Annotated in this window: 45 protein-coding genes (1 of these 45 running past the window's edge); 17 read left to right on the top strand and 28 right to left on the bottom strand. The window is 60.1% G+C overall.

Annotation, left to right across the window (positions count from 1 at the left end; all coding sequences use genetic code 11):
• The first annotated feature begins 235 nt into the window (after positions 1-235).
• The 5 genes from rpmH to mnmE are packed head-to-tail and all read left to right on the top strand — an operon-like array spanning position 236 to position 3989.
• Positions 236-370 carry a 50S ribosomal protein L34 gene (rpmH, locus tag KI614_RS16350; protein ID WP_011289924.1) on the top strand — a complete coding sequence of 45 codons (135 nt, stop codon included), beginning with the start codon at positions 236-238 and terminating at the stop codon, positions 368-370.
• A 17-nt stretch (positions 371-387) separates the two neighbouring features.
• A complete protein-coding gene (gene rnpA / locus KI614_RS16345) occupies positions 388-759 on the top strand; it encodes a ribonuclease P protein component (protein ID WP_226407008.1) in 372 nt (123 codons plus the stop codon).
• Positions 756-965, top strand: coding sequence for a membrane protein insertion efficiency factor YidD (gene yidD, locus KI614_RS16340; protein WP_203468078.1), 210 nt, complete (start codon positions 756-758; stop codon positions 963-965). Before rnpA ends, yidD begins: the two co-directional genes overlap by 4 nt.
• 30 nt (positions 966-995) lie before the next feature.
• Positions 996-2639, top strand: coding sequence for a membrane protein insertase YidC (gene yidC / locus KI614_RS16335; RefSeq protein ID WP_226407006.1), 1644 nt, complete (start codon positions 996-998; stop codon positions 2637-2639).
• 3 nt (positions 2640-2642) lie between these two features.
• On the top strand, positions 2643-3989 hold the full coding sequence (gene mnmE, locus KI614_RS16330; RefSeq protein ID WP_226407004.1) for a tRNA uridine-5-carboxymethylaminomethyl(34) synthesis GTPase MnmE: 1347 nt from the start codon (positions 2643-2645) through the stop codon (positions 3987-3989).
• A gap of 5 nt (positions 3990-3994) precedes the next feature.
• On the opposite strand, the gene KI614_RS16325 is transcribed toward mnmE, so the two are convergent.
• Positions 3995-4588 (bottom strand): DUF2726 domain-containing protein, encoded by a 594-nt coding sequence (locus tag KI614_RS16325; protein WP_226407002.1) that lies wholly within the window; start codon positions 4586-4588, stop codon positions 3995-3997.
• 95 nt (positions 4589-4683) lie between these two features.
• Between KI614_RS16325 and KI614_RS16320 the strand changes: the two genes are divergently transcribed.
• The 11 genes from KI614_RS16320 (at position 4684) to KI614_RS16270 (ending at position 15808) form a co-directional block, all read left to right on the top strand.
• Entirely contained in the window at positions 4684-5373 is a 690-nt protein-coding gene (locus KI614_RS16320; RefSeq protein ID WP_226407000.1) for a sulfite exporter TauE/SafE family protein, read from the top strand.
• Between the two features lie 59 nt (positions 5374-5432).
• Positions 5433-7079, top strand: coding sequence for a B12-binding domain-containing radical SAM protein (locus KI614_RS16315; RefSeq protein WP_226406998.1), 1647 nt, complete (start codon positions 5433-5435; stop codon positions 7077-7079).
• A gap of 24 nt (positions 7080-7103) precedes the next feature.
• Positions 7104-7745: a hypothetical protein gene (locus KI614_RS16310; RefSeq protein WP_226406996.1), complete on the top strand. Its 642-nt coding sequence runs from the start codon at positions 7104-7106 to the stop codon at positions 7743-7745.
• 38 nt (positions 7746-7783) lie between these two features.
• Complete coding sequence (locus KI614_RS16305; RefSeq protein WP_226406994.1) at positions 7784-9124, top strand: NAD(P)/FAD-dependent oxidoreductase; 1341 nt, start codon at positions 7784-7786, stop codon at positions 9122-9124.
• Positions 9124-10152, top strand: coding sequence for a hypothetical protein (locus KI614_RS16300; protein WP_226406992.1), 1029 nt, complete (start codon positions 9124-9126; stop codon positions 10150-10152). Before KI614_RS16305 ends, KI614_RS16300 begins: the two co-directional genes overlap by 1 nt.
• Positions 10152-11000 carry a MipA/OmpV family protein gene (locus tag KI614_RS16295; protein ID WP_226406990.1) on the top strand — a complete coding sequence of 283 codons (849 nt, stop codon included), beginning with the start codon at positions 10152-10154 and terminating at the stop codon, positions 10998-11000. The genes KI614_RS16300 and KI614_RS16295 overlap by 1 nt, the downstream gene beginning before the upstream one ends.
• Positions 10993-11781, top strand: a complete 789-nt coding sequence (locus tag KI614_RS16290) for a lysophospholipid acyltransferase family protein (RefSeq protein WP_226406988.1) — start codon at positions 10993-10995, stop codon at positions 11779-11781. The genes KI614_RS16295 and KI614_RS16290 overlap by 8 nt, the downstream gene beginning before the upstream one ends.
• Before the next feature lie 9 nt (positions 11782-11790).
• Positions 11791-12546, top strand: coding sequence for a glycosyltransferase family 2 protein (locus KI614_RS16285; RefSeq protein WP_226406986.1), 756 nt, complete (start codon positions 11791-11793; stop codon positions 12544-12546).
• The gene (locus KI614_RS16280) at positions 12543-13742 is read left to right on the top strand and encodes a cation:proton antiporter (RefSeq protein ID WP_226406984.1); all 1200 of its coding nucleotides are present in this window, start codon (positions 12543-12545) and stop codon (positions 13740-13742) included. Before KI614_RS16285 ends, KI614_RS16280 begins: the two co-directional genes overlap by 4 nt.
• Positions 13743-13766: 24 nt before the next feature.
• Entirely contained in the window at positions 13767-14093 is a 327-nt protein-coding gene (locus KI614_RS16275; RefSeq protein WP_226406983.1) for a thioredoxin family protein, read from the top strand.
• A 92-nt stretch (positions 14094-14185) separates the two neighbouring features.
• Positions 14186-15808 carry a methyl-accepting chemotaxis protein gene (locus tag KI614_RS16270; RefSeq protein ID WP_226406982.1) on the top strand — a complete coding sequence of 541 codons (1623 nt, stop codon included), beginning with the start codon at positions 14186-14188 and terminating at the stop codon, positions 15806-15808.
• Here the strand turns inward: KI614_RS16270 and fabG are convergent.
• The 20 genes from fabG to KI614_RS16170 all read right to left on the bottom strand — a co-directional run bounded on the left by fabG (position 15805) and on the right by KI614_RS16170 (position 33168).
• On the bottom strand, positions 15805-16524 hold the full coding sequence (gene fabG, locus KI614_RS16265) for a 3-oxoacyl-ACP reductase FabG (protein WP_226406981.1): 720 nt from the start codon (positions 16522-16524) through the stop codon (positions 15805-15807). The two genes, KI614_RS16270 and fabG, sit on opposite strands and share 4 nt — an antisense overlap.
• Positions 16521-16976 (bottom strand): hotdog family protein, encoded by a 456-nt coding sequence (locus tag KI614_RS16260; RefSeq protein WP_226406980.1) that lies wholly within the window; start codon positions 16974-16976, stop codon positions 16521-16523. Before KI614_RS16260 ends, fabG begins: the two co-directional genes overlap by 4 nt.
• The gene (locus tag KI614_RS16255; protein WP_226406979.1) at positions 16970-17773 is read right to left on the bottom strand and encodes a beta-ketoacyl synthase chain length factor; all 804 of its coding nucleotides are present in this window, start codon (positions 17771-17773) and stop codon (positions 16970-16972) included. Before KI614_RS16255 ends, KI614_RS16260 begins: the two co-directional genes overlap by 7 nt.
• The gene (locus tag KI614_RS16250; RefSeq protein ID WP_226406978.1) at positions 17770-18963 is read right to left on the bottom strand and encodes a beta-ketoacyl-[acyl-carrier-protein] synthase family protein; all 1194 of its coding nucleotides are present in this window, start codon (positions 18961-18963) and stop codon (positions 17770-17772) included. The genes KI614_RS16255 and KI614_RS16250 overlap by 4 nt, the downstream gene beginning before the upstream one ends.
• A gap of 65 nt (positions 18964-19028) precedes the next feature.
• Entirely contained in the window at positions 19029-20195 is a 1167-nt protein-coding gene (locus tag KI614_RS16245; RefSeq protein ID WP_226406977.1) for a DUF1615 domain-containing protein, read from the bottom strand.
• 8 nt (positions 20196-20203) lie between these two features.
• Positions 20204-20929, bottom strand: coding sequence for a class I SAM-dependent methyltransferase (locus KI614_RS16240; protein WP_226406976.1), 726 nt, complete (start codon positions 20927-20929; stop codon positions 20204-20206).
• Positions 20926-21726 carry a polysaccharide deacetylase family protein gene (locus KI614_RS16235; RefSeq protein WP_226406975.1) on the bottom strand — a complete coding sequence of 267 codons (801 nt, stop codon included), beginning with the start codon at positions 21724-21726 and terminating at the stop codon, positions 20926-20928. Before KI614_RS16235 ends, KI614_RS16240 begins: the two co-directional genes overlap by 4 nt.
• 3 nt (positions 21727-21729) lie before the next feature.
• Positions 21730-22377 carry a hypothetical protein gene (locus KI614_RS16230; RefSeq protein WP_226406974.1) on the bottom strand — a complete coding sequence of 216 codons (648 nt, stop codon included), beginning with the start codon at positions 22375-22377 and terminating at the stop codon, positions 21730-21732.
• Positions 22374-24716, bottom strand: coding sequence for an MMPL family transporter (locus KI614_RS16225; RefSeq protein ID WP_226406973.1), 2343 nt, complete (start codon positions 24714-24716; stop codon positions 22374-22376). Before KI614_RS16225 ends, KI614_RS16230 begins: the two co-directional genes overlap by 4 nt.
• On the bottom strand, positions 24713-25282 hold the full coding sequence (locus tag KI614_RS16220) for an outer membrane lipoprotein carrier protein LolA (protein ID WP_226406972.1): 570 nt from the start codon (positions 25280-25282) through the stop codon (positions 24713-24715). Before KI614_RS16220 ends, KI614_RS16225 begins: the two co-directional genes overlap by 4 nt.
• Complete coding sequence (locus KI614_RS16215; RefSeq protein ID WP_226406971.1) at positions 25279-26184, bottom strand: acyl-CoA synthetase; 906 nt, start codon at positions 26182-26184, stop codon at positions 25279-25281. Before KI614_RS16215 ends, KI614_RS16220 begins: the two co-directional genes overlap by 4 nt.
• Positions 26181-26483 carry a 3-hydroxyacyl-ACP dehydratase FabZ family protein gene (locus KI614_RS16210; RefSeq protein ID WP_226406970.1) on the bottom strand — a complete coding sequence of 101 codons (303 nt, stop codon included), beginning with the start codon at positions 26481-26483 and terminating at the stop codon, positions 26181-26183. The genes KI614_RS16215 and KI614_RS16210 overlap by 4 nt, the downstream gene beginning before the upstream one ends.
• Positions 26470-27813, bottom strand: coding sequence for an AMP-binding protein (locus tag KI614_RS16205; RefSeq protein ID WP_226406969.1), 1344 nt, complete (start codon positions 27811-27813; stop codon positions 26470-26472). Before KI614_RS16205 ends, KI614_RS16210 begins: the two co-directional genes overlap by 14 nt.
• Entirely contained in the window at positions 27810-28472 is a 663-nt protein-coding gene (locus tag KI614_RS16200) for a hypothetical protein (RefSeq protein ID WP_226406968.1), read from the bottom strand. Before KI614_RS16200 ends, KI614_RS16205 begins: the two co-directional genes overlap by 4 nt.
• Positions 28469-28726, bottom strand: coding sequence for a phosphopantetheine-binding protein (locus tag KI614_RS16195; protein WP_305852118.1), 258 nt, complete (start codon positions 28724-28726; stop codon positions 28469-28471). Before KI614_RS16195 ends, KI614_RS16200 begins: the two co-directional genes overlap by 4 nt.
• Positions 28727-28771: 45 nt before the next feature.
• On the bottom strand, positions 28772-30022 hold the full coding sequence (locus KI614_RS16190) for a beta-ketoacyl-[acyl-carrier-protein] synthase family protein (protein WP_226406967.1): 1251 nt from the start codon (positions 30020-30022) through the stop codon (positions 28772-28774).
• A gap of 3 nt (positions 30023-30025) precedes the next feature.
• Positions 30026-30262 carry an acyl carrier protein gene (locus KI614_RS16185; protein ID WP_226406966.1) on the bottom strand — a complete coding sequence of 79 codons (237 nt, stop codon included), beginning with the start codon at positions 30260-30262 and terminating at the stop codon, positions 30026-30028.
• Between the two features lie 42 nt (positions 30263-30304).
• The gene (locus tag KI614_RS16180; RefSeq protein ID WP_226409388.1) at positions 30305-32068 is read right to left on the bottom strand and encodes a protein-disulfide reductase DsbD; all 1764 of its coding nucleotides are present in this window, start codon (positions 32066-32068) and stop codon (positions 30305-30307) included.
• Positions 32068-32388 (bottom strand): divalent-cation tolerance protein CutA, encoded by a 321-nt coding sequence (cutA, locus tag KI614_RS16175; RefSeq protein WP_226406964.1) that lies wholly within the window; start codon positions 32386-32388, stop codon positions 32068-32070. Before cutA ends, KI614_RS16180 begins: the two co-directional genes overlap by 1 nt.
• A 9-nt stretch (positions 32389-32397) precedes the next feature.
• Positions 32398-33168 (bottom strand): ABC transporter permease, encoded by a 771-nt coding sequence (locus KI614_RS16170; RefSeq protein ID WP_226406961.1) that lies wholly within the window; start codon positions 33166-33168, stop codon positions 32398-32400.
• A 168-nt stretch (positions 33169-33336) separates the two neighbouring features.
• Between KI614_RS16170 and KI614_RS16165 the strand changes: the two genes are divergently transcribed.
• Positions 33337-34905, top strand: coding sequence for a B12-binding domain-containing radical SAM protein (locus KI614_RS16165; protein WP_226406959.1), 1569 nt, complete (start codon positions 33337-33339; stop codon positions 34903-34905).
• A gap of 110 nt (positions 34906-35015) precedes the next feature.
• Here KI614_RS16165 and KI614_RS16160 read toward each other — a convergent pair whose 3' ends face one another.
• The 7 genes from KI614_RS16160 to KI614_RS16130 all read right to left on the bottom strand — a co-directional run.
• On the bottom strand, positions 35016-36137 hold the full coding sequence (locus tag KI614_RS16160; RefSeq protein ID WP_226406957.1) for a branched-chain amino acid ABC transporter substrate-binding protein: 1122 nt from the start codon (positions 36135-36137) through the stop codon (positions 35016-35018).
• Between the two features lie 157 nt (positions 36138-36294).
• Positions 36295-37212, bottom strand: a complete 918-nt coding sequence (locus KI614_RS16155) for an ATP-binding cassette domain-containing protein (protein WP_226406954.1) — start codon at positions 37210-37212, stop codon at positions 36295-36297.
• Entirely contained in the window at positions 37200-37838 is a 639-nt protein-coding gene (locus KI614_RS16150; RefSeq protein WP_203468038.1) for an alpha/beta hydrolase, read from the bottom strand. The genes KI614_RS16155 and KI614_RS16150 overlap by 13 nt, the downstream gene beginning before the upstream one ends.
• The gene (locus tag KI614_RS16145) at positions 37835-38143 is read right to left on the bottom strand and encodes a (2Fe-2S) ferredoxin domain-containing protein (protein ID WP_203468037.1); all 309 of its coding nucleotides are present in this window, start codon (positions 38141-38143) and stop codon (positions 37835-37837) included. The genes KI614_RS16150 and KI614_RS16145 overlap by 4 nt, the downstream gene beginning before the upstream one ends.
• Positions 38144-38168: 25 nt before the next feature.
• Entirely contained in the window at positions 38169-40883 is a 2715-nt protein-coding gene (locus tag KI614_RS16140; RefSeq protein WP_226406952.1) for a cation-translocating P-type ATPase, read from the bottom strand.
• Positions 40832-41890 (bottom strand): VanZ family protein, encoded by a 1059-nt coding sequence (locus KI614_RS16135; protein WP_226406950.1) that lies wholly within the window; start codon positions 41888-41890, stop codon positions 40832-40834. The genes KI614_RS16140 and KI614_RS16135 overlap by 52 nt, the downstream gene beginning before the upstream one ends.
• A 135-nt stretch (positions 41891-42025) precedes the next feature.
• A protein-coding gene (locus tag KI614_RS16130) for a sodium:solute symporter family protein (protein ID WP_226406948.1) crosses the window boundary here: on the bottom strand, positions 42026-43268 show its 3' portion. The gene runs 254 nt beyond the window's last position; 1243 of the gene's 1497 nt are visible here — the last part of the coding sequence; the start codon falls outside the window, past its right edge; its stop codon occupies positions 42026-42028.

The raw sequence follows: 43268 nt of genomic DNA, 5'->3' as shown, positions 1-43268 counted from the left end.
TGCCAACAACACTCCTTACTGCACAATCATTAAATGAAAAATTGCAGTATTAACTAATTGATTTAATTGGTAAATATATAACAAAATTGGCGGCTCACTGGCCGCCTTCAGGGCGCTTATTCTACCCCTCATCCACAATGTTATCCACAGCGTTGACAAATAATTGAACTTGACAGAGCACCCTAAAGCACGGTGTAATCACGTGTTTTTCTTAGCACATCAAGGGATTACCAACATGAAACGCACGTATCAACCGTCGGTCGTGCGCCGCAAGCGCACCCATGGCTTCCTGGTTCGTATGCGCACCAAGGGTGGTCGTGCAGTTATTGCTGCTCGCCGCGCCAAAGGTCGCACACGTCTGGCCGTATAAACCGGACGTTCGGCGAGGTGGAACAAACCTTCGCCAGACGCTATCGCCTGACAAAAACGGATGAGTTCTCATCCGTTTTTGGTTTCAGGAGGGCGATTCGCGGACAACTGCTGATGTTGCACTACCAACCCAGAGCTGCCGAATTTACGGAAGCCAGGCTTGGTGTTGTCGTTGGCAAAAAACTCCTAAAACGTGCTGTTGACCGTAACAAAGTCAAACGTATCATTCGGGAGCAGTTTCGCGTTCAAAAATCGAGTCTGCCGGCCTGTGATCTAGTTGTTCGCCTAGCTGTAAAGCCTGGCTTACTGGATGGCAAGCAATTGGCTGGCGATTTTCTCGTCCTGCTGGATAAACTGCGGCGGCCACGGCCAAAGCAGGATGCACGATGAAATACCTGTTGATAGGGCTGGTCCGAGTCTATCAATATGCAATAAGTCCTTTTTTAGGACGAAGCTGCCGCTATTTCCCGACTTGTTCGGAATATACGGTGGAAGCAGTACAGAAACACGGTGCCATCAAGGGTGGCTGGCTGGGTGCGAAGCGCATCTGCCGCTGTCATCCCTGGCATCCCGGTGGGTACGATCCGGTACCCTGATTTGAGAATGCTTGATTACGTAGGCAGTTCATGGACACTCGACGCCTGATTCTGGTTTTGATCTTCACTTTCTCCAGCTTCATGCTGTGGGAAAACTGGCAGAAGTACAACCAGCCCAAGCCGCCGGCTGAAGCTGGTGTAGCTACTGTCGCTGGTGCCGCACCGAAGCCTTCGGCAAATCTGCAGGCTGGTACTGCTTCCGGCGCCGCGCCGGTTGTTGCACCAAGCGTTTCTGCTGCTGAAACCTTTACGGTCAGCACCGATCTGGTTAAGGCAACCATTTCTGCCCAAGGCGGTGATCTGGTTAACCTTGAACTGCTCAAGTACAAAGCACATGAAGACAAGGAAAAAAACTTCCAGCTCTTCGAAGCCACGCACAAGTATGCTGCCCAGAGTGGTCTAACCGATGGCCTGCCGTCTCATCGCTCTGTCTTCAAGCGCGTTGCGGGGCCAAGCAGCTTGGCTGAGGGTTCCGATGAACTGAAGGTGCGTCTGGAAGCAGAGACAACTGACGGCATCAAGGTCGCCAAAACCCTGACTTTCAAGCGTGGTTCCTATGCGGTTGATGTTGCCTGGGAAATTACCAACGGTAGCGACAAGCCTTTTGCGCCACATGCTTATTACCAGTTGCAACGTGACGATGTCGTGCCTGCAGGTGAAACCAAGATGGTTTCCACTTTTACCGGTCCGGCTATCTATACCGACGGTGAAAAGTATCAAAAAGTCACCTTCGAAGATATTGGCAAGGACAAGGCAAAATTCGCCAAGACGGCTGATAACGGCTGGCTGGCCATCGTTCAGCATTACTTCGTTGCTGCCTGGGTACCGAAGGACAAGACGGCGCGCGAGTTCTACATGCGCAAGCTTGAAGGTAGCAATGTCTTCCAGGCAGGTGTGATTGTTCCGGTTGCCGAGATTGCGCCGGGCGCCAAGGGGGAAACCTCGGTCACGTTGTTTGCTGGCCCGCAGGAACAATCTGCGCTCAAGCAAATCGCTACCGGACTTGATCTGGTGGTTGATTACGGTTGGTTGACCGTTGTTGCTGCTCCGATTTTCTGGGCACTGGAAGCAATCCACAAGCTGGTCGGTAACTGGGGTTGGGCGATTGTCCTGCTGACCATCATCATCAAGGCCATTTTCTTCCCGCTGTCCGCCGCTTCCTACAAGTCGATGGGCAAGATGAAGTTGCTGACGCCACGTCTGATGCAACTGAAAGAACGGTTTGCTGATGACAAGCAGCGCCTGAATCAGGAAATGATGAAGCTGTATCAGACCGAAAAGGTTAATCCGCTCGGCGGCTGCCTGCCGATCATGGTTCAGATTCCGGTTTTCATCGCCCTTTACTGGGTGCTGCTGGGTGCGGTTGAAATGCGCGATGCACCGTGGATCCTGTGGATCAAGGATCTGGCTTCGCCGGATCCCTACTACATCCTGCCGGTCATCATGATGGCTTCGATGTTCCTGCAGACCAAGCTCAACCCGACGCCGCCGGATCCGATTCAGGCCAAGGTGATGATGGCCATGCCGCTGATCTTTGGTGTCATGTTCTTCTGGTTCCCGGCCGGTCTGGTGCTTTACTGGGTGGTGAACAACGTACTCTCTATTGCCCAGCAGTGGCAGATCACCCGCATGCTTGAAGCGGGTGGCAAGGCTGCCAACGACGCCAAGGCATAAAGTGTGAAGTCGGACACAATCGCTGCCATCGCCACGGCCCCCGGTCGTGGCGGTGTTGGCGTCATCCGCATTTCGGGCAGCGATTTGCTGCCCTTTGCTTTTGCGCTGACGGCAAAAGAACCCAGGCCGCGCTATGCCACGCTGGCCGATTTCAAAGCAGCTGATGGCAGCACCATCGACAGTGGCCTGCTTCTCTATTTCCCGAATCCTGCTTCTTTTACCGGTGAAGATGTGCTCGAACTGCAGGGACACGGCGGTCCGGTGGTCATGCAGATGCTGCTTGCCCGTTGTCTCGATCTGGGAGCACGCCTGGCCGAGCCCGGTGAATTCAGCCGACGTGCTTTCCTGAATGGAAAACTGGATCTTGCCCAGGCAGAAGCCGTTGCCGATCTGATCGATGCCGCAACAAGCAGTGCCGCGCGCTCTGCCGTGCGTTCCTTGCAGGGTGAATTTTCCAAGGCGATTCACGGCCTGACCGATGAATTGATCAACCTGCGCATGCTGGTTGAAGCAACACTCGACTTTCCGGAAGAGGATATTGACTTTCTCAAGGCGGCCGATGCTTTTGGCCGGCTTGAGCGCTTGCAACTGAAACTGGCTGAAATTTTCGATCGGGCCGGGCAGGGCAAGTTGTTGCAATCCGGGTTGCACGTTGTACTGGCCGGACAGCCTAACGTCGGCAAATCGTCGCTGCTCAATCGTCTGGCCGGTGATGATCTGGCCATTGTCACGCCGATTGCAGGGACAACCCGCGATGCGCTGCGGTCGACCATCCAGATTGAAGGAATTCCGCTTCACATCATCGATACTGCCGGGCTGCGTGAAACCGATGACGAAGTCGAAAAAATTGGCATTGAACGGAGCTGGCGTGAAATCGAGCGTTCCGATGTGGTGTTGCTGCTGGTCGATGCCCGCAGTGGTGTGACCGATGCCGACCGTGAAATCCTGGCCCGTCTGCCGGAAAGATTGAAGCGGGTTACGGTCTACAACAAGATTGATTTGTCCGGCGCTCTGGCTGAACGCCACGATGAACCCGACACGACAGCGATTTCCCTTTCGGCTCGTTCTGGCGACGGCATCGAGCTATTGCGTCAGGAATTGTTGCGTATTGCAGGCTGGCATCAAGCTGAAGATGTATTCATTGCTCGTGAACGGCATTTGCGGGCGCTGGCTTCGGCCCAGGAGCACATTGCGGCAGCGCGCCATGTTGTCGAAGGATATTTGCCGGCTCTCGAACTGTTTGCCGAAGAACTGCGTCTGGCGCAGCAATCGCTCGGTGAAATCACCGGTGAATTCACGGCTGATGACCTGTTGGGGGTCATTTTCAGCCGTTTTTGCATCGGAAAATAATCCGCTTATTCGCGCTCGGCTTCGAGACGATTGCGGCGAATGATGGCATCGGCGATTGCACGACTCAGCGTGTCGGCGTCCGGCAGATTATTCGGGCGGAAGACGATGAGCGGGATACCCAGGCTTTGCAGGGCATCGCGCTTCTCTTCTTCAGCCATCTGGCCGCTCTCGTCAGCGGTGGGCCAGGAAATTTCGATGGCGGCGATAATCGAGAAATCAGCCCCGCAAACGATGAAATCGACACCACGACCTGCCATGCCGCTCAGCCGCTGAGCTTCCTTCCGGCCACGCAGCAGCGCTAGCTGGGCAACACCGACCTGGCTGAAAATGGTCATGTTGGGCATGGCCTCGCGCAAGCGATGGTAGAGTTCCTGCTCGCTTTCATTCAGCAAACGATAAGACTTGCGCCTCGGTGTTTCGATGAAACGTGTTTCCTGATCCAGGTTGAGCGCTTGTTGTGCCCGATCCTTGCGACCGGTTTTCTGGCTGACAGGTGAGATTTTTGGCTCAGTGTGCCCACTGTCTTTCTTGCCGCGCAAAAGCAGGATCAAGCCAAGACCCAAAGCGGCAACCAGCATGCCGATCGTAAAAAAATCCATTTTTCGATTTCCAGATTTCCAGAACGAAATGATGACATGAATATCAAGCCAGCAGATAGTCAGGATGATCAATGATGGAATTGTTTGAAATTGGCATGTCAGCCCTATTCGCCGCCTTGCCTGGCGAGTTGCCTGCCACCTTGTTCGGGACCAACAAATGCGCCAGTGTCGTCGGAACGGCAAATGCAAGCTGGCGCTACGCCCAGAGAGTGCGCATGCCATGGCGAACCATATTGCCTGCCGCGCTCTCTGCCTTCGCTTTGTCCTATCTCGGTGCTGCTGCTGTTGCCTGGTTGCCCAAAGATGCCGTCCGGCCACTCATTTTGCTTTTACTCATCCTTGCTGCGGTCTACACCCTGAAACGCAAGGAATTCGGCCAGGTGCACCGACCGGGGCTCAGTGGATATCGCGAGTTTTGTTTTTCGCTGTTGTTGGGTGGCGTGATCGGGTTTTATGATGGTTTTTTCGGACCGGGAACAGGCAGCTTCCTGATTTTCCTGTTTGTCCGATATTTTGGTTTTGATTTTCTGCATGCATCCGCCAGCGCCAAGGTCGTGAATGTGGCAACCAACCTGGCTGCCCTCATCTATTTTGTGCCGAACGGTTACTTCCTGCCCTTGCTTGCCGGTCTCATGGCACTGGCCAATGTTTGCGGTTCGCTTGCTGGAACCATCCTTGCGCTGAAATATGGCAGCGGCTTTGTCCGCCGGGTATTTTTGTTTGTCGTTGGAATACTGATCATTAAATTTGCCTGGGATACGCTGGCGCTTTTGCTGCATATCTAGTTCGTCACAAAAGGCTGATTTTTCTAATAAAATTAGCTACTTCGTCGAAGGAAGATTCTATGCGCATCACGCTTGTTCACCCTGCCGGGTTCAATTTCGTACCGGGACAACCTGATTTTTCGGTACTGGCCAATCGAATGCCGCCCATCGGCATCATGCAACTGGCTTCCTGGCTGGAAAAATTCGACCATAGCGTGCAATTGCATGACTGCCTCGGCCCTTATGCGCCGCCGACGATTGCTGAAAATGCCGAGATTGTTCTTGCGACAGAACCTGAGATGGTGGGTTTTTCAGCGACGACTTCAGGTTTCATGGATGCCGTTGAAATCGCCACCTACATTCGCCAGCGTCGCCCGGAAATCAAGATCGTATTTGGCAATGTGCATGTTTCCTCGCTGGGTGCCCCGGTTCTCGAAGAGTTTCCGGAAATAGATTACCTGGTGATCGGCGAGGGCGAAGGTGCGCTGCTCGACCTGGCCGATGGCAAGCCGCTCAAGGACATCGGCAACCTGATCTATCGTGATGAAAGCGGCAAGATCCACATCAACCCGCGCCGCGACCGCATCCTCGATCTCGACGAACTGCCCTTCCCGGCCTACGAGAAGCTGGCCGGCTTTCCGCATGCCTATCACCTGCCGCTGTTTGCCTACGAAAAGCGTTACGGCGCGACGATGATCACCTCGCGCGGTTGTCCCTACACCTGCTCGTTCTGCGACCGCACGGTGTTCGAGCGTCTGTACAAGACCAACTCGGCGCAATACACCTACGACCACATGAAGTACCTGCGGGACAACTTCGGGGTCTATCACATCAACATGTACGACGACCTGTTCACGGCCAAGAAGCAGCGCGTCATGGACCTGTGCCAGTTGCTGATCGACAAGCCGCTCGGCGTACAGTGGAATTGCGCCATCCGTACCGGCCATACCTCGGACGAAATGCTCGCCCAGTTGAAGAAAGCCGGCGTGCTGATGGTCTCGATGGGGGTTGAATCGGCCGATCCGGGCATGATGGAACGCCACAAGGCCGGTGTCACGCTGGAGGCGGTGCGCGATACGGTGCGTCAGATCCACGCTGCTGGCATGCGTGCCAAGGGCTTGTTCATTTTCGGCATGCCCGGCGAGACACCGGAAACCGTCAAGGTGACCAGCGATTTCATCCTGTCGCTCGAACTCGACGAGATGAACATGACCAAGTTCAGCCCGCTGCACGGCGCGCCGATCTGGGAAGAATGCGCCAGTCAGGTATCTGGCGATTTCATCGAGGACTGGCGCCTGATGAACTGCCTGAATTTCGTCTTTCTGCCGCACGACTTCAAGTCGCGCGAGGAAATGGATGCGCTGTACAACTGGCATATCAAGCGCTTCTACGACAGCAAGGGTTACCGCCGGCGCTTCGCCAAGCGGCTTTGGGCGCATCGCTGGAGTCTTTGGCACATCCTCAAGCATTTGCCGGAAACCATCGCGGCTGCCCGTTATTTCAGTGCCAACAAGGAACAACTGGAAAAGGCCAAGCGCGAGTTCAAGCTGCATCCTCGTCAGCCGCAGGGCTTGAAGCCTTATCTCAGCCCGGATTTGCAGGTTGATAACATCGTCTCGATGTCGCCGATCAAGATTTCCCGGCGCGAGGCAATGAAAGCGATTCTTCCCGTTGCTGAGGAAGGGACATCCTGTTGCACGCCGCCGGCCGTCAAGGCAGCGGTATAATTGGAATCCCGGGGGGGGGTGACGATGAAATATCAGAAAAAATCAACTGTTTTTCACTGGTTGACCGCAGTAATCGCGGTACTTGCGTTGAGCGCATGCAAAAACGCTGAGAACAAGGTGGATGATCCGGTCAAACCGGTGGCCGAAACAAAAAAAGAAGAAGCCTACGCCCGAAGCGGTTACGCCTGCTGCAACCTGCATTACGAGGGCGACTGGATCAGTGATTCGAATCTCGCCCAACTCGCTTTCATCCCGGCCGGAACCCCCATCAAGGTCAAGAAAATCGATGGCTACCGCGCATATGTCGAGGTTGATGGCAAAGCCATGCGCTTGGGGCATGACTATGGACGGGCGCAGGAAAGTACCGAGCAGTGGGTCAACAAAATTGTCGTGTTGAATGATCCAAAACTGACGATGGCCAAGTTTTCGCCCGTCGTCCGCAAAGCGATTGAAGCCGGCAAGCTGACCAAGGGGATGAGCAAGGAGCAGGTCATCATGGCTGTCGGCTATCCGCAGACCAATGAAAATCCGAAACTGGACGGCCCTTACTGGCGCTACTGGTGGTCGAGTTTCGGGCCGTACTACGTTTATTGGTCAGGCAACAAAGTCAAAAAAATTGACGGCCATTCGGAAACTGTCGCCCACATGACCTACAAAACAAAATAATTCTTCGCCACCACAGAGAGTCGAATAGGCAGTAAATCATGGAACAACAAGCCAAGGTAGCGGAGAGTCAGACGTGCGATGTCCTGGTCATCGGTGGCGGACCGGCCGGTACGACCATTGCGCCGATTCTGGCCGAAAAGGGCTACAAGGTCGTTTTGCTCGAAAAAGCACGTCATCCACGTTTTCACATTGGTGAATCGCTGTTGCCGGCGAATCTGCCGCTTTTCGAAAAAATGGGGATTGCCGACGAGGTCAAGGCGATCGGCATGGAGAAATGGGGCGCCGAGTTTGTTTCGCCGAGCCACGACAAGATGTCGCAGTGTTTTCACTTTGCCGATGCCTGGGATAAATCGATGCCCTACGCCTACCAGGTCAAGCGGGCTGAGTTCGATACCATCCTGATCCGCAACGCCGAGAAAAAAGGCGTCGAGGTCCATGAGAACTGTAAGGCCAGGGCGGTCGATTTTCTGCCGGACAATAGCGGTGCCAACGTTTTGGCCGAGCATGACGATGGTCGCCAGGTTGAATGGAAGGCCCGATTCGTGGTCGATGCTTCCGGCCGCGACACATTTCTTGCCAATCGTTTCCAGATCAAGCATCGCAATCCGAAACACAATAGTTCGGCAATCTACGGCCATTTCTCGGGTGCCAAGCGACACGAGGGGCAAGCGGAAGGCAATATCACCATTTTCTGGTTTGAACATGGCTGGTTCTGGTTCATTCCGATGCAGGGCGATGTCACCAGTGTCGGGATGGTGACCTGGCCGTATTTCATGAAAACCCGCGGTCAACGGAATATTGAGCAGTTTTTGCGCGATGGGATCGAGATGTGCCCGGCGCTGGCTGAACGGCTGAAAATGGCAACCCTGGTCAATCAGGTTGAGGCGACCGGTAACTTTTCTTACGTTTCGGAGCGCAACCACGGGGCCAACTATCTGTTGCTGGGCGATGCCTACGCCTTTATCGATCCGGTATTTTCGTCCGGTGTTCTGCTGGCCATGAACAGTGGGGTCATCGGTGCCGAGGCGATCGATACCTGTCTGCGCAAGCCGGCCGAGGCTGCGGCGGCACTCAAGCGTTTCGACGCCCTGATGAAGCATGGCCCCAAGGAGTTTTCCTGGTTCATTTATCGGGTCACCAACCCGATCATGCGGGACTTCTTCATGTATCCGAAGAATATTTTCCGGGTCAAGGAAGCCCTGCTCTCCGTGCTGGCCGGGGATATTTTCGGCAAGACACCGATCTGGCGTTCGATCGGGATGTTCAAAGTGCTTTATTACATTGCCAACATCATCCAGCCGCGAAGGGCTTTCACAGGCTGGAAACGTAGGCGTTTCAATATTCGCCGGGTTGACGACACGGCCATCAATTCGATCTAGTGAATCTCTCGTTTCTTTCCGACTGCGCTATTCAGGATCTGCCTTCGGCCTTGGCCGAACGGGCAGACCATGTGCTTGGCGGCAGCGCCATCGGCTTTCCGGCCGGTTCCGGCAAAAAAACGGACTGGCCGCTCCAGACGGTTGTCACGCCTTTGCTGGGCGGTAACAGCGAGAGGATGGACGAGGCCTGGTTGAGCGATGTGGTTTGCCAGTCCGGTGAGTTTGAAGGGATAAGCTGGCGTTGTGCCGGCCCGCTGCTGTTCGGCGTGATTGAACTGGATGAAGCTGATTTTGCCGGGCAAGCAGGCAGTTCACCGCTCCAGGAAGCCAGTGCCGAAGCTTACCGCCGGATATTTACCTTGCTCGATGCGCAGCAACGGCCACATCTTTGGCGTGTCTGGAACTATCTGTCGGATATCAATACCGAAACGGCCGGACTCGAGCGTTATCGCCAGTTCAATATCGGTCGCCAGGACAGCTTCCTCGAATTTTCCCGGGGTGCGACCGGCAATGTGCCGGCAGCATGCGCTCTGGGTGTCGCGGGGGGGCCCCTGAGCATTGCTTTCATGGCTGGCATTTACCCGGCTGTACCTGTTGAAAATCCACGCCAGGTCAGTGCCTACAACTACCCGAGCGAGTATGGTCCGCGCAGCCCGACTTTTTCGCGGGCGGTACTGGCCTATCTTCCGGCGCAGGAAGTCCTGTTCATTTCCGGCACGGCGAGCATTGTAGGCCATCAGACCGTTCATCCGGGCGATTTGGCCGGGCAATGTCGGGAATCGCTGGCCAATATTGCAGCGGTGCTTGCCGAAGCCAACCGCCTTGCCTGTTCGGACACCTTTGTCATGTCCGAGCTTTCCTTCCGTGTCTACATTCGCCATGCCACCGACTTTTTGCCGGCTCGCAATATCTTGCTGCCGCTGATGGGTGCCGACGTGGAAATTGTCTTTGTTCAGGCCGATATCTGCCGACACGACCTGTTGATTGAAATAGAGGCTTTTGCCTTGCACTTTCTGGGGAATCGTTGATGACCAGCCCACAATACCGCCGGATTATCCGTTTGATCGCCTTGTGTCTTGGCCTCTCTTCCGGCGCCACGCAGGCCGTTGAAGAAAAGCCCCTGTGGGAAATTGGCGCGGGTGTCGCTGCCTTCAGCTTCCCGTCTTATCGCGGCTCGGACCAGACCAATAATTTCCTGATGCCGGTTCCGCACTTCACTTATCACGGTGATTTCCTCAAGGCGGACCGTCACGGTATACGCGGCAGTTTCTTCGATTCCGACCGTCTTGACCTGACGCTCAGTGTTGCCCTTTCTCCACCGGTCAGCAGCAAGGACATTACGGCGCGGGCCGGCATGTCAGATCTGAAGGGAACCTTTGAAATCGGCCCTGAAATGGATGTCACATTCTGGCGTTCGGACAACAAGGCCCGCTTCATCAAACTGCTCATGCCCTTGCGCGCCGCGATTACCGTTGAAGGCTCGCCCAAGGAAATCGGCTGGGTTTTCCATCCCAAGCTGAATATGGACATCACCGATTTGCCCGGCATGCCGGGCTGGAACCTGGGCATGCTGGCCGGCCCCCTGTTCGGTGATCAAAAGCAGCATGCCTACTATTATTCGGTCGATCCACGTTATGCCACGGCAGGTCGGCCTGCCTACGAAGCCAAGGCAGGTTATGCCGGCATGCAGTATCTGCTGGCCCTGTCGAAGCGCTTTCCTGGCTATTGGCTGGGCGGCTTTGTCCGTTACGACAATCTCGGCGGATCGGTTTTTGAAGACAGCCCGCTGGTCCGCCAAAAGGATTACGTTGCGGCAGGTGCGGCGATTACCTGGGTTCTCGGCGAGTCCTCCACCCGCGTGATGGTGAATGACTGATCAGGGTCGGGCAGGCAAGCCGTGGTGGATTGCCTACGAATATCTGGCCATGTTCCTTGGCCTTGGCGCGCTGGCCCTGATTTGCCTGGGCTGGCTGCCATTTGCCATGATCCTGTACCCGCTCTTGCCGCGCCGCTTTGCCCAGCCTTGTGGCCGGTTCATGATTTCAGGCGGCTTCCGGGTTTATTTGTCGATCCTGTCCTTTTTCTGCGCCTGTCGTTTCGAGCTTTCCGAGCTTGATCAACTGCGCGATGAAGGCCCGTTGATTCTTGCGGCCAATCACCCTTCCCTGCTCGATGCCGTGATGATCGTGTCGCGCCTGCCGAATGCGGTGTGCGTCATGAAAGCTGCGCTGATGGACAATATCCTGTTCGGTGCGGCGGCTCGGTTGGCACGCTATATTCGCAACAATGCGCCGCTCGAAATGATCCTCAATGCCCGGGAAGAGCTTGCCAGTGGCGCGCAACTGGTCATTTTCCCGGAAGGTACGCGGACAAGCGATTTCCCGGTTGATCCTTGCACGCCCAGCACCGGGCTGATTGCCGGACGGACAGCCGTTCCGGTGCAAACCTTGCTGATCGAGTTCTCCACCCCTTATCTGGGCAAGGCCTGGCCGTTGTTTCGCCGACCGATCTTGCCCCTGCACTGCACGATTCGCCTGGGCCGTCGTTTTTCTGCCCCAGGCAATGTCGAAGCATTTACGCGCGAGCTTGAAGCCTATTTCCGCAGTGAATTGAAAATCACTGCGCAGGGCTTGTCGACCGCAGCATTCGTTGCCTGATGGATTTCCATGCCTGAAGTTTCCGCGACGCATCTCGTCATCATTCCCAGTTACAACCCCGGTCCCAAGGTTCTCGATACTGTGCGGGCCGCCCGTGCCCAGTGGGCGCCTGTCTGGGTGATTGTCGATGGCAGCACTGATGGCAGCACCGAGCAATTATTGGCTCTGGCCGAGCACGATACCGCGTTGCGCATTGTTGTCCTGCCGCAAAACAGCGGCAAAGGCTCGGCTGTGCTCGAAGGTATTTCACAAGCCGCGGCAGCTGGGTTCACGCATGCGTTGACCATGGATTCGGATGGCCAGCATCCGGCCCAGCTGATTCCCGATTTCATGGCCGCCTCGCAGGCGCAACCTGGGGCGATGGTGCTTGGCAAGCCGGTATTCGATGCCGATGCGCCTGCCTTGCGGGTCAATGGCCGCAAGGTATCGAATGGCTGGGCCAACCTGGAAACGCTGTGGATGGGGATTGGCGACTCCTTGTATGGCTTTCGGGTTTATCCGATTGCCCCCTTGAAGCGGATCATGCAATCGAACCGTTTCATGCGGCGTTTCGATTTCGATCCGGAAGCGGTGGTCCGGCTCTGCTGGGCGGGTGTCAGACCGGTCAATATCGACGCGCCGGTACGCTATTTCAGGGCGGATGAAGGCGGCGTTTCGCATTTCCGTTATTTGCGTGACAACACGCTGCTGACCTGGATGCATACCCGCCTGTTCATCGGTTTCGTGATCCGCCTTCCGCTGTTGATACTTCGCAAGTTCCAATGAACACGACAGAAATATTCCTGATCGCGATGACGATCATTTTCACCCTGCCCTACCTGATCTGGCGTATCGGGCGGACCGATTATTACGCCCCATTGGTCGTTGTCCAGATCATGACCGGTATCCTGCTCGGGCCGGGCGTTCTTGGCCGCGCTTTTCCCGATTACTACGCTTTTGTCTTTACCCCGGCGGTCGTTCAGTCGTTGAACGGCATTGCCTGGTGGGCGGTCATGTTGTTCGTGATGATTGCCGGCATCGAACTGGATCTGAAAAAAGCCTGGGCACATCGTCGTGAAAGCTCGATCACGGCGGGGCTGGCGTTGGGCACACCGTTGCTGTTCGGTTGTCTTGCTGCCGCCATCCTGATGCTTGACGACGGCTGGATGGGCCCCCAGGCATTGACCTGGCAATTCATCCTCGGTGTTGGCATGGCATGTGCCGTCACCGCACTGCCCATCCTGATCCTGTTGATGGAGAAGCTCGATGTCCTGCGTCAGCCGATCGGCCAGCGCATCCTGCGCTATGCCAGTCTCGACGATATCGCCATCTGGGGCGTCCTGGCGCTGATCCTGATGGACTGGGAGCGGGTCGGCAAACAACTGGCCTTCCTGATCGCCTTTGCCGTCGCCGGTTACGCTTTCCGTCAGTTGATGATGCGCCTCAACGAACGCGACCGCTGGTACGTCGCCTTGATCTGGCTGGCACTTTGCTCCTTCGGGGCAGATTGGGCAGGCCTGCATTTCATGGTCGGCGCTTTCCTGGCAGGCGCGATCATCGAGGCGGAATGGTTCAACCAGGAAAAAATGGATTTGATGCGCCATCACGTCTTGCTGGTCATCATGCCGGTCTTTTTCCTCAGTACCGGGCTGCGAACCAATTGGGCGCTGGGTGGCGAAGCCGTTTTCGTCGGTGCCGCCTTGCTGCTTTGCGCATCGATTGCCGGCAAGTTGCTCGGTATCCGGCTGGCCGGGAAGATCCTTAAATGGCAACCCGGCGAAGCCAGCATCATTGGTTGGCTGCTGCAAACCAAGGCGCTGATCATGATCATCTTTGCCAATATCCTGCTCGACAAGCAGATCATCACCAGCGAAGCCTTCACCGCCTTGTTGCTGATGGCGGTGGCCAGCACGATGCTGACCGTGCCGGTTGTCGCCCCCAAGCTGGCGCGCATGAAGGAAATCATCTTTCGCAGTAATTGAGCGGCTTTCGATCAGGAGCGAGCCATGGGGATGAACAGCGAGTACGTAGAAATCGAGCCGGCCCGTGCTGCGGTCGACGCATTGGAAGGCCCCGTTTTGATTGAATTCGGTGCGCCCTGGTGTGGTCACTGCCGCGCCGTTCAACCTTGGCTGGCTGGCGTCATGGACGGTTTTCCGGCTATCCGGCATCTGAAAATCGAAGATGGACCGGGGCGACGTCTGGGGCGCTCGTTTCACGTGAAACTCTGGCCGACGCTGGTGCTGCTCAAGCAGGGGGTAGAAACGGGTCGTCTGGTTCGTCCGGTCGATGAACAGCAAATTCGATCCTTGCTGCTCCAATCCATTGAATAATTAAAATTATATGCAAAATTTGATTTAGCAATATTCCTTTTGTAATAGATATATCGGATTATTCCGGACAAAAGAAATAGAGGGTTGGGCGCATGAAAAAGAATCTGCCGGTCACGCAAATTGAAAGGCCGTTTCCTGACGGCAAATACCTTGTCTCGCGGACCGATCTCAAGGGAATAATCACCACAGCGAACAGTGTGTTCGTTGAGATGAGCGGCTTCAGCATGGATGAGCTGATCGGGACGAACCATAACCTGGTGCGCCATCCCGACATGCCTCCCCAGGCTTTTGCTGACCTGTGGACGACGGTGAAGGCTGGTCGGCCGTGGCGTGGCATCGTCAAGAACCGTTGCAAGAACGGCGATTTTTATTGGGTCGATGCACTGGTCGTGCCAGTGATTCAGGCTGACCGGATTACCGGTTACATGTCGGTTCGCCATAAACCGAGCCGTGAGCAGATCGCCCAGGCCGATGCGCTATATCAGAAACTGAATGCCGGTGCCGCCCGCTTGCCGACGCCGGGCCTGTGGCAAAAAACCAGCCTGCGGAGCAAGTTTTTCGGGGCCGTCAGCTTCATGGTCCTGGCCAATATCCTCGGCGGGGCGATCAATCTGTTCGGGGCCGATTTCGGTTTCAGTCACGAAACGACGACTCACCTGCTGCGCTTTCTTGGCATCTCCAGCATTGCCGTTGGTTTGGGGTTGATGGCCATACAAAACAAGGTTTTCGACATTACCGGCCGGATTGCCAGTCGCCTGAACCATATTACCCAGGGCGATCTGACCGATACGATTCCGCTGCATCGCGTTGATGAACTGGGCAAGTTGAATGACGCGCTGGTCGTCATGCAGACGCATCTGAAAATCATGATTGCCGAGATTGCCGGGGCGGCCGAGATTGTTTCCGGTAACTGCGACCAGCTATCGGTCCAGGCCAGCGAAACGCATGCCGTATCGGAAGTGCAGTCGGAGGCAGTGACCCGGATTGCTGCAGCCATCGAGCAGATCAACGCATCGATTGCCGAAGTGTCGAATGGTGCGATGCATGCCGCCGAGGCGGTGAACAATTCCCAGCGGCTGGTCGGCGATGCCGGCAGCCAGATGGATCTCAGCCGGCAGGCCTCGGCCAATGTGGTTGCTACGGTATCCCAGGCCGGCAATACGATGGCTGAATTGTTCAAGTCGATTCATGCGATCGGTGCGGTGACCCGGACTATTGAAGAAATTTCCGATCAGACCAATCTGTTGGCCCTGAATGCGGCGATCGAGGCGGCGCGGGCCGGCGAAGCCGGTCGTGGATTTGCCGTTGTTGCCGACGAGGTGCGCAAGCTGGCCGAACGAGCCAGCCAGCAGACGCAGGAAATCACCACGACCGTTTCGGAAATCCAGCGCGTTACTCAACTGGCCGTCAGCGAAATGGAAAATGCCGGAAATTTCGTGTCGACCACGGACCGCGCCATGGTGCTGGCTCAGCAGGGCCTGCAGGAAGTCACGACGCATGGCAGTGTGGTCTCGGGTTTGTCGCGCGATATTGCCCTGGCTACCCGCGAACAGAGCGTGGCCGCTGAAGATGTCGTCCGGCAGGCGGAATCGATTGTGGCCGGTGTCGATCAGAGCGTTGCTGCGATCAGCCGGATGCGCGATCAGGCCGGTGAAATGAATGCGGCGTCGAATGACCTGAAGGAACTGGTCAAGCACTTCAAGTTCATCGGCTAGATCATTGCGCCGTTGATCGAGATAACCTGCCCGGAAATATAGGCTGCATGCTCGGAAGCGAGGAAGGCGACGAGATCGGCGACTTCTTCCGGGCGGCCGGCGCGTTTCATCGGGACGATGGATTTGATCGTTTCCGCATCGAATGCGTCGGCGATCATGTCGGTCGCGATAATGCCCGGCGCCACGGCGTTGACCGTGACATTACGGCTGGCCAGCTCAAGCGCCAGCGATTTGCTGGCCGCATGCAAGGCGCCCTTGGCCGCCGAATAATTGACCTGGCCGCGGTTGCCGGTAATCCCGGCGATTGATGAAATGGTGATGATGCGCCCCCAGCGGGTGCGAATCATCGGCATGGTCAGCGGCTGGGTAACGTTGAAAAAGCCGTTCAGCGAGACGTCGACCACGCTATCCCATTGTTCGCCCGACATACCGGGGAAAACGGCATCGGCGTGAATGCCGGCATTGTTGACCAGAACCTGGATGCTCCCTGCGTCGAGCAGCGCGGCCAAGGCAGTGGCGGTGGCCGGGCGATCGGTGACATCGAAGGCCACGGCTTCGGCGCTACCGCCGGCCGCGGCGATTTCAGCCACCACGCCGGCTGCCTTGCCGAGACTGCGGTTGGCATGGACGATGACATGCAGGCCATCCTTGGCCAGGCGTTTGCAGATGGCAGCGCCAATGCCGCCGCTACCGCCAGTGACGAGCGCACGTTTCATGGATTTTCCTTGCCGAGCGCATCGGCATCGAGCACGACAGCGGCACGGCCTTCAAGCAGGCAGCGGCCGTCATGGCTAAGTGAAAACTGATAGAGGATATGGTTGCTGTCGCCGGACAGGCGCTCGGCCTGGACGCACAACTCGCCGGCCAGATCGTCGAGCCGGGCGGCATGCAGGGTGACGCCGCGCACGCTGGTCAGGTAACCCTGGCGCGGTCTGTCACTGGTACCGGCGAGCAAAGCGCCGTGCACGGCCATTGCCTGGGCGGCATATTCGATGCCGTTGGCTGCACCAAGCCGGTCTGCGGCACGTAGCGGGTTAGCCGGGTCGGCATGGCTGGTGGCGCGGCAGGAAATGGCCATTTCCGACCAGTCGACCACGGCATCGAGCAGACACATGTCGCCATGGTGCGGAATGCGTCGGGCGATCCAGTCGTGGTCGAGTGTCAGCATGGCTGCAGGTCGATGCACAACTGCATCGGCGGCAGATAATCGATGCAAACCGGACCGTATTCGCCACGGGCCAGCTTTTGCAACAGTGGCAGGCAGCGTAATGCGGGGATGCTGGTGCGCAGGTTTTCCAGCCCGGCATCGGCCATCTTTTCGGCTGCGTCGGTACTCGGGGTGACCGTGATCCGGGCCACCGAGCGCCCGGTTTTCTCCGGCGTCAGCAACAGGCCGAGGCCGGCACAATCGGGGGTGTCGCGTTTGCTGAACAAGGGTTCCGGATATTCGCTGTCGTAGGCGACGAGCATGGTGGCTTGCCGGTCGACAATCACCTGGCCGAGCGTATCGAGCAGCCCGGCACCGAAGCCGGCATCGAAGGCGCCGATCACCTGACTGGGGGCCATCGATTGGGTGGCAATTCCCCAGTAGCCGGCGCCGGCGTTATGTACCGAGTTATGGAAGCGGGTCGGCGAGACCTGGCGGTCGGCGCTGGCCAGTTGCTCGCACAAGGCGTGGCAGTTGTGGCCATCAGCGCCGGAAGCGGCAAACACGGTGGCCAGCTGGCTGACATCAGCGCCAGCATTGGCGGCGGTTTCAAGGCCGATGGCCAGGGTCAGCTTGACCAGGCGACTGGCCCGCCGACGTTCGGCCGGCGGCAGGATGGTTGGTACCGGCAGGATCGACGGTGCTGCGGTGTACGGTGCCGCGCCGCGCAAAATGGTGCAGGCGCTTGCCCAGTCGGGCAGGCCGGGAGCGAGCAGGCCGATACCTTCGATCCAGGCAGTCAAGGGGGTCGGGGTCATGGTGCGACTCCAAAAACAAGGCTGCAATTGCTGCCGCCGAAGCCGAAGGAATTGGTCAGCGCATGACGAACCTTGGCCGGGCGGCTCTTCAGCAGGTAGTCGATGGGAATGGCCGGGTCCGGCGTTTCGGTATTCGGGCTGCCCGGCAGCAGATCGTGGGTCAGTGCCAGGGCGCAGACAATCGCTTCGACTGCACCGGCCGCGCCCAGCGTATGGCCGGTCGCGCCCTTGATCGAGCTGCAAGGAACGCGATTGCCGAACAGTGCGGCAACGGCCTTGCCTTCTGCTGCATCGTTGGCCGGCGTGGCGGTGCCGTGCAGATTGATGTAATCAATATCGCCGGTCTGCAGGCCGGCCGAGCGCAACGCCGCTTCCATGGCCAGGCGTGCGCCCAGTCCTTCCGGGTGCGGTGAGGACATGTGATAGGCGTCGCTTGATTCGCCGGTGCCGAGCAGCAGGACGGCGCCCGACGGCGTATCGGCCGGCAAGCGTTCGAGCAGCGCAAAGGCGGCACCCTCACCGACCGAAATGCCGTTGCGCGTCGCGTCGTAAGGCCGGCATGGTGCCGACGAAGTCAGTTGCAGCGAGGCAAAGCCGTGCAATGTCGTCAGGCACAGGCTGTCCACGCCGCCGACGATGGCCGCATCGATGGTCCCCAGCGCCAATTGACGGGCCGCTGCAGCAAAGACCTTGGCGCTCGATGAGCAAGCCGTTGAAATCGCCAGGGCCGGGCCTTCGAGCGCGAAATAGTCGCGGGTGAATTCGGCGACCGAAAAGGCATTGTGTGTCGTGCGATAGATGAAATCTTCCGGCAGGGCGCCGCTGACCGGATCGCGCCGGCGATAGGCCTGCTCGGTTTGCAGGATGCCGGCCGTGCTGGTGCCGAGGAAAATGCCGACGCGGGTCTTGCCGTAGCGGGCAATGGCGGCCCGGACACGGCTTGCGAAGCCATCCTGTTCCAGTGCCAACTGGGCCAGGCGGTTGTTGCGGCAATCGTAGCGGGTGAGCGATTTGGGCAGTTTCTGGGCGTCGACCGCAGTGACTTCGCCGATCCAGGTATCGAGATCGACGGTTTCGAAATCGCAGGGTTTCAGGCCGCTGCGGCCATCGCGCAGGCCAGCCAGCGTTGCATCAAGCCCGTGGCCGAGCGTGGTGGTTGCGGTGTAGCAGGAAAGAAGGAGCGGGGACACGGCGGACCTCGAATTCATGAACAGTGAATTTTATCAGAGGGGCCTGCCCCCGGTTGGCTGCCCGTTCAGTTCGTCTCGGCCCGGCCCAGGCAAGTGCGGTAACGCCCTTCGACGCGCCGGGCAAACCATTCGGTGGTCAGCTGACGGCTGATTTTCGGGCTTTTGAGATCGATCTGTGGCATTTGTTGGCGCGGCAGCAAGCGCCCGGCCGAAACTTCGGCCAGCCGGAACAGCCGGTTGAACAGCGGGCTGTCGCCGAAACCGGCTGATTTTTCGAGGAGCAGGTCGCGCCGGATTTCGGCCCGATTCATTTGCAGGCGCGCAGCCAGGTCGCCCAGTGCGGCTTCGACGCTGCTCGGGGTGGCGCTTGCCCTGCCCTTTTCATAGCGTAGCAGGTCGCCATCCAGGCTGAGCGTTTGCCTGGTCAAGCGATTCAAGGCGGCCTGGAAGGCGGCATTCCGGCTGCTGTAGCGACCGGCGTTGAAATCGGCGAAGCGGTAAAGCACATCGTCGTAGGGGGCCGGATAATCGAGCAGGATGGCGGCACCGAAATAAACGCCACCGCGCCGGGTGAACACCTCATCGCGGATGTTTTTGCCGAGGGGATAGGGATAAGGTTTTTCCCGCGCATGTTCCTCGGCGAAGGCGATGCTGACCTGCATCGGCCCGGCGGTGTGTACCGGGTTGTAGTCTTTCAGCCAGCGCTGGCCGAAAGGCAGTTCGGCAATCATGTCTTCGTACAGCGCGTTGAGCTGTTTTTCGGTTTTCAGCGCATTGATCCGGTCGGCATAGGTTTTGCCATCCGGCGAGGTCTTTTGCAGCGCCGCCCGGAGCACGAATTTGGGCATGCCGAATTTGCCGACGCGCTCTTCCAGGCCTCGCCAGACGATATCGGGCAATCCGGGGACGACCGGGTCGGCCTGGAAAGTCGATTCCTGCTCGATCACGGCAATGCTGGCGCAGTAGGTTTGCGCAGCGGCCGGAATATTCAGGTGCGTGTAGGCGGTGTGCAGATCGCCGGCCCAGCCGGCCCTATCCTTGACGTTGGCCGGAATCAGCCGGGCGATGCGCTGGCGCAGTTCGGCTTCCGGCAATTCGGACCACGGAATGGTGCGTGCTTGCCCGCTGGGTGTCGCCATGTCGCCGGGCAGAACCGGCCCAGGCGGATTGTCGATCGATGTACAGCCAGCCAGCACAAGCAGCGGCAGCCATCGGAAAAGCATCGGGCGCATGCCGGGGATCAGGCGGCGGGAACGCGGCAGATCAGCATGATGTTGGCGAAAGGTTTGCCTTCATTCATCGGCAGCGTTTCGACGACAAAGCCGAGGCTTTTCAGCAGTTCAACCCATTCGACCAGCTTGCGGCCATACAGGGTCGGCAGGCGATGGCCGCGCACGAAGGTCACGGCATGATCGACCCAGTTGCAGATGTGGTACGGCAGGCCGGCGCCCTTGTCGCCGACGCGGGTCAGGAACAGACCGCCCGGCGGCAGGGCGGCACGGATGCGCTTGAGTACATCTTTCTGGCGTGCGTGATCGACGTAATGCAGGGCGTCGAGGATGGTCACGACATCGGCCTGGCCGAAATCGACCTTGCACATGTCGCCCTGGCGAATGCTGACAATCGGGTGATCCTGCCCGAAAGCCTGGCTGGCGCGGTCGACATCCTTTTGCATCAATTCGTAGCCGAGCAGCGCCAGCGGCTGCGGCGCCGGTGCCCAATCACCCGGCCAGTTGCCCTGTTCGTAGAGCTTGCGGGCGGCCAGCAGCCAGGCAAACAAACTGCCCTGGCCGCAGCCGAGGTCGAGAAAACGCCCTTGAGCCGGGAAAATGCCGCGCTTGAGCAGTTCGCGGAAGATGCAATCGGAGGAAAGCTTGCCGCGTGCGTAGTGGTAGGCGAAGCGGCTACCGTTGCGAAAGGGGCGACTGGCATCGTCGAGCAGGGTTTGCAGGAAGCGGGAGGTCATTTCAGGGCGGCGGAAAGGGTTACGGGGGTCAGTCCGGCTGCGCGGATTTCATGCAGCAGCTTGGGCAGAACGGAAAGGATGACGGGCTGGCCGGCGCTGTTGCGTGCGCTGTTGCCATCGTGAATGAGCAGAATATCGCCGGCGGCGAGGTTTTGGCAGAGCCGGCCAAGCACGATTGCCGGATCTGCCTCGCATGTGTCGTAGCCGCGCCGTGTCCAGGCGGCCAGTTGCAAGCCGAGATGGGTCAGGACCGGGTCGAGAAAGGGGTTGCGCAAGCCGGCGGTCGGTCGGAAAAAGCGCGGCGGCTGGCCGGCCAGTTCGCCGAGGATGGCCTGGGCGCTTGAAATATCCGCCTTCATGCGCCGGTAGCCGAACAGGGAAAAGTGCCAGGCGTGAGCCTCGCCATGATTTTCGATGCTGTGGCCGCGTGCCACGATTTCCCGGCACAGGGCCGGATATTGCCGGGCATGCCGCCCGATGCAGAAGAAACTGGCTTTGACGCCGGCGCCATCGAGCATGTCGAGCACTTGGGGGGTGACCTCGGGGTCGGGGCCATCGTCGATGGTCAAGGCAATTTCACCGCGCCGGCAGGCACTTTCCGGCAGCTGGGTCAGGGTCGGACCGAGCCAGTTGCAGCGTGGCAGCAGACCGGCCAAGGTGATGATGGCGTGATTGGCAATAAGTGCGGCAACCGCCCATGGCCAGCCGGCAGGCAGGGCGAACAGGCTGAATATGGCCGCCAGATGGGTGACCAGCGTCAGTTTGAGGGTGAGATTGGGCGACCAGGAACGGGGCATCGTTTATCTGGGGAATAAGTCACTGTGCAGGAAATGTTCCCACAAAACCTGCCATACCGGCCATTCATGACCGCCGGGAACGGCCAGCGAAGCGTGATCGGGGAAGCATTCGGCAATCTGGCGCATCCCGTCGGCAAAGCGGTCTTCGCTGCCGTAGCCGACGAATACGGGAAGTCCGGCCGGCGGGTTTTTCAGCCACTGCCAGGCGCGAAATTCAGGGTCATCGAGTTGCTCGGGTGTTGCCTGCCATTGCGCCAGGCCGCCGGCCCGGACAATCGCATTGGTTGTCAGGCGGGAGCCGGGGTAAGGCGCGAGCAGGCACAGACCATCGAAGCTGCCGGGTGTATCGGCGTTGTGGCACAGCGTCAGCAGGCCGCCGAGCGAAATGCCGCCGAGCCAGATTTGACAGTAGCCCTGCTCTCGGGCCGGGGCGATGATCTGCGCCTGGAGCGCTGGTAGTGCCGCGCCACTGGAAATTTGCGCCAGATCGAGGTCGACCGCGACAAGGTCGAGTTTCAGGCCGAGATCCGTGATGCGGCTGAAAAAGCCGGCCGCGACGTAATCTTCCGGCTTCATGTAGGCGCCGGGCAACAGCACCATCAGTGTCGATGCGCCTGAACACTGTTGGATGGTCCGTAGCGTCGGGCTCATCCGGCTGTTCCACGTGGGGCGAATATCGCCGCCAGCAGCAATGCCAGCACGGCGCCGGGGCCGACGGTGACGCCGACAGCGTGCAGGATCGGTACGTTGGACAGGCCGAGCGTGCCGAAACCGATCGCCGTGGTCAGGTTGGCGACCAGCATCGAAGCCAGTGTTTCCGGATCGGGGCCTGTCGCCTCATCGGCCCGGTCGAAAAACAGGGCGTAATTGGAACCGACCGCGACAATCAGCAGCATGCCGATCAGGTGCAGCAGGTGCAGGCGTTCGCCGAGCAGGTGCAAGCCGCCAATGACGATCAATACGGCAAGAATCAGCGGCAGCAGGACACGCCCGAGGCGGCGCGGCGAACGCAGGGTGATGGCGAGCAACAGCACAATGATGGCCAAACCGGCCAGCGAAAGCTGCGATGCCTCGTGCAGGTAATCGTTGTAAAGCTTGTCGAACTCGCCCTTCATGTCGATGAACAGTACCTGCCCGGCGGTGTCTCCTGTCAGCGCGGCACGCACGGCCGCGGCATCGATCATTGCGCTTCCGTCTTGTGGCGGGCGCAATGGCAGCAGCACACTCCAGCCCTGGGCATGCTTGAGCAGCATGGCATCGACCGCGAGGGCGAGCTGCGTACCGGCCAGCGAGGCCGGCGTGATTTCCGGTTGTCGACGGGCCGATTCGATATCGGCAAGAAAGCGATCGAGTTTGCTGGCGGCCAGTGGCGCATCCTGCAGCGCAGTCTTGAGCCGGGGGGCAAGCTCATCGCTCGATGGCAGACTGGCTTGCCGCTGGGCCTGGCTCAGCTGGCTCGGCAGGAAACGGGTTGGGCTGTCGTAGCCGCCGAGCTGCCCGCTTTCGACCAGGCGGTCCAACTGCAAGCCGGTACGTTCGGCCATCTGCAGGGCTGTTTCCTGGTCCGCGGCATTGATCACGACAAGGTAGCGTGAATCCGGCGCGGCCATGTCGGCGCGCAGCGCGAGATCGACTTGCTGATCGGCCTGGCTGACCGGGCTGAGGGCCGACAATTCGGGGTTCCACAGCGAATCGCGGTCGAGATAAAGCGTCGTGGCTGCCGCGATTGCCAGCACAAGCATTGGCCAGCGCAGTCGCTGGACTTGTCCGATGCTGCGTTCCAGCAGATGGCCGAGTGGCGTCAGATCGCGGCGTTCTATCGTTGTGCCGGCCAGTTGCGGTAATACGAAGCGCGTGACCAGTGCGGCAGTCAGCACGCCGGCCAGCGAATACAAACCGAGTTGTGCCAGGCCGGGAAAGCCGGAAAAGAGCAAGGCGGCAAAGCCGGAGATCGAGGTCAGCACGCCAAGCCGGATAGTTGGCCAGAAACGTTCGCGCCAGGCATCGACGCCCATTCGGCTGGATTGCACGAAGTAGTAGATCGAATAATCGACGGCCTCGCCGATCAGCGCCGAGCCGAAGCCGACGGTGATGCCGAAAACCGTGCCGTAAGCCAGGCTGACTGCGACGACACCGGCCAGTGCGCCGGAAACGACGGGCAGCAGGCCGAGCGTCAGCAAGCGCAAGGAGCGATAGACGAAGAACAGCACGGCAATGATTGCGATGCTGCTGATCAGCGACAGCTGGCTGACTTCGTCCTTGATCGTGGCCCGCGAATTGACCGCGAACAGGCCGGGGCCGGATAGCGTCAGGCGGGCATCGCTCAGGCCGCTTGCCGCGCGACTTTCGGCGAACTGCTGGCGAATCAGCTGGATGGCGGTTTCCTGGCCATCGGTATCGGAGCCCAGGGCATGCGTCTGGATCAGCAGCATGGCGCGTTCGCCGTCGCGCGAAGCCCAGACGCCGGCCCGGCTATCGGGCTGAGCGCCGGCATTGAGCTGGCTCAGGATGGCGACCAGTTCTCCGGTCGGGTCGCTGGTCAGTAGCGGCTTGAGCATCATGCCGGCTGGCGAGGCGAGCAGGTCGATGCTGTTGGAAATGGCATCTTTCAGGCCGTCGACCGTGAAACGTTCGGGCCGGACGCTCGGGCTGAGCAGATAGCGGTGCTTGAACAGAAAGTCGCGGTCGGCCGATTCGCTGCCGCTTTGACCGTTCTGGACCGAAGTGAATTCGGGCATTTTGCCGAGTCGACCGCGCAAATCGCGTGACAGGGTGGCACGTTGCTCAACATTGCCGCCGCTGATCGCGACCATCAGCAATCGGGCAACCGCGCCTTCCTTGAGCTGATCGACCAGCACCTGCTGCTCGGCCGTCGGCTTGGACGGCAGGAAGAACGACATGTCGGCGGTAAACCGGCTGTGCCAGACGATTGCAGCGCCGGCCAGCATGGCCAGCAGCCAGAGCAGAAAGCTGCGGCGGGCGGGGCTCATCGGTTGTCGATCGGTTCGATGCTCATCACCGAACGGTCGCCGTCGGCCTGCAGGTATTCAATGCTGCGGATCTGGTTCTTGCTGCCGCTGACGGTAATGCGCTGCACCAGGGCGGCAATTTTCTGATCGCTCGGCAACAGCGTCAGCGTCCATTTATCCAGATTGCCACTCAGGAAAAGCGCGTAGTTTTTCTCCAGCGCGGCGCGGTTGCCGGTCAGCGTGCCGCGAATGCTGTCGATGAAGGCCAGCGCTTCCGGCTGGTTGCTCAGGTTGATCGTCAGCTTCTGTTTTTCGCGCTCGATGCTGAGCATGTCCTTGTCGAGCAGCAGGGTTTCGACCTTGGGCATCAGCGTGCGTTTTTCCAGCCGGTCGGGTGCGGTGTAGCTCATTTCGCCGCTGGAGACGACCGGCTTGTCGAGTACGGCAAGGTATTTCTTCTCGACGAAACGGGCCTTGCCGCCTTTGTGGCGGGCCAGTTCGCCCATCAGCTGGCCGAGGTCGAAGGCGGCCAGGGCCGGGATGGTGAGTGCCGCGAGAATGAGGCCGGCAAAAAGTCGCTTGATCATTTTTTCTGCCAGAAATCGAAGAAGTTGAACCAGTTGTAAGGCGCCAGGCGGCAATAGTGGCTGAGTCGCTCGGCGTAATGCTGCTGGGCGGCGCGAATCGCTGCGTCGCGTTCGCTGCGCGGTGTGTTGGTGAAATCGGCCAGCGCCTCGAAGTGTATCCGGTAGCGGTTGCCGCCCAGGTACAGGCCGGTCATGAAGAACACCGGGCGGCGCAGCATCGCGGCGAGGCGGAAGGGACCGACCGGAAACGGGGCCATTTCGCCGAGAAATTCGCAGTCGACCGTGGGATCGTCACTCAGGCTGCGGTCGGCAAGAATCCCGACGAGGTAGCCCTGGTCGAGCTTGTCGCGGGCTTCGAGCATCGATTCCATGCGGCCGAGCGAGATGATGTCCTGGGTTGCCGCCGGGTTGATCGCTTCCAGCGTGGCGTTGATCTTGCGGGCATTTTCCTCGTACATCAGCATGGCGACCTTGAGCCCCGCCCTGCCCCGGCCGACGGCGCGCAATACTTCAAAGCTGCCGAGATGGGCGCCGATCAATACCGCCCCGCTTTGGGCGGCAGCCAGCTCATGCACCGGATCGGCCCCGATGACTTCGATGTCGAACAGGTCGAAACGGTCGTTGAGCAGGTAGATACGGTCGTGAATGGTGCTGGCGAAGCTGAAGACGTGACGAAAGCCGTCCGACCATTCCGCCCAGCGGCCAAGTGCACGGTGCAGGTATTCACGGCTGAAGTGGCGGGCGCGCGGCGCAAAAAGCACGTAATAGGCGGTGATGCCATAGAGCACGACGCGGCCGATAGCCCGGCCGAAGGTCAGCGAAATCCAAACCATCAGGCGGAGGATGGCGAGGTTGCTGCGTTCCTGCTGACGCAGCCAGCTTGGCGTGGCCGGCCGGGTCATGGCGCCGGGGTCAGGCTGCCGGAGGCAACGTCACGTCCGGCGGCGCGGACGGTAAAGGCGATGGCACCACTCGGCTTGGACAGCAGGCTGAAGGTCAGTTCTTCCTGCGGGGCGACCGGGCTGAGAAATTTGGCGTTGCCGATTTGCCAGCCGGATACCGGACGTTCGAGCAACTGCTCGGCGAACCGGATGGCCTGATCAAGCAGCACGACGCCGGGCACGATCGGACGACCGGGGAAATGGCCGGCAAAGCTCGGATGATCAGCCGGTACGGACCAGTGGTAATCAACGCTCGACATGTCCGACCTTTTCGTTGAACAGTTCGAGCAACTGCTTGCGCGGCAGCTTGCCGGTGCTGTTGCGCGGCAGTACATCCATGAAGACGACCGGGCGCGGCAGGAAAATCGGATCGACACGCTGGCGCAGTTCAGCCTGCAACTGGCGGCTGTTCAGGCCGGGAGCGACGACGAAGGCGCAGAGCCGGGTGATGCCGTCCGGGTTCACTTCGTCGGGCAGGAAAAAAGCCGCGTCGGAGACGCCGGGCACGGCGCAGATCTGGTGATTGAGGTAGGCCAGCGAGGTACGTTTGCCGGCGATGTTGATCAGGTCGGCATGGCGGCCATGCAGGATGAAACGGCCGTCAGGCAGGATCTCGATGACGTCGGACAAGGCAATTTCACGCTCGATATGACCACCCGAGGCAAACGTGACGTCCTCTTCCTGGCGCAAACGCACGCCGGGCAGCAATTTCCAGGCTTGATCGGCCGTTGTCTGGCGGCTGGCGACCTGCCCCGTCTCTGTCGAACCATAGATTTCGTAGAGCGGCGCGCCAAAGCTTGCCTCGGCATCCCGGGCCAGTTGTGCGGACAGCGGTGCCGTGGCCGAGAGGATCAGTGCGACCGGCGGCAGTTCAAGGCCGGCGGCGAGCAGCGCGGAGAGATGGAACGGTGTGGTGACCAGCATCCGGGGTTGCGGTACGGCGTTCAGTGCTGCAACGATATCCTGCGGATAAAACGGTTTGCCGGCCCAGAATGGGGCTTGGGCGTGCATCGCCAGCAGTACGGTCGATTCGAAACCGAAGCTGTGCTGGGCGGGAACGGTGCCGACAACGTGATGCACTTGCCGGTTGATGCCTAGCCGCTCGGCTTCGGCATAGGCGCTCTGGACGATGAAACCCCAGGTCTTGTCGTGGGCAACCGGCGTTCCGGTCGAGCCGGAGGTGTACAGCCGGACGGCAGTCCGGTTGGCCGGAATGAGCGGGATTTCATCGATATTTTCGCGGTCGACCGCGCTAAATTCGGGAAAATCGAGACGCGGCAGATCGAGGCTGTCGAAATCGTTGTCGCACAGGCAGAAAACATCGGGGCTGGTCGCTTGAATCTGGCGCAGTGTTTCGGGCGATTGCGAGGCCGGCTGCAGGCTGATCCGGTCGCTGACCAGGCCGGCTGCCAGACCGACCGTGAAACGATAGCGGTCCTGGCACAGGTTGAGCATGTGCCGGCCGGCCGGCAACCGGGCGGCCAGGGCGAAGGTGTCGGCCAGAAAATCGGCAATGCTGACCGGGCCGTTCTGCCGCCAGGCAAAAATGTCATCGAGTGGCGCGGGGGCGAGGAGCGGAACCAGGCTCATGAACTTTCTGTCTTTTGACGGGTGGAAAGGCGATAGCCGCGGATGGTGTCAGCGATGCTCGACTGATCTTCCGGCGGCAGCGCACGCAGTCGGACAAGGTGTTCGATGACGAACATCAGGGCGATCAATACGGTGCCAAGCAGGTTAGCGAAGGTCGACCACACGCTCGCCGGGGCGAAGACGAACAGGATGGTGGAGATCAGCGCCGTCAACATGAAATAGCTTGCCCAGGCGATCGTCACGCGCCGCGTGTATTTTTCCTTGAGTGGCGAAATGATGCCATCGTGGGCCAGCCGGGCGAAATGGGTGACGAGCGGCACGCGTCCCTTGAGCAGGGTACGGCCGAACAGGGCGCCGAGTGCCAGATTCGTCCCGACGTGCTGGATAAAGTAGAGCAGCGCGATGTTCTGGCGCAGCAGCGGCCACTGCCAGACCAGCACGGCAAGCACGACCAGGCCGCCGAGTGCGACCCGGAGGGGACTGCCGACGCGCCAGAGGACGATGACGACAATCGCCAGGAGTGGCGCACAGGCCAGTGCGGCAGAGAGATCGGAGGGGCTGTCGCCGGCGCTGCCGTAGTGGGCTAGCACAGCCCAGGCGACGACCAGCAGGCCGACCGCAAGACCGCGCAGAATGGCGGTCGGGCCCAACCCGGTCATTTCGTTCGCTGGCTGGCGATATGGGTTGCCAGGGCGCGCAGTGACGAGAAAATACGAATATTGTCTTCGTTGTCCGAGCGCAACTGGAAACCATAGCGTTTCGAAATAACCAGCGCCAGTTCAAGAATGTCGATTGAATCCAGCCCCAGGCCATCGCCGAACAGCGGGGCATCGGCTTCGATTTCATCGGCGGCCAGGTCGAGGTTGAGCGCTGAAATGATCAGTTCGGCCACTTCCGGCAAAAGTGCTTCGATGGCTTGTTGGGCGGAGTCTTGGGTCATCGCAGTGATTTCCGGGAACTAGGCATTGACGCTGCGAAACGCGAGCACCGCGTTGCTGCCGCCAAAAGCGAAGGAATTGGACAAGGCGGCGCGCAGGGGCTTGCCGCACCGCGCCGTCGTAACGTGGTCGACGCCAAGGCAGGCCGGGTCAGCCTGGTTCAGGTGTGCGGTCGGCGGAATGGCCTGTTCGCGCAGGGCAAGGACCGTGATGATCGCTTCGATCGCACCGGCTGCGCCAAGCTGGTGGCCGTGCATCGACTTGGTGGCGCTGACGGCCAGGCGGCTGGCACGCTCGCCAAAAACGGCTTTCAGGGCCGAGATTTCGACCGGGTCGCCTTCGGCGGTGGCCGTGCCGTGCGCATTGACGTAATCGATTTCGTCGGCCAGCAGGCCGCCGTCAGCCAGGGCTGCATGCAATGCGCGAACCTGGCCGGCTGCTTCCGGGCGAACCAGGTGGCTGTGGTCGCAGCTTGTGCCATAGCCGACCAGTTCGGCGTGGATGCGCGCTCCGCGTGCCACGGCGTGTTCCCAGTCTTCGAGCACCAGCGCCGCCCCACCCTCGCCGAGCACCAGCCCGGTCCGGTCGGCACTGAAGGGCCGGCAGGCGGTCGGTGAGCTTGTTTCATCGCCGCTGGCCATGACGCGCAGCGCTTCCCAGGCACGGGCCACGCCGTAGGCTTGCGGGACATCGGAGCCGCCGGTCAGCATGATCGTTGCCTCACCGCTGCGTACGCGACGGAAAGCTTCTCCGATGGCGATGGCTGACGAGGCACAGGCAACGGTATGGCTCATGCTGACACCGCCCAGCCCGAGCTGGATCGAAATATGGGCATTGGCCGCGTTGTTCATGCCGAGGATGACCGAGAGCGGCGAGACGCGCTCGCGCCCCTTCTGCCACAGTTCGCGATAGCCCTTTTCATAAGCCAGCGTGCCGCCCAGTGCGGTGCCCCAGGCAACGCCCCAGTTTTCACGGTTTTCGGCAGGTTGACCGCGCAACAGGCCGGCATCTTGCCAGGCATCGAAAGCGGCTGCGGTGCCGAGCTGGGCGAAGCGATCCATGGTGCCGGCCAGCGGCCGACCGAGCGTCGCATCGGCGTCGAAAGCCGGGCAACTGACAAAAGGAATGCTCAGGGGGCGGGGAATATCGTCGGTCAGCAAATGCCGTACGGCAGATTCACCGGCGAGCAGGCGCGCAAAGAAATCGGACAGGTCGCCGCCGTAGGGGCTGATCAGACCCAGCCCGGTGATTGCTACCCGCCGCTGGCTCATCGCTCAGCTCTGTTCGCTGCGTAGTTGATCCATCAGCGTCGCCATTTCGCCAACGGTTTTCGGGCTTTTCAGATCTTTGGAAAGGGTGATGCCGAAACGGTCTTCAAACTCGAACATCAATTCGAGCAGCATCAGCGAATCGACCCCAAGATCATCCAGGGGGGCATCGGGAACAACCGTATCCGGGGCAATCCCCAGTCGGTCATGAAGAAATTCGCGGATCAGGCCAAGAGAATCCATAGTGGGCAATATTTTAGCCGAATAGACGGTATTTACAAAAAATCAGGCACTTTTGCCGGGTGACGACCGAATCTTGCTCAGGCTTTGAAGGAAGGCCGCCGTATCCTGGAAACCGACAACGCGAATAGTCTTTATTTCCTTGCCGGTGGCATCGAAGAACAGGATGCCGGGCGGTCCGAACAAGCCAAAACGGGCGAGTAGCGCCTTGTCGTCGGCCGTATTGGCCGTGACATCCGCCTTGAGCAGTTTGAAACCGGCCAATTGGGCCTGTACGCCCGGATCGGCAAAGGTAAAACGCTCCATTTCCTTGCAGGAAACGCACCAGTCGGCATAAAAATCGAGCATCACCGGTTTGCCGGCTGCGCGGACAGCTTGTTCGAGTTCGCTGACGCTGCTGACTTTCTCGAACGCCAGTTTCGGGCTTTCTGCGGCCAGGGCTTGCCCGCGCAGGCCGGCGAGCGGTTGCAGCGGATCGCGATTGCCGGCCAGCGCACCGATCAACAGGGCCGCACCGGTCAGCAACATGACGATGCCGATGCCTTTCCAGAAACGGTGCCAGCCTTTGGCATGTGGCGGCAGCGGGTCGAGTGCGTGCAGGAAAATGGCCGGGATGATCAGCAGCGCCGCCCAGGCGAGCATCTGGGCAACCGCCGGAATCACCGGTGAAACCAGCCAGACGGCCGTGGCCAGCAGCAGAACGCCGAAGCTTTTCTTGACCGCTTCCATCCATGCGCCGGCTTTGGGCAGCAGCGTGCCGGCCGATAGACCGACGATGAGCAGCGGTACGCCCATGCCGAGTGCCATCAGGAAGAGCGCCATGCCGCCGAGGACGGCATCGCCGGTCTGGCCGATGTAAAGCAGCGCGCCGGCCAGCGGGGCCGCGACGCAGGGGCCGACGATCAGGGCCGAGAGTGCGCCCATGATGAAGACGCCGATACCGCGCCCGCCTTGCAGATGGCCGGATTCTTCCGACAATTTGCTTTGCAGCGCAGTCGGTAGTTGCAGTTCGTAGAAGCCGAACATCGAGAACGAAAGAATGACGAAAACCGTCGCAAAGCCACCCAGTACCCACGGGTTTTGCAGGGCGGTGGACAGCAGCGTGCCGGTTAGTCCTGCCGCAATGCCGACGGCTGAATAAGTCACCGCCATGCCGAGCACGTAGGCGAGAGACAGGGCAAAGCCGCGGCTGCGCGAAATCCGGTGGCCCTGACCGGCGATGATGCCGGACAGGATGGGAATCATCGGAAAGACGCAAGGCGTCAGCGACAAGCCCAGTCCGGCCAGAAAGAAGAAGGCAAGGTTGGCCAGGAAACCGGCATTTTTCAGGGTCGCGGCAATTGTGCCGCTTTCGTCGCCGTCGACCGCAGCAATCGTGGCGGGAGCACTGCCCGGGTCGGGCAGGGTCAAGTTCAGTGCCTGGGTTTGCGGCGGGTAACAGACGCCAGCGTCGGCACAGCCTTGCGAGGTGACATTCAGCTTGATCGGCAACGCCCCGGAAACGCTGCGTTCAACAGGCAGGCGGACGACCGCGCTCTTGTAATAAACCTCGACCTTGCCGAAATTTTCGTCGTTCTTTTCCTTGCCCTTGGGTAAAACCGGGTTGCCCGCGGTGGCTCCCTCCGCCTCGATGCTGAAGCGGAACTTGTCGCGGTAGAGGTAATAGCCTTTGGCGATCTCGAAGCTGATTTCGACCGTCTGCCCGTCGATCGCTCGGGCTGTTGGTTTGAAGGCAACGGCCGGGTCGAGAAATTCCTGAGCGTGAACCAGTGAGGTCAGGAAGGCAAGAAGCAGGAAAAGTGTGCGCATCATGATTGGAGTGTTTCTGCGCTGACCCAGTTTAAATAGGCCGGTAAACCATGCGTGATCGGCAGCGCGATGATTTCCGGCACTTCGTAGGGGTGGCGTTGGCGAATGGTGGTTTCAAGCGCCGCGTAGTTTGCTGCGGTCGACTTGATCAACAGGGGGATTTCGCTGGCCGATTCGACGGCGCCCTGCCAGCGGTAGATCGATTCGACACGCGGCAGGATGTTGACGCAAGCTGCCAGGCCGCTTTCGACGACCGCCAGCGCAATCGTGTTGGCGACACTTTCGTCCGGGCAGTTGGTGAGGATCAGCAAGGGTTCCATGGCCTGATTCTACTTGAGCAGGCGCCGCCGGGTCAGGCGCAGTGCAATGGCAAAGGCGATGGCCGTCGTGGCCAGCAGTACGCCGATATGGATCAGGGCGTTGTCCGGGAATTGTCCGGCAAGCAGTGGCCGGACCAGGGCAACGCCTTGAGCCAGCGGTAGCCAGCCACCGATGGCGGCAAGCCAGCCGGGCAATTGCTCGGTCGGGAAGAAAACGCCGGAAATCAGCGTCATCGGCGTGATGAACAGCGTGAAGTAGTACATGAAGAAATCGTAGGACGGCGCCAGCGCATTCCAGATCAGCCCCAGTGCCGCGAAAGCCAGTCCAGTCAGGACAATCGCCGGCAGCGCCCAGAGAACGAGGTTGCCGCTGGTCAGCCCCATGGCGCTGATCACGACCAGGATGGCCGCCCCGGAGAAGAGCGATTTGGTCGCGGCCCAGAACAGTTCGCCGGCGACGACATCGTTTAGGCCGAGCGGCGTGTTGAGAATGGCATCCCAGGTTTTCTGGACGTGCATGCGCGAGAAGGACGAGTACAGGGCTTCGAAGGTTGCCGAGTTCATGGTTGACGCACAAACGGTGCCGGCTGCCAGAAACGCGACATATGGCCGGCCGTCGACGCTGGGCAGCATGGCGCCCAGGCCGTAACCCAGCCCCAGCAGGTAGATCAGCGGATCGGCCAGATTGCCCAGAATCGATGGCAGGGCGAGTTTGCGCCAGACGAGAAAATTGCGCTGCCAGACAGGGCGCCAGCCAATACTCAGCGATATGGGCGGCATGCGTGCGCTCCCGGCAAAATGAAATAAGGCTGCCATTTTACTGTGAAGTCGTGCCGCACAATCCTGGCAAGTTGATGGTGCCGAGAAGCCGGGCAGCCAATTTGGCCCCGAGTCGAAGGTCGACCGCAGTCATCGCGGAATGGCTGGCCGGGATGTCAAAATAGCAACATGACACCGCCTGCCATTCTGCTTTCGACCCTTAACGCCAAATACATCCATGCTTCGCTGGGATTGCGCTATCTGCTGGCCAATATGGCCCGCCATGGCGGCGCTGAACTGCGCGCCGCAACGGTGTTGCGCGAATTCACGATCGCCCGCCCGATCGCCGAAATTGTCGATGCGCTGCTCGCCGAACTTGGCGAAGCTCGTGATGGCGTCCGCCAGATCGTCGGTTTCGGGGTTTATATCTGGAATGTGCGGCAGACGACCGATGTCATTCGTCAATTGAAGGCCCGGCGGCCCGCGTTGATCATCGTTCTGGGTGGGCCGGAAGTGAGCCACGAATGGGACGAGCAGGAAATCGTCCGGCTAGCTGATTATCTGGTTACCGGCTGGGGTGACGTCAGTTTCCCCAAGTTATGCCGCGCCTTGCTGCATGGGCCGCAACCCTTGATGAAAGTGATCGCTGGCGAGCAGGCCAGCCTGGCCGAGATCGAATTGCCCTATGCCGAATTGAGTGCCGATGATCTGGCGCATCGCCTGCTTTATGTCGAAGCGTCGCGCGGCTGCCCGTTCAAATGCGAGTTCTGCCTCAGCGCACTCGACAAAACGGCCTGGGCCTTTGATGAAGCCCGCTTTCTCTCTGCCCTGGAAACGCTCTACCAGCGCGGAGCGCGCAACTTCAAATTTGTCGATCGTACCTTCAATCTCAAGATCGACAGTTCGCTACGCATCCTGGAATTCTTCATCGATCGTCTGACGCCCGACCTTTTCCTGCATTTCGAGGTGGTTCCCGACCATTTGCCGGATCGCCTGAAAGCAATGATCGCTCGCTTCCCGCCTGGCGTACTGCAGTTTGAAATTGGCATCCAGAGCTTCAATCCGGCCGTCCAGCAAGGCATCTCGCGTCGTCAGGACAATGACAGGACCTGCACCAATCTCGACTGGCTGGTCAGGCACAGTCATGCTCACCTGCACACCGACCTGATCTTCGGCCTGCCCGGTGAAACGCTGTCCAGTTTTGCGGCGGGCTTTGACCGCCTGTATGCGCTGAAGCCTGACGAAATCCAGCTGGGTATCCTGAAACGCCTGCGCGGCACGCCGATTGCCCGGCATACGCTTGAATACGGCATGGTCTATGACACCCAGCCGCCCTACACCATCACCCAAACCGGCGTTATCGATGCGTCGACCGTGCAACGCTTCACCCGTTTTGCCCGTTACTGGGATCTGATCGCCAATTCAGGCCGTTTCCCGGCAACGCTGGCAAGCCTGCTTGAGGCGCCCTCTCCGTTCTATGCTTTTCTCGCTTTCAGCGACTGGCTCTGGGAGACTCGGCAGAAAACCAGCGGCTTGAGTCCGGAAATGCTGCTCGATGGCCTGTTCGACTACCTGACCAGCGTACTCGGCCAGCCCGGAGAGGCGGTCCGCCCGATGCTTCTGGCTGACTATCAGGCCAGCGGCGCCCGATCCAATCCAGCCTGTCTGGCCGGTTTGCTGAAGGATAGGGAAAAACCGCTGCCCAAGGCTTCAAGCGCCCTGGTTCAGCGGCAGGAACGGCATGGCGGTCGGGACTGAGGCCGCAGCGCTGATCGTCTTTGCCATTGTTGAAGTGCGATCGGGCGCTATTGTCCGGGCAAAAAAATGCCCTCCGGCCAGCGGAGGGCATCGATCGGTGTTGCTGACGTTCAGTTAATGACCGCCCACTTGCCGTCCTTGAACTGATACAGCGAGATGCCACCAAAGCGGTTGTCGCCCTTCGGGTCGAAAGCCACGGTGCCGGTGACGCCCTTGAAGTTCACCTTCTGCAGCAGCGGCAGGTACTTGGCCGGATCAACCGAGTTGGCCAGCTTCATGGCTTCGATCAGCGCGTTGGCGGCGTCGTAGGCATAAGGTGCGTAGAGTTGGACATCGGTGTTGAAGCGCTGCTTGAAGCGTTTCTTGAACTCGGTGCCACCCGGCATTTTCTCGGCCGGCAGGCCGGCCTGGGTGCAATAAACGTCCGGTGACATGGCCTGGGCGGCAAGCTTGAGCATTTCGCCGGTACAGACACCGTCGCCGGCCAGGAACTTGGTGTTGATGCCGAGCTGCTTGATCTGCTTGAGCATCGGTGCGCCCTGGGCATCCATGCCGCCGTAGAAGATGGCATCCGGTTGCTTGCTCTTGAGGCGGGTCAGCAAGGCGGTGAAGTCGACGGCTTTGTCGGTCGTGTATTCGCGGGCGATGACTTGTACGCCGAGTTTCTTCAGGTTGTCGGCCAGTGCATCGCCGAGCCCCTGACCGTAGGCGGTGCGATCGTCGACGATGGCGATTTTCTTGGCTTTGAGTGCGTCGACCGCGTACTTGGCCATCGCTTCGCCCTGCTGGAAGTCGTTGGCGATAACGCGGTAGGCAACCTTGAAGCCCTGTTGTGTCAGTTTCGGGCTGGTCGCCGACGGCGTGATGGCCGGAACGCCGCCTTGTTCGTAAATTGCGGCGGCCGGAATGGCGGCGCCCGAGGTCACGTGGCCGACGACGCCTTTGGCACCGGCATCAACGATGCGCTGGGCGACGACGGTTGCCTGGCGCGGATCGCCTTGGTCATCTTCGGCCATCAGTTCGAAGCGGACTTTCTGTCCACCGATGGTCAGCCCTTTGGCGTTGGCATCATCGAGCGCGAGGAGCGTGCCGAATTCTTCGTCCTTGCCGACGTGAGCGACGGGGCCGGTGAGCGGCCCGGCAAAGGCGATCTTGACGACCGTTTGGGCCTGGACGGCCAAGGGAGCAGCCAGGGTGCCGAGGCAGGCAATGGCGAGTGCGATTTTTTTCATGGATTATCCTTGGTAGAGGAACCGATGCCCTGCCGGCGCAGGGGCCTGTGTGCATCCGGCGCCTGTTTTCTGGCGCTGCATGCCGTGATTCAAGGCGTGGAATTGTACTGGAAGTGTGCAGGAAGAAAATCTTCGACCGAAGATCATCTCCGGCGCCCTAATCGCGCAATTCCCGCCCGGTCAGCTTGATGAATACGTCTTCGAGGTTGGAGGCACGATGCACGTAGCGCAGGCCATCGGCTTCGGCCAGCCGGGCCAGCAGGTCGCGCGGTTCGCGGCAGTAGAAGAAGGCGGTTTCGCCGCTGGTTTCGACGCGCTCGGCCAGGGCTCGGTGGTTTTCGACAAAATTGGCCAGTTGACCGCCGGATTCGTCGAAAACTTCAATGACTTGTGGTTCGATGTGCTCGGTAATCAGCTGGCGCGGGCTGCCTTCGGTGATTTTCCGGCCGTGGTCGATGACGATCAGGCGGTCGCACAGACGCTCGGCTTCATCCATGAAATGCGTCGTCAGGATCAGCGTCTTGCCGGCTGATTTGAGCTGTTTCAGGCGGTCCCAGATCAGGTGACGGGCTTGCGGGTCGAGGCCGGTGGTTGGCTCGTCGAGGAAGATGATGTCGGGGTTGTTGACCAGGGCGCGGGCCATCGTCAGGCGGCGTTTCATGCCACCCGAGAGCGTGGCGATGCGTGCGTCGGCCTTGCCGGTCAGACCGGCGAATTCGAGCAGCTGTGGAATGCGCGCCTTGACTTCGGCGTCCTTCAGCCCGAAATAGCGGCCGAAAACGAGCAGGTTCTCGCTGGCGGTAAAGTCCGGATCGAGATTGTCGAATTGCGGAACGACCCCGATGCGTGCCCTCGCTTTTTGGGCGTCGGCCGGAATGGCGTGGCCGTTCAGCGCGATGTTGCCGCTGTCTGGCGCGGTCAACCCGAGACAAAGGCGCAAAGTCGTTGTCTTGCCGGCACCGTTCGGGCCAAGCAGGCCGAAGCAGGTGCCAGGTTCAACCGCGAAGGACAGGCCGGCAACCACTTCGTTGCCGGCATACGTCTTGCGCAGCGCGTCGACGACTAGTGCCGCCATGCGCGGGTGATGATGTCGCGGATCTGGTGCAGGCGACGATGGAAAAAGTGGTCGGCCCCGGGGACGACGACGACCGGCAGGTCGAGTGGCAGGGCCCAGTCGAAGACATTGGCCAGCGGCACGGTTTCGTCGGCCGAGCCGTGGATGACGATGGTGTCGTGCGGCACGGCTTCGGTGTCGTACTGGCGGCTACCTTCGACATGACCGGCGGCGGTGCCGACGAGAACCAGACGCTGGGCCGGGTGGCCGGCATCTTGCAAGCGCTTGGCGACCCGGGTCTGGCAATAGGCGCCGAACGAGAAACCAGCGAGCGCCACCGGCAGGTCGCCGCAGCGACGCTTGGCTTCTTCGAGCACGGCGAGCAGGTCGTCGGTTTCGCCGCGACCTTCGTCATGTTCGCCTTCGGTCGCGCCGACGCCGCGGAAATTCGGCCGGAAGGCGGCGTAGCCGAGGCTGACGAAGGTACGGGCCAGCGTGTAGGCGACCTTGTTGGTATTGGCGCCGCCGCCCATCGGGTGTGGGTGGGCGATCAGCGCGATGCCGCGTGGTGCGTCCGGGCGTTCCATGATGACGTCGATCTTGCCGACCGGGCCATCAACGAGGAATTTTTCTTCGGGCGCCTTCATAGCTTGAGACGTTCCACAACGTTGCCCTTGATCAGGTGTTCCTGGATGATTTCTTCAACATCTTCGTTGTCGACATAGTTGTACCAGGTTTCTTCCGGGTACACGACCAGAACCGGGCCCTGGTCGCAGCGACCGAGGCAGCCAGCCTTGTTGATGCGGACGGCACCGGCACCGTTCTGCTTGAGCGCGCCGATACGGTCCTTGGCGTAGGCGAAGGCCGTAGAGCCGCCAAGGTTGTTGCAACACGGTTCGCCAGCTTCGCGCTGGTTGGTGCAGAAAAATACGTGGTGCTTGAAATAGCTCATCGGGAATCTCCTGTGGGAGGGTGGATTATAGGCTGTCCCGTTTCACGTGAAACGTCGTCCAGCGTTTTTCGAGGCCGATCAGCAGCGCGCAGAACCATGCGAAAAGCGTGATTTCAGCCCATTCGGTCCAGCCGATCGGTGCGGTCTGGAACAGTGTGTTGAGGGGCGGCCAGTAAGTCAGCAGCAACTGCAGGGCAAGCATGCTGGCGACGCCGCCCCAGATCCAGGGATTGGAAAAAAGCCCCTGTTTCCAGAATCCGACAGTCAGTGAGCGGCAGTTGAACAGGTAGAAGATTTCGACCATGACGAAGACGTTGACCGCGACAGTGCGAGCTTCGGCAAGGGTGTGGCCCTGATCGAGTTGGCGCAGGAAAAGGCCGAATGAACCGGCGAGCAGCAACAGTGAAACCAGCGTGATGCGCCGGATCAGGGCGCGGTCGAGGACCGGTGTGTCGAGTCGGCGTGGTGGTCGTTGCATGATGCCACGCTCGATCGGCTCGAAGGCCAGCGTCAGGCCGAGCAGCACGGCGGTGGTCATGTTGATCCAGAGAATCTGCAGCGGCGTGATCGGCAATGTTGCGCCGAAAATGATGGCGGCAACGATGACCAGGCCTTCGCCAAAATTGGTCGGCAGTGTCCAGGTGATGAATTTGACCAGATTGTCCCAGACGCCCCGCCCTTCTTCGACAGCGGCTTCGATACTGGCGAAATTGTCGTCGGTCAGCACCATGTCGGCGGCGGCCTTGGCCACTTCGGTGCCCCCCTGGCCCATGGCAATGCCGATATCGGCTTGTTTCAGGGCAGGGGCGTCGTTGACGCCGTCGCCGGTCATCGCCACCACTTCGCCACGGCCCTGCAAGGCGCGGACGAGACGCAGTTTTTGCTCGGGTTCCACGCGGGCAAAGACATCGGCCTCGTGAGCGGCGGCGGCCAATGCCGGTTCATCGAGTCGGGCCAGTTCCCGGCCGGTTATCACCCGTTCGCTGTTCAGGCCGATTTGGCGCGCAATGGCTTGTGCCGTGACGGCATGGTCGCCGGTGATCATCTTGACCCGGATGCCGGCCGAGTGGCAGTGGCGGATGGCGCCGATCGCCGCCTTGCGTGGCGGATCGATCATGCCGACCAGGCCGAGCAGCGTCAGGTCGGCGACGGTGGCATCGTCGAGCGGTGCGTTGCCCGGGCATTGTCGGCTGGCCAGCAGCAGGACGCGCATTCCCTGCCCGGCCAACGCGTGTGCGGCCTGCTCGACATCGCTCGGCTTGAATGGAGCGATTTGACCCTCTTGTTGCAGTTGACCGCGGCAAAGCGGCAGCAGCTTTTCCACTGCGCCTTTCAGGTAAAGCTGTTGCCCGCGATCCGTCCGGTGCGCCGTGGCCATGTATTGGCGGCAGGCATCGAACGGGAGCTCGTCATGGCGTGGCAGCAAGGTCCTGAGCGTCTGTTCGTCCAGGCCGCCTTTGCGGGCGACGACCAGCAAGGCCGCTTCAGTTGGGTCGCCGGTGATTTTCCAGTGCGGGCCGCTGCGATTCAGGTGGGCATCGTTGCACAGGGCGCCGGCAACGAGCATTTCCCGCAAGGCGCCGGTGATCCCGGCGGGATTTTCCTGTTGGCTGATCGTGCCTTCCGGTGCGTAGCCGTGGCCGCTGACCGCAAAATTTTGGCCGGCCACCCAAAGGGCGCGAACGGTCATGGCATTTTCGGTCAGGGTGCCGGTTTTGTCCGAGCAGATAATGGTGGTGCTGCCCAGTGTTTCGACGGCCGGCAAGTGCCGGATGATCGCCCGGCGGCGTGCCATGCGGGCAACGCCGATGGCCAGGGTGACGGTGACGGCCGCCGGCAGTCCTTCCGGAATCGCGCCGACGGCCAGGGCAACCGCGGCCATGAACATCTCGAAGGCGCTTTCGCCGCGCGCCAGCCCGATTCCGAAAGTGAGCAGCGCGAGCCCGCCGATCGCCCAAAGCAGCCAGTTCGAGAAGGCTGTCATCTTGCGGGTCAATGGTGTGGCGAGTTCATCTGCCGCGGCGATCAGGCCGGCAATGCGCCCGGTCTCCGTGGTATCGCCGGTGGCAATCACGATGCCACTGCCCTGACCCGCCACCACGGTGGTGCCGGCGTAGGCCATGTTGTGGCGTTCGGCCAGCATTGTTTCCTGCCCGATGATTTCGCTGTGTTTGCTGACCGGCAGTGATTCGCCGGTCAGCATCGAGTCATCCGTGTGCAATTCGCGCTGATGAAAAATACGCAGGTCGGCCGGGGTGCGGTCGCCGGCGGCAAGTTGCACGATGTCGCCGGGAACGAGTTGGCGGGCGTCGAGTTGCTGATGCTGGCCGCTGCGCAAGACGGTTACCGGGGTGCTGACGGTCCGGGCCAGGGCGGCCAGGGCGCCTTCGGCTTGCGCTTCCTGCCAGTAGCCGATGACAGCGTTGACCAGAACGACGCCGAAAATGACGCTGCTGTCGATCCACTCACCCAGTCCGGCGGTGATGCTGCCGGCCCCGAGGAGGACGATGACGAGCGGCTGGGAAAGCTGGCTGATAAACCGTTTCCAGCCCGGAGTCGCACTGCTCCGGCTTAATTGATTGGGGCCGTACCGGGTGAGCCGCGCATCGGCCTCGATCGCGTCGAGACCGCGCTGCAGGTCGGTCGACAGGCGCCGGGCGGCATTTTCGGCCGTTTCCGCATGCCAGCTTACGGTCGACGTGTTGTCAGGAGCAGAAATGGCAGGGTCAGGAAAGGCCATAGCGTACCCACGAGTCGGGTGAGGCCGTTGAAATTGAGAAAGTGACCCTGCCGCCAAGTGGCCAGAGCGGCGGTCGAGTACGGGTTGGGTGGCGCCAGATTGACCAGCACGGTACCGGCCATCAAGGCCATGGCCGCGATCATCAGGCGCGGCGTGGCGGGTAGCAGCAGGGTCAGTGCGAGGGTGATGGCAGCGAGTCCCAGACCGGTCTGGGCTCCAGGGGTCAGCCAGGCCAGTGCTTCGCCCGGGCTGATCAGGATGGCTGCGGCCAGTGTCCGGATGGCCAGTCCGAGCAGCAGAAAAAGCGGCACGATCAGATAGGCGACGATCAGGCGGGCGCACAACATCCGGACAATCAGCCCGACCGCCAGGGCATTGAAGGCGGTGATGCTGGCATCGATCAACATGAAGCTTTCGGCAGCAAAAGGCACCGCGCCGCTCAAACCGAGCGTCTGACGCAAATCACCTGCACCGAACAGCAGGGTTTCCGGCGACAGCGGGACGAGCAGCCAGAGGCCAAGCAGGGTCAGGCCGAGTTCGGCGTGTGGAATCGGGGCGATGACCTCATCCTGCCAGGCTGAAATCCGCGCAAAAACGCGTGGCCCGACGCTTTGGGCCCACATCGCACCGAATAATCCGCCCAGACTGTTGCAGGCCAGATCAAGATTGGACGGGACGCGCGACGGAAGCCAGCTTTGTATGGCTTCCATGCCAAAACTGACGCCGCCGGCTAGCAGCACGGCGAGTACAAGTGCGGTCAGCCGTCCCGGCAGACCATAAAGCGCCAGGGTCAAAAAGAAGCCGAGTGGCAGGTAGACCGCGACATTGGCGGCCAGGTCAAAGAAGGTCCAATAGCGCGGCAGGCCGCCTTCGAGAAAGGCAAAAGGTGAAATGCCGGTGTCGCGCCAGCCGGTAAACGGGTGCAGGCTGCCGTAGATGACCAACCCGAGCCAGGCGAGTGCAAGGTAGCGGGAAAGCAGGATGGGGCCGCGGGAAAACTGGGACATGTCCCAATTTTATGGACTATCGACGGTGCCGTCAGCCCTTATCTTTGGTAACAATCATTCTGTTTTGGTTGCAGCGCGCCCCGCTTCCGACTCAATGTCAGGTGATCGTGACTTATCGGGCCATTTGAACCCGTTTTAATGGCGGTGCGGATGTTCTGCCGTGTGGTGGGTTTCCGCTGCGGCGCGATGGTGCAAGGCGCTGTGCATGTCTTCGAGCGGCATGGCATGGCCGACCCATTGCGGCAGCAAGGATCCGGCGACCATGCCCGTCATGCTGACGGCCAGGCCGATCAGTTGCGGCGGGACAAGACTGGCTTCGCCGACCAGCAGTTCGATCAGCAGCCATGAAACGAGGCCGCCGAAAATGGCACAGAGCGCACCCTGCGTGCTGGCGCGCCGCCAGAAAGCACCGAAGAACAAGGGAACGAAAGCACCGGCCAGCGTGACTTTGTAGGCATTTTCAACCATCTTGAAAATGCTGGCGTTGGAGTTGAGCGCAAAGCTCAGGACGATGCAGGCAAAGACGACGATCGAAGCTCGCATGACCATCAGGAAGCGACGGTCATCCATGTGTGGAAAAAAGCCGCGGATGATGTTTTCCGAAAAAGCGACCGAAGGTGCCAGCAAGGTGGCCGACGAGCAACTCATGATGGCCGATAGCACGGCGCCGAAGAAAATGGCTTGGGCAAAGACCGGGGTGTGTTGCAGGACAAGGGTTGGCAGGACGAGCTGCGAATCGGTCTGCAGCAGGCCGTTGAAAAGTTCAGGGTCGATCAGCGTTGCCGAATAGGCGATGAACATTGGCACAAAGGTGAAGCAGAAGTAGATCGAGGCACCGAGCACCGAACCCCAGAGCGCAATTTTCTGGCTCTTGGCGGAGGTGATGCGCTGGAAGACATCCTGTTGCGGAATCGAGCCGAGCATCATCGTCATCCAGGCGCCGAGAAAGGTCAGCCATTGCCAGGGGTCGGGCGGCGGAAAGAAATCGAGCTTGCCTGCGGTCGACGCGTGATTGATGACCAATTCGACGCCGCCGGTCAGGCCGGAGACGATATAGCCGATGTACAGCATGCCGCCCATGATGACGCCCATCTGGACGAAATCGAGAATGGCGACCGAGAGCATGCCGCCGAAGGTGGTGTAGGTCAGCACGATGGCGGCGCCGAGGATCATGCCGGCGCTCTGGCTGATGTAGCCGCTGGTCACGACATTGAACACCAGGCCGAGCGCCTTGATCTGGGCCGACACCCAGCCGAGATAGCTGGCCACGATGCAGAGCGTGGTGAGGACTTCGACGCTGCGGTTGTAACGCATCCGGAAATAATCGCCGAGCGTCAGGATATTCAGCTTGTAGAGTTTATTGGCGAAAAAGAAGCCG

Origin of the sequence: Dechloromonas denitrificans (genome assembly GCF_020510665.1) — a bacterium.
GTDB classification, from domain to species: Bacteria; Pseudomonadota; Gammaproteobacteria; order Burkholderiales; family Rhodocyclaceae; genus Azonexus; species Azonexus denitrificans_B.
The sequence above is the reverse complement of the archived record's forward strand: the minus strand, read 5'-3'. Positions and strand labels throughout refer to the sequence as shown.

Bases quoted from the DNA above. Each gene is read 5' to 3' on its own strand.
- rpmH (WP_011289924.1), top strand. From the start codon at position 236: ATGAAACGCACGTATCAACCGTCGGTCGTGCGCCGCAAGCGCACCCAT.
- yidD (WP_203468078.1), top strand. From the start codon at position 756: ATGAAATACCTGTTGATAGGGCTGGTCCGAGTCTATCAATATGCAATA.
- yidC (WP_226407006.1), top strand. From the start codon at position 996: ATGGACACTCGACGCCTGATTCTGGTTTTGATCTTCACTTTCTCCAGC.
- KI614_RS16325 (WP_226407002.1), bottom strand. From the start codon at position 4,588: ATGGATTTTTTTACGATCGGCATGCTGGTTGCCGCTTTGGGTCTTGGC.
- KI614_RS16320 (WP_226407000.1), top strand. From the start codon at position 4,684: ATGTCAGCCCTATTCGCCGCCTTGCCTGGCGAGTTGCCTGCCACCTTG.
- KI614_RS16315 (WP_226406998.1), top strand. From the start codon at position 5,433: ATGCGCATCACGCTTGTTCACCCTGCCGGGTTCAATTTCGTACCGGGA.
- KI614_RS16310 (WP_226406996.1), top strand. From the start codon at position 7,104: ATGAAATATCAGAAAAAATCAACTGTTTTTCACTGGTTGACCGCAGTA.
- KI614_RS16305 (WP_226406994.1), top strand. From the start codon at position 7,784: ATGGAACAACAAGCCAAGGTAGCGGAGAGTCAGACGTGCGATGTCCTG.
- KI614_RS16295 (WP_226406990.1), top strand. From the start codon at position 10,152: ATGACCAGCCCACAATACCGCCGGATTATCCGTTTGATCGCCTTGTGT.
- KI614_RS16290 (WP_226406988.1), top strand. From the start codon at position 10,993: ATGACTGATCAGGGTCGGGCAGGCAAGCCGTGGTGGATTGCCTACGAA.
- KI614_RS16285 (WP_226406986.1), top strand. From the start codon at position 11,791: ATGCCTGAAGTTTCCGCGACGCATCTCGTCATCATTCCCAGTTACAAC.
- KI614_RS16280 (WP_226406984.1), top strand. From the start codon at position 12,543: ATGAACACGACAGAAATATTCCTGATCGCGATGACGATCATTTTCACC.
- KI614_RS16275 (WP_226406983.1), top strand. From the start codon at position 13,767: ATGGGGATGAACAGCGAGTACGTAGAAATCGAGCCGGCCCGTGCTGCG.
- KI614_RS16270 (WP_226406982.1), top strand. From the start codon at position 14,186: ATGAAAAAGAATCTGCCGGTCACGCAAATTGAAAGGCCGTTTCCTGAC.
- fabG (WP_226406981.1), bottom strand. From the start codon at position 16,524: ATGAAACGTGCGCTCGTCACTGGCGGTAGCGGCGGCATTGGCGCTGCC.
- KI614_RS16260 (WP_226406980.1), bottom strand. From the start codon at position 16,976: ATGCTGACACTCGACCACGACTGGATCGCCCGACGCATTCCGCACCAT.
- KI614_RS16255 (WP_226406979.1), bottom strand. From the start codon at position 17,773: ATGACCCCGACCCCCTTGACTGCCTGGATCGAAGGTATCGGCCTGCTC.
- KI614_RS16245 (WP_226406977.1), bottom strand. From the start codon at position 20,195: ATGCGCCCGATGCTTTTCCGATGGCTGCCGCTGCTTGTGCTGGCTGGC.
- KI614_RS16240 (WP_226406976.1), bottom strand. From the start codon at position 20,929: ATGACCTCCCGCTTCCTGCAAACCCTGCTCGACGATGCCAGTCGCCCC.
- KI614_RS16235 (WP_226406975.1), bottom strand. From the start codon at position 21,726: ATGCCCCGTTCCTGGTCGCCCAATCTCACCCTCAAACTGACGCTGGTC.
- KI614_RS16230 (WP_226406974.1), bottom strand. From the start codon at position 22,377: ATGAGCCCGACGCTACGGACCATCCAACAGTGTTCAGGCGCATCGACA.
- KI614_RS16225 (WP_226406973.1), bottom strand. From the start codon at position 24,716: ATGAGCCCCGCCCGCCGCAGCTTTCTGCTCTGGCTGCTGGCCATGCTG.
- KI614_RS16220 (WP_226406972.1), bottom strand. From the start codon at position 25,282: ATGATCAAGCGACTTTTTGCCGGCCTCATTCTCGCGGCACTCACCATC.
- KI614_RS16215 (WP_226406971.1), bottom strand. From the start codon at position 26,184: ATGACCCGGCCGGCCACGCCAAGCTGGCTGCGTCAGCAGGAACGCAGC.
- KI614_RS16210 (WP_226406970.1), bottom strand. From the start codon at position 26,483: ATGTCGAGCGTTGATTACCACTGGTCCGTACCGGCTGATCATCCGAGC.
- KI614_RS16205 (WP_226406969.1), bottom strand. From the start codon at position 27,813: ATGAGCCTGGTTCCGCTCCTCGCCCCCGCGCCACTCGATGACATTTTT.
- KI614_RS16200 (WP_226406968.1), bottom strand. From the start codon at position 28,472: ATGACCGGGTTGGGCCCGACCGCCATTCTGCGCGGTCTTGCGGTCGGC.
- KI614_RS16190 (WP_226406967.1), bottom strand. From the start codon at position 30,022: ATGAGCCAGCGGCGGGTAGCAATCACCGGGCTGGGTCTGATCAGCCCC.
- KI614_RS16185 (WP_226406966.1), bottom strand. From the start codon at position 30,262: ATGGATTCTCTTGGCCTGATCCGCGAATTTCTTCATGACCGACTGGGG.
- KI614_RS16180 (WP_226409388.1), bottom strand. From the start codon at position 32,068: ATGCGCACACTTTTCCTGCTTCTTGCCTTCCTGACCTCACTGGTTCAC.
- cutA (WP_226406964.1), bottom strand. From the start codon at position 32,388: ATGGAACCCTTGCTGATCCTCACCAACTGCCCGGACGAAAGTGTCGCC.
- KI614_RS16170 (WP_226406961.1), bottom strand. From the start codon at position 33,168: ATGCCGCCCATATCGCTGAGTATTGGCTGGCGCCCTGTCTGGCAGCGC.
- KI614_RS16165 (WP_226406959.1), top strand. From the start codon at position 33,337: ATGACACCGCCTGCCATTCTGCTTTCGACCCTTAACGCCAAATACATC.
- KI614_RS16160 (WP_226406957.1), bottom strand. From the start codon at position 36,137: ATGAAAAAAATCGCACTCGCCATTGCCTGCCTCGGCACCCTGGCTGCT.
- KI614_RS16155 (WP_226406954.1), bottom strand. From the start codon at position 37,212: ATGGCGGCACTAGTCGTCGACGCGCTGCGCAAGACGTATGCCGGCAAC.
- KI614_RS16150 (WP_203468038.1), bottom strand. From the start codon at position 37,838: ATGAAGGCGCCCGAAGAAAAATTCCTCGTTGATGGCCCGGTCGGCAAG.
- KI614_RS16145 (WP_203468037.1), bottom strand. From the start codon at position 38,143: ATGAGCTATTTCAAGCACCACGTATTTTTCTGCACCAACCAGCGCGAA.
- KI614_RS16140 (WP_226406952.1), bottom strand. From the start codon at position 40,883: ATGGCCTTTCCTGACCCTGCCATTTCTGCTCCTGACAACACGTCGACC.
- KI614_RS16135 (WP_226406950.1), bottom strand. From the start codon at position 41,890: ATGTCCCAGTTTTCCCGCGGCCCCATCCTGCTTTCCCGCTACCTTGCA.